The sequence below is a fragment of the Exiguobacterium sp. s191 genome, from assembly GCF_018618955.1.
Taxonomy (GTDB): Bacteria; Bacillota; Bacilli; order Exiguobacteriales; family Exiguobacteriaceae; genus Exiguobacterium_A; species Exiguobacterium_A abrahamii.
Map to the genome: position 1 here is coordinate 1,768,421 of NZ_JACSNC010000001.1, position 55,968 is coordinate 1,824,388.

Consider the following 55,968-nt stretch of genomic DNA (forward strand, 5'->3'; position numbering starts at 1 on the left):
TCATCGGTGATCCACCTCCACTTCAACATCACTGGCTTGAAGCTTCGTGATGACCGCTTGTGTTGCTTCTGTTTCCCCGATCAACTGAATGAACAGTGTACCGAGTGCCCCTTCCTGCGATTGACCGACGTTTCCGCCGATGATATTGAACAGGACCGGTGAATCCTTCATGACTTCCGCGAGGATCGGGCTTTCCGCTGTCGATCCGACGAACGTCAACTGAACGATTTTTCCGGTTGGGTACCGTTCGCGTAGTTTCGCGAACGTTAACTCGTTCTCTGACGGTGACGTCAATTGTTTGACGAATTCCTTCGTCATCGCTTGCTTCGGATGACGGAAGACTTCTGCGACCGGTCCTTGCTCGACGATTTTACCGGCTTCCATGACGGCGACCCGGTGACAGATTTTTTGAATGACGTGCATCTCGTGTGTGATCAAGACGATCGTTAGTTTCAGTTTTTCATTGATGTCGACGAGTAACTCAAGGATTGAGTCCGTCGTCTTCGGATCGAGTGCACTTGTTGCCTCGTCACATAAGAGAACGTCCGGGTTCGATGCCAGTGCCCGAGCGATACCGACACGTTGTTTTTGACCACCGGATAATTGTGACGGATAAGCTTTTTCGCGTCCGTCCAAACCAACGAGTTGGATCAGTTCCGCTACCCGTTCCTTGCGATGTGCTTTCGGGAAGCCACCTAGCTCGAGTGGGAACATGATGTTCTCTTCAACCGTCCGTGACCATAGTAAGTTGAAGTGTTGGAAGACCATCGAGACATTCTTGCGGACGCCTCGTAATTCTTTTGGTTTCAGTGATGTCATTTCAACACCATCGATTTGGATCGAACCACTCGTTGGTGCTTCGAGCATATTCAGTAATCGGATCAGAGTCGATTTCCCTGCTCCGGAATAACCGATTATTCCAAAAATTTCACCGCGCTCGATTGTCAGATCGACATTCGCGACGGCTTCGACCGCTCCGCGCTTTGAGCGATAAATCTTTCCTACGTCTTGTAAACGAATCACAACTGTCCCTCCTAAAATAAAAAAAGTGCGCGCGTTTTAGAGCAAACGCGCGCACTTTTCAGTACACAAAACCATTTGCTCTCATCTCCCAGACTTTTGTCTGCTGGAATTAGCACCACTTCGGATTAGATCCGCGGTTGCCGGGTTTCATCGGGCCAGTCCCTCCACCACTCTCGATAAGAGTTTCGGTATTAAGTTTGTAGAATATATTCTGAATATTAGCAGGGGTTATTTTTGTTGTCAAACAGTTTTTTCAGAAACTTTTTCGAGGAACGTGAAAGCACGTGTTAAGTCTTCTTTCAAATCTTCCGCGTCTTCAAGTCCAACTGAAATCCGGACGAGACCGTCTGTGATGCCGAGTTCTGCCCGACGCTCTGCTGGGATCGACGCGTGCGTCATCCGTGCCGGCACCGAAATCAGACTCTCGACGGCACCAAGACTTTCAGCAAGTGTGAAGAAGTGTGTCGCCTCGACGAGTTTTTCTGCGTTCGCTGCTGAACCGACATCAAAGCTGATCATCCCACCAAATCCAGTCGCTTGTTTCGCTTGGATGTCGTGACCAGGATGCGATGCAAGTCCTGGGTAGAAAATGTTCGAGACGATGTCTTGCGCTTGTAGGAACGCAACGAGATCATGTGCTGTCTCTTCGATCGCATCCATTCGGATACCGAGTGTACGAAGACCACGGACGAGCAAGAAGCTGTCTTGCGGTCCAAGCACGCCGCCTGTCGAGTTTTGGATGAAGTGCAGCTCTTCGCCGAGCGCATCATCTTTGACGACGACAAGTCCAGCGACGACGTCCGAATGTCCGCCGATGTATTTCGTCGCACTGTGCAAGACGATGTCTGCACCAAGTGCGAGTGGTTGTTGATGATAAGGTGTCGCGAACGTGTTGTCGACGACAAGTTTAAGATCGTGACGTTTGGCGATCGTTGCGATTGCTTCAATGTCCGTTACTTTCAACAACGGGTTCGTCGGTGTTTCGACGTAGACGATCTTCGTGTTGTCTTGGATCGCTGCTTCCGTTGCCGCAAGGTCCGTCGTATCGACGAATGTCACTTGGATATTGAACTTCGGTAAGACGCGTTGCATCAAGCGGAACGTACCACCGTAGACGTCATCTGTCATGACGATGTGGTCGCCAGACTCAAGCAAGTGGAAGACGGCATGGATTGCTGCCATCCCAGAACCGAAGGCAAAACCACGTGCGCCACCTTCGAGATCCGCAATCAATCGTTCGATGCTCGTCCGTGTCGGGTTCGCTGTCCGTGAGTATTCGTATCCGTCCTTGAGTTGACCGATTTTATCCTGCTTGTATGTGCTTGTTTGATAGATCGGAGGTGTGACGGCTCCTGTTGCCCGGTCGACACCTGTTCCTCCATGAATCAATGCTGTCTTCTTACGCATGAGTTTCGTCCACCTTTTCAAAGATTTGTTGGCTTAAGTAGCGTTCGGCACTGTCTGCGAAGACGGTGACGATCGTACTGCCGGGGTGACGCTTTGCGATATCGAGCGCAGCAACGAGCGCTGCACCTGCTGAACTACCGACGAGTAATCCTTCGCGAGCAGCGAGTGTATGAACCGCGTCAAATGCATCGCGGTCAGAAATCGTATGAATCTCGTCGACGAGTTCACGCGGAACGAGACTTGGCCATTTTGCTGTTCCAATGCCTTCTGTCTTATGCGGACCGGCTGGACCACCATTTAAGACGGAGCCTTCCGGTTCGACGATCGCTGCTTTTGTACCGAGACGTTGTTTTAAGAAGTCCGCTGTTCCGGCGAACGTACCACCTGAACCACAACCGGCAACGAACCAGTCGATGTGCGACAAGTCCGCAATCAGCTCAGGACCGAGTGTCCGCTGATACGTGACTGGATTCTCTTCGTTTTCGAATTGTAACGGAACGTAACTGTTCGGAATTTCCTGACCGAGTTCTTTAGCCCGGTCGATAGCCCCTTGCATATCGAGTTCAGTCGGCGTGTTGACGACGGTTGCGCCGAGTGCCCGCATCAACGTCTGTTTTTCTTGACTGAATTTTTCCGGAACGACACAGATGACTTGAAGATCATATTTTTTAGCGGCGAGCGCCAAGCCGATGCCGGTATTCCCGGCTGTCGGCTCGATGATCGTACCGCCTGGTGTCACATGTCCGTTTTCGATTGCTGCATCAACGAGTTGAATGCCAAGGCGGTCTTTGACGCTGCCCCCAGGGTTCATCCATTCGAGCTTCGCCAAAATGCGCGTACCAGCAGGCAAATCGAATGAAGTGATCTCGTAGAGTGGTGTGTTTCCGACGAGGTCGCGGACGTTGTTCGCGATCATCCGAAGACGATGTCCCATTCATCACGACCGGCAAGCATTTTCTCGGCATAGTGCTTCGCTCCTTTGAGGTCATGTGCGCTCGCAAATCCACATTGGACTTCGTTTTGCGCTGGAATCTCTTCTGCTGCGAGGACGTCTTTCAACGTCTTCTCAACGAGTTCGCTCATTTTTTCGACCGAGTCGAAGTTCATCATCGCCATGTAGAAACCTGTTTGGCATCCCATCGGTGAGACATCGATGACATCATCCGAGTAGTTACGGATGTTTTCAGCAAGTAAGTGCTCGAGTGTGTGCATCGCACGCATCGGCATTTGCTCAACGTTTGGTTGTGTGAAACGGATATCGTATTTGACGACTTGGTCGACTTTACCTTCTTTATAACCCGCGACGCGGATATAAGGTGCTTTGACTTTCGTGTGATCCAGGTTAAAGCTTTCGACGTTCATTTTTTGAAGTGCCATGATTTATTCCCCCATTTTCTCGGCTTCTACGAGCCAGACGAAGTGATTGTATTGTATAAATTTAACAGTGAATCCCCGTGATGTAAACAATTCTTCCATGACTGGAATCAACGGGTAGAACTCGCGTTCGAGATCTTCCGCTAACGCGTCGAACCCTTGAGCACGTGCTTCACGAATCGTTTGCAGGCGTGCCTCTTCTGAGACGAACATCGTATCCGCGTAGACGATTTTTCCGTCTGCCGGTAAATGTGATGCCATCAGATCGATTGCTTCTCCCTTTTCCTCATCTGTTAGATGATGAAACGCATACGTAGAAACAAAACTGCGTGCTTCCTTCGCCTCGAACGAGAGGAAGTGACCATCCTGTACATCAAGCGACGGAATCTTTTCCGTCAGGATTGCCCGCATCTCCGGACTTGGTTCAACGGCGAGTACGGCGTCGTGACGTGCCAGAAGACGTTGTGTCAGGTTCCCTGTGCCTGCTCCGAATTCAATGACCGGCGACTGCGCTTTATCCGCTACTGTATCCAAAATCTCATCGTATCGACGAAAAACCTCTTTATACTCCGGATCGTGTCCGGTTACTGTCTCGTCATACGTTGATGCCCATTCTGTGAAAACATCCATAAAACGTACTGTCATGCCTTGTCGTCCTCCATCTCACCAGTTAATTCCGAGTAATCGGATATGAATTAAAGTAATTTTCCTTATTCGCATTGTAGCAAGGAGATTCTATCCTGGCAAGCGACCGGCTCGAAAAACTTCCAGAAAACAAAAAAAAGGCGTTGCCGGCGAACCGACAACACGAATAATGTGGTTAGAAATGCTACGAAGGAAAACCCAGCTCCATTCGGAATTGTTCGCTCTTCCGCGTGGAGGACGGCGCCTGTTCGACATGATCGCCAGCTTACGTTCACTTCCTGATCGGTCCTTTCGATCCACCACCCGTTCATTGCACCGCTTCGTCTTTGGGGGACGACTTAAGGGGAAACAATACACCGGCTTAGGATGGGAGAAAGGGTTCAGGACTTGAATCGTATTGAACGATCATCTCTGCTAGACTTCCTATAATGCATTTCTAGAAGTTGTTATGAATATACCATTCATATTTCTGCGTTGTCAACGAATTATTGTAAATATTCCGACAATTTAACAAAAAGAAAAATCCAATCGGACTTTTCTTACCGTTCTTGACAGAAAGCAAAGACGTTTTGAACGGACTGGAAGGCATAAAGTCGCTCTACGACTTGATTTTCTTCAATTCGCAACAACGCAGGAACACTCATGACACGGGCTTCTTCTAAGAAATCCGGAATGAAATTCCCGTTCGCCTTCTGAATCGATTGACCTGATTCCGTCGCTTCAACGATATCGAGCATACGTTCCGCAATGGCGCATGTCCCGCACATCGGTGCATAGACATACAATAGCCCGTTTTCTGGGACGGTCGTGACCTCTTGCATGACGGTCGCTCCTTTCTTCGTGGTATCTGTCGTCAGTATACAAAAAAAAGAGAGCGGACGTAACGCAAGCGCCTCGTTCACTCTCTTTTCGTTAAGTATTACTCGTTGATCATCGATTTGTACGCCGCAGCGTCCATCAATGCCTCGACTTGTGAAGCATCTTCGATTTCGATGTCAACCATCCAAGCGCCTTCGAATGGTGACTCGTTGACGAGTTCTGGGGAATCCGAAAGGTTTTCGTTGATGGCAACGACTTTACCAGAGATCGGTGCGTATAACTCCGAGACTGTCTTGACCGACTCGACTGAACCGAATGGCTCGTTTGCTGAGATCGTATCTCCGACTTCAGGCAATTCGACGAAGACGATATCCCCGAGTTCGTGTTGCGCGAAATCCGTGATTCCGATGCGCGCCTTGTTTCCTGATACTTCGACCCATTCATGTTCTTCCGAATAGCGTAAGTTGTCTTTTACTTGACTCATTTCCGATTCCCCCTGTGGACTAATTTGGACTAACGTGTTCAGTATACCAAAATCGACTCTGAACTTAATACCATTTTCCTTGATACATTTCTTCCTTGAAGCCGATCGTGACGTCTTTTCCGTCTGTAACGATCGGACGCTTCAATAACATGCCGTCACTTGCGAGCAACTTGTATTGCTCGTCTTCCGATAGCTCTGGAAGTTTGTCCTTGATCCCTTGCGAACGGTATGATTGACCGCTCGTGTTGAAGAATTTCTTCAACGGCTCTCCACTCTTTTGATGAAGTTCCTGGATCGTCGTTGCAGATGGTGTCTCCTCGACGATGTGTTTGTAATCCACTTCGACACCGTGCTGTTCGAGTGCTTTTTTTGCTTTGACGCACGTACTACATTTCGGATAGCCGTACATCGTGACTGTTTTTGTCATGTTCCTCACCTCATCTTCAAGAGTAGCAGATGGATCACTTCTGCTTCAAGCGTGCGAGCGCCCCGTCAATCTGATCTTGATGATGGGCGTCATGAGCAACGAACGACTCGACGAAGGATTGTGGTCGAAAATCCTCATAGGTCGCTTCAAATTGCTCGTCAGACAGACGATCGAGGTGATTGACGATGTCACGCCGAACGCTGATTGCTTTCTTCAATAAGGCGAGCGGATCGATATGATGCGCATATTCGATCGCCAGTCGATTGAACTGGTCAAAATCCGTCTCGACGAGCGTCAACGGTTCGTCCGGTAACTTCGAAATGGCATGATCGTAATAAAACCGGTTCCATAAATACAGATGACTGACGCACTCAAGGACGGTCCACTTATTAAGGGCAAGCGGCAGACCCCATTCTTCCGGCGACAAACGTTCAAGGGATTGATAGTAGGCAATCGCAAATTGCAGTTCAACCAATTCTTGGCGCATCTCGTTTTCCTCCTCCAACCAAAAACTTCGCCTTTACAGAGATTTTCCCTGCAAAGGCGAAGCGGTAAACCTGACTTAGACCGTATATTTGTTTGACTCGATGAGGCGTTTTGCGATGTCACGTTTCGTACCGATGACGTTGATCGGCTGGTAACGGCTGAATTTTTTCAGCGCTGAGAGCAACATCCGGAGTTCGTCGCCGCTTGCTGCCGCGTAGAGTGTCTCTTTCGCGTCACGCTCGACAGCTTCGAACGCTTGTTGTGCGAAGACTTCCGTGTAACGGACTTTCAGTTCGCTCTTCTCGATCCCTTTGTCGGCAATCGCTTTGTCCGTCCGGACGATTGCTGATTCCAGCGCATAGATCGCACTCATGATGTCGGCTGTGTTTGCTAAGATTTCTTGTTCGCCTTGGAGTTTGTCCTGGTATTTTTGGACCGCCGTTCCGGCAGTCAACAAGAAGATCTTCTTCATCATCGCGAGTAAGTGACGTTCGCGATCAAGTGGTGCTGTTCCGATTTCTGTCGGCATGAAGCTCATTACTTCTTGTTGCAGACGCTGTGCTTCCGCAAGCAACGGCAACTCGCCTTTCATCGCTTTCTTCAGCAATGTTCCCGGGACGAGGAGACGATTGATCTCGTTCGTTCCTTCGAAGATCCGGTTGATCCGTGAATCACGGTACATGTTCTCGACTTCATATTCTGCCATGAAGCCATAACCACCGTGGATCTGGACCGCTTCGTCGATGACGTAATCAAATGTTTCCGAAGCAAAGACTTTGTTCATCGAGCACTCGATTGCGTACTCCGCGATCGCATCGGCGATTTTTTTACCGTCCTTGCTCTCTTCTTCTGACAACTGATCGAGGCTGTCTTGGAAGAGACCACCTGTGCGGTAGACCGAACTTTCCATCGCATACGTCTGTGCTGCCATCGTCGCGAGTTTTTCTTGAATCAATGGGAACGAGCTGATTGGTGTCTTGAACTGTTTCCGTTCATTCGAGTATTGGACTGCGAGATCAATCGCTCGTTTTGATGAACCGACAGCACCAACAGCTAATTTATAACGACCGACGTTCAAGATGTTGAAGGCGATGACGTGACCGCGTCCGATTTCACCAAGGACGTTATCGACTGGTACTTCTGCATCTTGTAAGATCAACGTCCGTGTCGATGATCCTTTGATTCCCATCTTCTGTTCCTCGACGCCTGTCGAGACGCCTGGATACGATCCTTCGACGAGGAAGGCTGTGAACTTGTCACCGTCGATTTTTGCGTAGACGACGAACAAGCTTGCGAAACCAGCGTTAGTGATCCATTGTTTTTCACCGTTCAAGATGTAGTGCGTGCCGGCTTCATTCAAGACAGCCGTCGTTTTAGCACCAAGAGCATCCGAACCAGAGCCTGGCTCTGTCAACGCGTACGAAGCAATCCACTCTCCTGAAGCGAGTTTCGGCAAGTATTTATGCTTTTGCTCTTCGTTACCGAAGAAGACAATCGGCAACGAACCGATTCCGACGTGTGCGCCGTAGCTGAGGGCGAATGAACGACCGCGTGCGAACTTCTCCGTGATGATCGAAGACGAAATCTTATCCATCTGATAGCCGCCGTATGCTTCCGGAACGTCTGCACCGAGTAGACCCAGCTCGCCTGCTTCGCGGAGAAGACCGACCGACAGTTCGAACTCGTGTTTTTCGATCCGGTCAAGGACAGGAACGACACGATCTTCGACGAACTTCGCTGTCATGTCACCGACCATTTTGTGTTCTTCCGAGAAATCCTCTGGTGTGAAGAGACGTTCTGGTGCTAACTCATCTAATACGAAACTGCCACCTTTGATTAATTCGTTTGTCGTTTGGCTCATTGCCCTGTTCCTCCTTCAACTAGTTCGAATACACCTGCTGCGCCCATTCCGCCACCGATACACATCGAGACGACACCGTACTGGACATTTCGGCGTTTCATTTCATGCAAGAGCGTCAATGTGAGTTTTGTTCCTGTACAACCGAGTGGGTGACCGAGGGCGATCGCTCCACCGTTTACGTTGACGATGTCTTCGTTTAATCCAAGCTCGCGGATGACACCGAGCGACTGCGATGCGAACGCTTCGTTCAACTCGATCAATCCGACGTCTTCAAGCGTGATGCCTGCGAGTTCAAGTGCTTTCGGAATCGCGACGACCGGTCCGATTCCCATCACTTCCGGACGGACACCACCGACCGCGAACGATTTGAACTTTCCGAGAATCGGTAACCCTTGGCGTTCTGCTTCTTCCCGTTCCATGACGAGGACAGCTGCCGCACCGTCTGACGTCTGCGAAGAGTTCCCTGCTGTGACGCTACCGCCAAGGCGGAACGCTGGGCGAAGTTTCGCAAGACCTTCCGGTGACGAATCCGGACGTACGCCTTCATCGTGTTCGACGATGAATGTCTTCTCTTCGATTTTCAGTTCATCATTGACGAATTGTTCCGTCACCGTTACCGGGACGATTTCGTCAGCAAACTTACCAGCCGCGATTGCTGCTGCCGCTTTTTGGTGACTCTTCAACGCAAACGCATCTTGATCTTCCCGTGAGACATTGTAGGTCGCAGCGACTTGCTCCGCTGTGTGCCCCATGCTCATGTAATATTCCGGTGCCGTGTCGACGATTGACGGATTAGGTCGGACGACGTGACCTGGCATCGGGACTTGACTCATTGATTCGAGTCCACCAGCGACGACCGCAGTTGCTTGCCCCGTCATGATTTTCATCGCTGCGTCAGCGATCGATTGTAGTCCACTTGAGCAATACCGGTTGATCGTGATCGCCGGTACCTCGTGTGATAATCCACCGAGGACCGAAGCGTAACGGGCGATGTTCATGCCTTGTTCCGCTTCCGGCAAGGCACATCCGAGAATGACGTCATCGACCGCTCCCGTGTAACCGGACCGTTTCAACGTTTCCTGGATGGCGATGCCTGCTAATTCATCCGAGCGCATTGATTTGAATGCGCCCTTTTTTGCTTTTCCGACCGGTGTTCGTGCACCGGCGACGATTACTGCTTCCTTCATCCGAATCCCCCCAGTCCTCAGTTACGAAGCGGCTTGCCTTTGACGAGCATGTGCTGCATCCGTTGTTGTGTCTTCATCTCACCGATCAGGCTCAAGAATGCTTCCCGTTCGATGTCGAGCATATATTGTTCATCGACGTGGCTACCGAAGGCGACGTTTCCGCCGGCGATGACGTGTGCGAGTTTACTTGCGATTTTCAAATCGTGTTCCGAGATATAACCGCCGTAGAACATTTCGCGTGTTGCGAGTTCAAGCGTCGCTTTCCCCGCACGACCGACGACTGGAATCTTCCCTTTCGCTGGTGCCGTGTAGCCGGTCCGGTCCAGTTCAAGGACGAGTTGTTTCGCATCATACGTCAAGTGATCCCGGTTCATCGAGATTTGATCAACGGAGCGGACATATCCGAGTTCGCGTGCTTCAAAGGCTGATTTTGAGACTTTTGCCATCGCGACGTTCTCGAACGTCTTTTGCGCTGCTTTCTCGATATTGACGAGTCCGTCCGGTGTGTTTTCTAACAGTCGACGGTACGTGTTGACGTTTCCGCCGCCTCCCGGAATTAGACCGACACCGACTTCGACGAGACCCATATACGTTTCAAGCCCGGCTTGCAGACGAGCCGCCGGAAGCGAGATTTCCGTACCGCCACCAAGCGTCATTCCTTGTGGTGCAGCGACGATCGGACGTGATGCGTAACGAATCTTTTGAATCGATTGTTGGAACTTGTTGATGATCCAGTCGAGCTCGAACCAGTTCTCATCTTCCGCTTCCATCAGCATCATCGCTAGGTTCGCACCGACACAGAAGTTTTTGCCATCGTTCGCGATGACGAGACCTCGGTGATTTTTCTCGACGAGATCGACCGACTGTTCGATCATCTGCATGATGTCGACACCAATCGCATTGCTCTTCGAAGTGAACTCAAGGACTGCGACATCGTCGCCGATATCAAGCAAGCGTGCCCCATTGTTCTCTAGTAAAACACCGTTTGACTTCCGGACGTCGCGGAGGCGGATTTCCTTCGGATTGATCGTTGCTTCGACGTAGTCTTTCGTTGCAACGTCATAATGACGACCGGACGCATCATAGAAACTCGTTTTTCCTGCTGCGAGCATCTCATCGACCCATGCCGGTACTGCGTAACCGTCTTGTTTCATCTTCGCGACCGTCTTCTCGACACCGAGTGCGTCCCATGTCTCGAACGGTCCCATCTTCCAACCGAAGCCCCATTTCATTGCTTCGTCGATCGCTTTGATGTCGTCTGCGATCTCACCTGTCAGCTGAGCCGAGTAGAGCAATGTTTTCGCGTGAATCGGCCAGAGTAAGGCACCGACACGATCTTGCGCGAAGACGACGGCTTTCAGTTTGTTTTTTGCGCCCGGAAGTGCTTTGGCTTGTCCAATTGACGGTTCAGTAAGCGCTTTCTTTTCGACGTACTCAAATGTCTCGAGATCAAGTTCAAGGATCTGTTTTCCGACTTTCTTATAGAAGCCTTGACCCGTCTTCGCACCGAGTGCTCCTTGTTCGACAAGGCGACGCATCTCAGTCGGAACCGCGAACGTCTCCTTCTCTTCGCCTTCTGGCAACAAGTCATAGACGTTGTTTGCAACGTGGACGAACGTGTCGATGCCGACGACGTCGAGTGTCCGGAACGTCGCTGACCCTGGGCGACCAAGGAGTGGACCTGTGACCGAATCGACCTCCCCGATCGAATAGCCACCTTTTTTCATCTCATCCATCGTCACGAGGAGACCGTATGTCCCGATTCGGTTGCCGATGAAGTTCGGTGTATCCTTCGCGATGACGACGCCTTTCCCGAGTCGTTCCTCTGCGAATTGTTTCATAAAGTCGACGACCCTCGGATCCGTGTCTGACGTTGGAATCAACTCAAGTAACTTCAGATAACGTGGTGGGTTAAAGAAGTGTGTCCCTAGGAAACGACGATTGAACGATTCCGAGCGTCCCTCGCGCATCGCTTCGATCGAAATTCCCGATGTGTTCGAGCTGACGATTGCGTCTTCCCGAATAAACGGTTCGATCGTTTTAAACAATTGTTGTTTGACTTCGAGTCGTTCGACGACGACTTCGACGATCCAGTCCGCTTCTTTCAGACGCTCTAAGTCGTCTTCTAAGTTTCCGACCTCGATGAAGTCGATCAATTTCTTCGATGCGAGTGGTGCCGGATTTTGTTTCAAGAGCTTTTCGCGGTTATCGCGCGCGATGCGGGAACGGACGCGCGAATCACTCAGCGTCAAGCCCTGCTTCTCTTCTTGTGCCGTAAGTTCTTTTGGTACGATATCAAGCATCAATGTCCGTATGCCAGCATTCGCAAGATGTGCCGCGATGCCTGCACCCATCACCCCTGAACCGATGATGACGGCGAATTGGATGTGTTTCGTCAACTGGATTGTGGTCGGCTGACCGATTTGACTCGCCATGATATACCCCCTGATTTTAAATTGAATGAACAACCATTCATTATACTGACAAAAAAAGAAGCCAAACGACTTTGGTGTGCTTCTTCTACATCTTCATCATAAATGAATAATGATTCAGTAGCAATAAAAAATCAGTCAATGGACAAATTTTCCTGTTAGACTGATAAAAAGGAGTGGTTGAAAATGAGTCAAACCGAGCATGTATGGAATCAAAAAGCCGCTGCCTGGGCGGATCGCGCTGACGATATGTGGACGAACGGCAGTCGGAAAACTGTTTTGCCGTTCTTACGAAAAACGATCACCGGTGGTCGCTTGCTTGATCTCGGTTGCGGTGATGGGGCAGCCTGTCGCTTACTGACACCGGACTTTCAGACAGTTGGACTCGATGTCTCAGATGAGATGATCCGGATCGCCCGTGAGAAGTCACCCGAGCAGACGTTCATCGTTGGAACGGGGGAAGCATTGCCGTTCGCCGATCATGCGTTTGATGTCGTTCTCGCCGTTAACTCACTTGAATGGTCGACACGTCCCGTTCAAGTGCTGCAAGAAATCGAACGCGTCGCCCCGCTTGTCGTCATCAGTCTACTCGGTCCGACAGCCGCTCCGCGGCAACTTGCTTATCGTCGTCTATATGGTGAGGAAGTCGCGATGGGAAATACGATGATGCCGTGGGAACTGTTGCAGCTAGCGAAAGAACGTGGCTGGACGTTACTCGATGAAGCGGTCATTCAAAAGGAAGGAGCCGTCATGACGGGGCATCGGTTACTGGATCAAGCCCATGCTTTCTCGTGTTTGTTCGCTTTTCAGACGACGGCTGTAAGGGAGAGATAAATATGTCACACAGTACCTTTTATACGTCTATATTAATAGCTTTATGTATTGTTTTTTTATTTTACATTGATGCTCTCGATGTTCTAGAAAGATGGCAATTCTTCCTACTCTTTATTGGTCTCTTATTCTGTATACAGGCATTGGGGGACCGTTTATTTCGACGTTATCGGGAGAAACGTTTCCAACCACAAACTACTGTCTTCTTAATGATTGGTTTATTTGCTGGGATGGTGTTTCTAGGTAATATCATTTGGCCATGATGCGAAATGATCGATGTAACGCACTATTCACCTCACTGTCTTCTCACCCGCTTTCCCCAGGCGAGACACAAGCCAGTCTTCCTCATCCCTCGGATGACGAATCCGGGTCTTGTTTGTCTCTGACAGCGCGATAAAACGTCGCGCTTTTTCCTGTAGGAGTCGGGTGAAGACATGTGAGGAGAATGCACTCATTTGTTATCCAAAGAACTCAAAAGCGATCGATTTCCGTCAATGGAATCGATCGCTTTTGAGTTTAGTTTATTTAGGACGAACCGGGCATCTTCGACTCCTACAGGAAAAGGAAGCATGAACCATGCTTCCTTCAGGGAAGAGGAAGACCCGGCAAATCACATGGAATGTGAGATGCCGCGGCTTACTTCCCGCCTGAGGAAAGCGAAGATACTGGGAACGTCCGGTATACTATGCATTCTACATACAAAAAGACGATGCAACGCTGCATCGCCTTCTCGACTTATCCCTTGACCATCCCTTTAAGAACGAAGGCAACGTTTGCCGGTCGTTCTGCTAAGCGGCGCATGAAGTAACCGTACCAGTCACGTCCATAAGGAACGTAGACACGGACTTTATAGCCTTGTTTGACGAGTTCGAGTTGACGCTCGACCCGGATACCAAATAACATCTGGAATTCGAACTGGTCTTTTTCGATCCCATTTTCTTTAGCGTGACGGATGACTTGCTCGATCATCGCATCGTCATGTGTTGCGACGGCAGCATAGTTTCCGAGTGATAATTGTAACTTCACGAGCTTGATGTAGTTATGATCGACATCTTCCTTCTCTGGAAACGCCACCGTTGCCGGTTCTTTGTATGCCCCTTTGACGATCCGGAGATTCGTCTCGAAGCGTCCGACGCGTTTAATATCATCTTCCGACCGGTAGAGGTACGACTGGATGACCGTCCCGATGTTATCGAAAGATTGGCGCAATTCTTCAAACAATTGAATCGTCTTTTCACAACGTGGCTCATCTTCCATGTCGATCGTGACGAAGACACCGAGTTCTTTCGCCCGTGTTAAGATCCGTTCCATGTTCGAGCGGATCAAGTCGTCCGAGATATCGAGTCCGAGTGATGTCAGTTTCAACGAGAGTTGCGAGTCTAATTTTTCTTCCGCAATCATCTCAACCGCACGAATACATTCTTGTGTCATCATCTCTGCTTCCGCTACCGTCGAGATGAACTCCCCTAAATGGTCCATCGTGACGCATAACCCTTTTGCGTTCAATTCCTGGATCGCCCGTTTCGATGCTTCCAATGAATCCCCTGCCACGAAGCGACTTGCTCCGAATTTAAGCCCGTATCGCTTGGCGAGACCGTTCAATGTCTTGTTTTGCGATAAGAAGATAAAACCATCCCGTAGTACTTTTTCCATCACTCATGATTCCCCCTAAATAAATGCTAGGCTGTTTTACCGTATCGGTTCACATCTCTGCACTCATATTATGCCATAAAGCGCTTACATACGCTCTTTATTTCGTTTATTTTTGAGAATCCGTTGAGCAACAAGTCCTACGGCAAAGAATAGGACATATAGTCCGATCGCAACGAAAAATTGCCAGGAGAACGGATCGCGAAGGCTTGAGCCGATATTGTTGTAAACGAACGCACCGGGAATGATCCCGAGATAGTTGGCGATAGCGAACTGTTTAAAGCGGATTTTTGATAATCCGGACGCGTAGCTGATCGCGTCAAACGGAAACAGTGGAATCAATCGAACGACAAGCACAACGAGAAAGCCGTTCGTTGCAATCCGTTCGTCGAGTACGTTCAGCTTCCCTTTGCCAATCAATTTCTCGACACCGCGGCGACCGAGCAACCGGGCGATCCAAAAGCTGAGCAAACCGCCAGTACCAGCACCAATAACATCAAGTAATGTCCCGAGCCACGGTCCGTACGTATACCCACCAAATAACGTCAACAAGCTCGCCGGGAAAAAGACGAGTGGTCGGACGGTGTAGGCGAGCACGTAAAGCAACATCCCGGTCAGACCTTGATCCCGTACCCAATCCGATAATGCCTGAATGTCGAATTGCTCCAGCATTCCAGACATCCGGAAGTACAGGAGCAACCCAAGACCAAACATAAAATACAGCGTAAGCGGGAGCCAGTCCCGGAGCCGTAATTTCTTCATGACATCGTCGCCGGAGCAACGTAGTAAAAAATCGAGAGGAAGATCAGGACACTGCCCGCAAGGACGAACAGATGCCAAATCGCGTGGTTATACGGCAAGCGTGCCCAGACGTAGAAGATGACGCCGAGAGAGTACGCGAGTCCACCACCGAGGAGCAATAAGAATCCTTGTAACCCGAGTGCTTCATAGATCGGCTTGATCGCAAACAGACAACACCAGCCGAGGATCAGATAAGACGCATTCGAGATCCAAACATATTTACCGGTCGAATAAAGCTTCCAGATGATACCGAGCGTCCCGACACCCCAGACGATCCCGAGCAATGTCCAACCGAGCGGACCACGGAGCGTGATCAAGGCGAACGGTGTATAACTACCAGCAATCAAGAGATAGATGCCAGCATGATCTAAAATTTGTAGAACCTTGTTTGCTTTCGTATGCATCAGCGAATGCATCAAGGTCGAGAACAGATAAAGGAGAATCATCGTTGCCCCGAAGATACTGACAGCAGTGACGTTCCAAGCGCTGCCGGACTTCGTCGCCTGCAGGATCAACAGCACGAGCGCGACGATACTGAAAATGACACCCAATCCGTGTGTAATGGCACTGGCGATCTCCTCTTTCAAGGAGTCACCTTTTGCGAGTAGCTCTTCGATCGTTTCCTTGGATTGTTGCTTGATCGTTTGCTTGATTTCTTTTTTCGTAACCAATCGAACACCTACTTTCTAAAAACAAAGGACTATGCTTTTGATTATACGCCCTCATGCGACAGCGTGCCTATCGAAACATTCTGTCGATTTGATGACAACTGTCATCTGTTTGTCTTTTCCCGCTTATACAAAAATCCACACCGCCTAGGCGATGTGGATGTCGTTTACCATTGTTCAATATCCGGGCGATCCTTGAACGTCGACTTTGTTCCGTGACGTTCGTTCAGGACAGCTTCGACTTCTTTGAAGGAGACACCACGTTCAGCGAGCAAGACTGTTAAGTGGTACAACAAATCTGCTGTCTCTTCGGCTAACGTATCGTTACCGGCGAGGACGACTTCAAATGCCTCTTCACCGAACTTCTTCGCGATCTTCTCATACCCGGAAGCAATCAAATAGTTCGTATAGGATTCTGCTTCCTTGGCGTTAATCTTCGCTTTGACGGTCTGTTCCAGTTCGTATAACATCGGGCACCTCCACTTCCGTATAGAAACAACTGCGATTTCCGGTATGACATGTCGGACCGTTCGCTTTGACCGCGATCAAGAGACTATCCTGATCACAATCGATCCACATCCGTTTGAGTTCAAGCGTGTTCCCGCTCGTCTCGCCTTTCGTCCAAAGACGATTCTTCGTTCGTGAGAAGAAGGTGACAAGACCGGTCGCAAGCGTCTTATCATAGGCAGCTTGGTCCATGAAGCCGACCATCAAGACATCGTTCGTCTGCTCGTCGACGACGACGGCAGCAACGAGTCCTTTTGAAAAATTCAATGTCGTCATCGGACTTCGACTCCCCGTTCTTTGAGGTAGGCTTTCGTTTCCGGCATTGTGTACGTCGCTTCATGGAAGATCGAAGCAGCAAGGGCCGCGTCAGCGCCTGCTTCCAACCCTTCCGCTAAGTGATCGAGCGTTCCGACCCCACCGGAAGCGATGATCGGCACATTGACGACTTCACGTAGACGACGGATCAAGGCAAGATCATACCCGTCTTTTGTGCCGTCAGCATCCATCGATGTGACGAGTAACTCGCCGGCACCGAGGGCAACGGCTTCCTGCGCCCACTCGATCGCGTCACGTCCGACGGGTTGTGTTCCACCGTGTGAGAAGACACCCCACGAATCGCCCGTCTGCTTCGCATCGATTGCGACGACCGTCGCTTGGACACCGAACAGGCGGCTGACTTCTTGAATCAGTTGTGGATTTTGGAGTGCCGACGAGTTGAGTGAGACTTTGTCAGCACCAGCACGAATCAAGCGTTTCGCGTCTTCGATTGTTTTGATTCCGCCACCGACCGTAAACGGCATATAGATGACTTCTGCGACGCGTTCGACGATATCAAGCATCGTCTCGCGCCCTTCTTGCGTTGCTGAGATATCAAGCAGAACGAGTTCGTCCGCCCCTTGTTCGTAATAATACTTTGCGACGGCGACCGGGTCACCAAGATCACGTAAGTTCTGGAATTTGACCCCTTTGACGACACGTCCTTCCTTGACGTCAAGACAGGGAATGATTCGTTTCATCAACATACGCGTAACACCTCTTTTAAGGCGAGTGATCCGTCGAGCAACGCCCGACCGACGACGGCTCCGTCCATCCCGATTTCTTTCAGGCGCGCGACGTCATCGACTGTCGTCACACCACCGGAAGCAATCAATTCGACCCCTTCCCGTTTTAAGCGATCAAGTCCATCGACATCCGGTCCCATCATCATTCCGTCACGCGAAATATCCGTATAAAGGAACGTCTTGATCCCTTTACCGATCAAGTGTGTCATCGCTTCTTCAAGCGTCCAACCGCTCGCTTCGAGCCAGCCGCGTGTTTGAACGATTCCCTCTTTTGCGTCTAACGCAACAGCCAGTTTATCACCAGCGAGAGCGATCATCTGCTCGAGTAACGCTTCGTCTTCAAGGGCGACCGTGCCGACGAGAATCCGGTCGATTCCGGCACCAACGTATGCTTCGACGGTCTCGATGTTACGGACACCACCACCAGCTTCGACGAACAAACCGGTCTCCTTTTTGATGTCGGCAATCAAGCTCAAGTGCAACGGTTCGCCGGCTTTCGCGCCATCAAGATCGATCAAGTGGATCGCTGTCGCCCCCTCTTCCTTGAAGCGCTTCGCAATCGTCAACGCATCACCGAAGAATGTCTGTTGGTCAAAATCTCCTTGCTTCAGGCGTACGGCCTGTCCGCTCATTAAATCGATTGCTGGGTAGAGTTGCATGTCGTCTCTCTCCATTCCTTCAGTAGTTTCAGTCCGACTTCGCCACTCTTTTCCGGGTGGAACTGCATCCCGGTGACTTGTCCTTTTTGAACGATCGCTGGAACAAGACGTCCGTATTCAACCGCGTCGACGATCCATTCTGGGTCACAAACAGCGCCGTACGAGTGGACGAAATAGACCGCTTCGCCGTGGTTCGTCAGCTGGTGCCAACCCATGTGCGGCAAGCGGACGTCGCTCGGTAGTTTTTCGATTGTTCCCGGTAAGATCCCGAGACCTTCCGTCAGTCCATCTTCGTCACTTGATTCAAAGAGCAGTTGCATCCCGAGGCAAATTCCGAGGAACGGTTTCTTTTCGGCTTGTTCTTTTAAGAAGTCGACGAGTCCCGTTTCCTTTAGGCGCTCCATTGCCGGTGCATAGGCACCGACACCGGGTAAGACGAGTGCTTCAGCTTGCTCCAGTAGTTCAGCATCATTCGTGACGATGACTGCCTCACCGAGCTGTTTTAATACCCGCTCGACATTCGCGATATTTCCGACGCCATAATCGACGATTGCTATCATTGATCAATCAACCCTTTCGTAGACGGTACCCCTTCGCTCGTCACGGCGACTGCCTGACGGACGGCTCGACCGAGTGCTTTGAACAACCCTTCGATCATGTGGTGTGTGTTCGAGCCATATAAGACTTCGGCATGAATCGTCATCCGGGCACTCCGTGATAAGCCTTGGAAGAACTCTTCTGCGAGTTCCGTATCAAAGTCACCGAGCTTCGGATTCTTGAAACTAGCACGGAAGACCGTGAACGGACGACCGCTGAAATCAAGGACGACCGACGCGAGTGTCTCATCCATCGGTACACGCGATTCGCCGTAGCGTTCAATCCCGGCTTTATCGCCGAGCGCTTCCGTCAACGCTGCCCCGAGGACGATCGCTGTATCTTCGACCGTGTGGTGCGCATCGATCCACGTATCACCTTTTGCTGTCACCTTCAGACCGATCCGGGCCTGAAAGGCGAATAATGTCAACATATGATCAAAGAACCCGACACCGGTCTTGATTTCAACGGGACCTCCTGCGAGATCGACCTCGACCTTGATGTCTGATTCTGCACTTACTCGTTCGCTTGCGCCACGCCGCATCGTAATTCCTCCTCTACACACGTTTCTAATACTTGCATCGCTTCTGGTGATCCACAACTGACACGGAATGCTTGGTTAAACAAACGGATCCGTAATCCGGCGTCAGCACAACGCTGCGTAAAGCGTTCGGCTTCCGGATACTCGACATAGACGAAGTTCGCCGCACTCGGATATGTCTTGCCGATTGGCGCAAGAATCTGTTCGATCGCTTCACGACTCGCGTATGTCTCGTCTAAGACTCGATCGAGTTCCGGTTCTGCCATGATGGCGATGCCAACAGCTGCTGATAGACCAGAGACGTTGTATGGTGATTTAATCTGTTCGATTTCTTCGATGATTTGTTCGCTCGCGATGACAAAACCAAGTCGGAGCGATGCTAGTCCGAATGCTTTCGAGAGCGTCCGTAAGATGATTGCTTTCGGATATTCCTTGAGTAAGTGAAGCATCGATTGTTCGAGTGCAAAGTCGATGTACGCTTCATCGATGACGACGTATTTGCCACTATCGAGCAAACGACGGATGTCCGCTTCCTTCCGGAGGACACCAGACGGATTGTGCGGATGACTCAAGAAGATGATCTCACCAGGAGCTGCGATCAATCCGTCGACGTCAAGCGCCATCTCGTCGAGTAACGGTACGCGTTCAAACGGTGCCCGTGCTCGGTCAGCGTAGAACTGGTACATGACGAAGTCCGGTTCCGAGGCGATGACTGGCATCCCGGGTCCGCCGTAGCGAGCACATAAGTAGCCGATCAACTCATCCGAGCCGTTTCCGGCGACGAGTTGCGTCGGACGGACACCGGCGTACGTTGCGTACGATGCCTTGACTTGATCGATGATCTCGACAGGATATTCATTTAAAGGGAACGTTGCGATCAATTCCTGGATCGCTTCGATCCCGACTGGACTATGGGTCGTGAATCGTTCGTTTTGGTGTAATCGCATTAGTCTTCCCTCACTTCGATGGCTTGTGCGTGTGCTTCGAGTCCTTCGACCCGGGCAACGGTCTTCGCTGCGTTCGCGAGACGTTGTACGCCTGCGCGTGTGGCTTCGAGCATCGTCTGGTGACGCAGGAACGTCCGTGCTGATAATCCAGACGCAAAACGGGCTGTCCCGGATGTCGGTAAGACGTGGTTCGTCCCAGCGACGTAGTCACCAAGCGTTTCCGGTGTCTCGTGACCGAGGAAAATCATCCCGGCGTGACGGATCGATTTGACGACTTCCTGCGGATTGGCAACGGCAAGTTCCAAGTGTTCCGCTGCGAGACGGTTCGCTTCTTCGATTGCTGTTTCGAGTGGAGCGACGAAGACACCACCGTTTTCCATCGCACGACGGGCAATCTCTTGACGCGGCAATTGCTGTAAGCGTCGCTCGATCTCTGCATCAATCGCTTGTTTCATTTCTTCCGTTGGCACGAAGGCGATCGCGACAGCGTCACGGTCGTGTTCAGCTTGGGCAAGTAAATCGGCTGCGATCCGGTCCGGATGCGCCGTTTCGTCCGCGATGACGACGACTTCTGATGGACCAGCGACCGAGTCGATACCAACGATCCCGTAGACTTGGCGTTTTGCTTCAGCGACGAAGCGATTCCCAGGTCCGACGATCAAGTCGACAGCTTGGATGCTTTCTGTTCCGAATGTCAGCGCGGCGACAGCTTGCGCTCCACCAATCGTATAGATTTCTGTCACACCAGCGATGCGTGCCGCAACGAGAACCTCGTCACTTAAGTTCGTCATCGGTGTCACCATGACGACGCGTTCGACACCAGCAACTTTTGCTGGAATGGCGTTCATCAAGACGGTCGATGGATAACTTGCTGCACCACCTGGAACGTAAATCCCAACCGAATCGACGGGAACGAAACGTTGACGTCGTGTCACGTCTGCTTCGACGAGTTCGATGTCAGATGGTAGTTCTTGTTCGTGCCATTCGACGAGTCGTGTCGCCATCAACTTCAACGAGTCGATCAAGTTGGCGTCTGCCTGTTCAAAGGCTTGCGTGATCCGTGTTTCACTGAGACGGAAATCTTCGAGATCAACCTGATCGAATTGGTTCGTGTAATCGCGGACAGCAGCGTCACCGTCTGTTGCGACGCGTTCGAGAATCGCGCGGACCGCGAGCTCCGTGTCGCGATCGATGCTGAAAGGTTTTGTCGGTGTCATGATCGTGTCACTCCTTCTGTCAATTGCTCGAGCAAGCGGATGACTTCAACCCGCTTCCGTTTTAACGTCCATTCGCTCGTAAAGAATCGAGCGCTAATATCGATGATTTTTTCGTATTCGTTTAGTCCATTCGCGCGTAGCGTCTCACCTGTCTCGACGATATCGACGATCGCGTCAGCGAGTCCGAGTAACGGTGCTAACTCGACCGAACCGTTCAGCGGTACGATGTCGACGTCGACACCGAGCTCGCTGAAGTAGCGTTTCGCGATGACTGGATACTTTGTCGCAATCCGGACGCGGCGTCCACCTTCGAATTGCAAAGGCTCCTTCGCGCAGACCGACATCCGGCAGACACCAAACGGTAATTCCGCCAGTTCCGATAATTCTTGATCCGATTCAAGTAAGATGTCACTGCCGGTGATCGCGACGTCAAGAACACCTTGAGCGACGTACGGAATCAAATCCGATCCTTTCATGAAGACGAATTCGTGCTCGCCCCGTTTGACGATCAGTTCGCGTTCAATGGCTCCCCATGTCTCGACGCCAGCTTCTTTTAGATAACGTTCTGTCGCTTTCGACAGCCGTCCTTTCGTAATTCCGATTCGCATTTAGAGCACCTCCGCCAACCGTTCGACCGAGAATCCGATGCCGAACGCCTGTTGTTCTTGTCCGAATTGTTCATAAAGCCGGTCGTAGCGTCCACCGACGAGGACGGGTTCCGTCACGCCTTCGATGAAACCGTGGATCGTGATGCCGTCGTAGTACGTTTGTAAGCCCATTTGTCCGAAATCGAGATCGGCATTGACGGCTTCCGCGAGATCAAGCACGGCATTGAGTCGTGTTTCGTCAACGTACGGTAAGATTGTCTCTGCTCCTTCGCGTCCGAATAATAAAGGAAGTTTTGCAAGTAAGGCATCATCGAGTTGACCCGCGATCCGCTTCAGTTCAATGACGTTACGTAAACGGAGCATCTGCGTCACTTGGTCGCGTAAGTGGTGATCACCGACACGTGTCTCGATCAAATGCTCGATTAGACCAGCATCACCAATTGAGAGTGTGACTTCTTTTCCTGTCAGTTCCTCGACGAGTCGGACCGCGAGTTGAATTGCTTCGACTTCTGCGATTTGTCCTCGTTCCTCGAATCCGACCTGGAACTTCTCTTCCGGTTGAAAGACGGAGCCACTGTAGAAGACACGTTTATATTGTTCGCGACCACGTTCGCTAAGGGCACGCGCGACACTAGTCGTAAAATCCATCCGAATCTGTTCCCGTCCACCGATTTCCTCAATTAAGGGGGTGATTAATCGGGTATAGTTAGATTGTTCGAGTCCATCTTCGAGCTGACGGATGACCTGTTGGAGCCGCGTTGCCGAGGCACCAACATAATCTGTCGCTCCATCCTTGAGTCGAATCGTAGAAAATGATTGCATACTCCCACTCCTTTATCTTATTATCACTGTACCATGCTAAATTATTTAACGATAAGATACCGCGTTTCGGGCACATTGTCAATCGCTTTGCTTGCCAATTCTAAAAAATCGGAGGGTTACTCATGCAATTATTGAAATGGGACGGTCACGTCCACAGTCCATATTGTCCACACGGTACGAAGGATCCACTCGAAGCCTACATCGAGCGTGCCTTAGAACAAGGCTTAGAACGAATCAGCTTCACGGAACATGCCCCTTTACCTGAAGGTGTGACGGATCCTGCGCCAGATAACGATTCCGGAATGTCGTTCGCGACAGCCGATGCCTACCTGAAAGAATTGACACAACTCCGCGAGACATACAAGAATCAAATCGACATCCGAATCGGGATGGAGTTCGACTACTGGGAAGGGCATGTCGACGGCACGCGTGACATCATCGCTCGCTACGCTGATGTCTTGACCGACGGGATTCTCTCACTGCATTACTTATACATCGATGAGCAATATTATGGCGTCGACTTCAGCAAGGAAAGCTTCGGTGAGATCGTCACGAAACTCGGAAGCGTCACGGCGGTCCACGAACGCTATTATGAAGGCATCCAAGCCCTCGTCATGACGGATCTCGGTGCACACCAGCCGAAGCGCCTCGGTCACTTGACGTTACCGACGAAGTTCATCCAAGCCTATCCGCTCGAATCGAATCCAACGAACCTCGACGACACGTTACGGAAGATCCGTCAGGCAAACTTCACGCTTGACGTCAACACGGCAGGACTCCGGAAGCCGTTATGTGGTCTTTCCTATCCTTACCCGGAACTCTTGCAAGTCACGCAGTCGTTATCGATTCCGCTCGTCTATGGATCAGATGCTCATCTCGCAAAAGATGTCGGTGCTGATTTTGATTTCAAATGGTAAACAAAAATCCGGATGCCGCAGCGTCCGGATTTTTTTGTTTAAGAATACGGGAAATCAGCAGAGTCGACAGGAGCAATTGATCGTACTAATTTTTTTAATTGTGCTAGCGACACGTTACCGGACAGGAGGACGATTTGGTTGTCCTCGACGTAATAGAGGTTCGTTCTCTTTTGTTTCTGCTCGAAATAAGCCGTCTGTCCGTTCGCAAGCGTCGTTTCCTTCCAGTCCTCGCCTTGAACGTCTTGCTTCGGAACAACGGTTAGCAGAATCGTTTGGGACTTCGTGTGGAAGAACCAGACGCTATCGTCCCCATTAGGAGTTGAACTACTCATAATCGCTTGGAATGTCGAAAACGGTAAATTCAAACCGCGAGCAGAACTACTCTTCTTAATGTTTTGAACGTCGTCATATGAGACGCCTCCTAACATCCAGTTCTTCTCTTGCTTGGTATACTCTAGTACAGCAAGACGATCTGCTCCTTTTGGATAATGCAGCGTCACGTAAGCATGATTTCCGACAACGATACTACTCCAGATATCGCGTTCAGTCGGGTGCGCTTTTGTTCCATCTTTAAAGTAAAACGTCACGTGACGACGGAAATCCGCTTCAAACGAATCCTTTTCTGAAAAGTCCTTCGCTTTAATACGTTGCATGATCGCATCGGGATTATTTACATCTTCAGCAGTATTATCCTCGATCCAGTGTGATCTAAACTGATTCACTGGCGGACTTTGGTCTGATTCCATACAACCGGTCAAAATACTTGCAGCGAATAATGCACTGATTACACCAATCCGTTGAAATCGCATGACAATCTCCTTTTCCTCTTTTTTCCTTTCTTTGAGTATCTCACGTTGCGGGACTACTTCTTTAAGAAAATTACGAAAAGAAGGAAAGGAGAATTTCTGATTAATACGCATTCATACATGAAGAGATCTACAGACAAAAACAGACTAGCCCTCTTCTATTTGAAGAAAAGAACTAATCTGTTTCGTATGTTTCATTCTAGGTTGGCGTGTTTCCCGTACATCGTTTGCGAATCGAGTTGTTTGTCTTCCATGATCTGTAGAATCAAGGCATCATAGAACAACAACATCGTCTGTTCGAACAACGATCCCATCGGTTGAACCGTCTCGTCCGCTGATGCCGTTTGTTCTTTTGGAACTCCGGGCAGTTTGACGACTAAGTCTGCAAGTAGTGCTAACGTCGACGTCGGATTGATCGTGACAACGGCAACCGTTCCACCGAGTTGCTGTGCTTTCTCGACGATTGGAATCAAGGTTTTCGTCTCACCCGATCCGGAACCGACGATTAACACGTCACCGTCGCGCAAGTTCGCCGTGACCGTCTCGCCGACGACATACGCATCGAGTCCCATGTGCATCAGCCGCATGACGAACGCTTTCCCCATCAAGCCGGAGCGACCTGCTCCAGCGAGAAAAATCCGGTTCGCTTGCAGCACAGCATCTGCCAGTTCTTTTGTCTCCGTCGCATCGATTGCTTTGACCGTCGAAGTCAGTTCTTCGATAATCGTTTGAATGTGTGTCATTTACGCCTCTTGCAGCATCCGGTGCATCGTTGACGCTGTCTCTTGTTTATCATCTTGTCCTGTGATGCCGCCACCGACGATGATCAAATCAGGACGTGCAGCGATGACTTCCGGTAACGTCTCCATCTTGATGCCACCCGCAACAGCTGTTTTTGCATTTGTTACAACTGACTTGATTGTCGCAAGATCCTCGAACGAGTTTTGACCGACTGCTTGGAGATCGTAACCTGTGTGGACACAGATGTAGTCGACGCCTAACGCATCAAGTTCTTTCGCACGTGTTGCGATATCTTTCACAGCAATCATATCAACGAGAATCTGTTTGCCCGATTTTTTCGCTTCTTCGACTGCCCCTTTGATTGACATGTCTTCGGCTGCGCCAAGAATTGTCACGATATCAGCGCCGTGTGCGACAGCTTGACTGACTTCGTAGCCAGCAGCGTCCATGATCTTCAAGTCAGCGAGGACCGTTAAGTTCGGGAACGCGGCTTTCATTTCTTTGACGGCGCGGAGCCCTTCATTGATGACGACCGGTGTGCCGATCTCAACGATATCTAGATTGTCCTCCCCGATTTCTTTGACTAAAGCAATCGCACCTGCTGTATCGACTAAATCAATTGCGAGTTGTAATTTCATTTTGTATCTCTCCCATTCTTCTCTGTATTGTCGTACCTGACACTTCCTTCAAACGTTCATGAAGGAACAGGACTAAATATAATCCGCAGGAGCATTCTTGAGAAGTACGCACTTTTAATTTACATAGTGCGGTTTTTCATACATAGTGCGGAAAAGTATACTGTCGACTGGAAGAAAGACTATACTGGAGCAGGAGGTGGAACGATGCCACATTTTGAAGACCGTCAGTTTAACTGTGAGAAGGAATTGACCCTTTCGATCATCGGAGGCAAATGGAAGATGCTCATTCTTTGGCACTTAGGCAAGGAAGGAACGAAACGCTTCGGGGAACTGAAAAGTCTGATGCCTGGGATCACGCAACGGATGCTCGTCAATCAACTGCGCGAACTCGAGGACCACCATATCATTCATCGGGAAGTCTATCCGGTCGTACCACCGAAGGTCGAATACTCGTTGACACCGCACGGTCATAGCTTAATGCCGATTTTAGATGCGATGTACGACTGGGGTAAGGATTATGCGAAAAACGTCCTGGAGATTGATTTCGAACAACATAAAATATCGCAATAAAAAAGATGCTCATGGGCTCGTCTCTTTTCAGAGATAAGTCCACGGAGCATCTTTTTTAGGATTCTTCCGTCGTATAGATTTTCGACATCGCCAGTTCATCAACGTATTCGCCATCGATGAAGAGGGATGCAATCCGTGTGCCTTCGATGTTAAAGCCAAACTTATGATAGAGTTCGATCGCCCGCAGATTGTCTTTACGAACTGTCAACTCGAGTCGGATGAGTCCTGCTTCAATCGCAAAGGCATCCACCGCTTCAAGTAGACCCGCACCGAGTCCACGACCCGTATAAGCATCGAGCAAACCGATGACAAGATTCGCGCGATGACGAATCCGACTCGGCTCACCACCAACGACGAGCACATACCCGACGAGTTGCTCATCGACGTCCACGACAAAGATATCCGAGTTAGCAGCCTGACCGAACTTCTCGATGAACGCCTCCGCCTGTTCCGTTGACAGAACGCGTTCCTCCGGCTCATACAACATATATTTCGTTTCCCGATCAATGCGTCGCATCAAGTCCGATAAGGCTTTTCCGTCCATCAAGGTGGCACGTCGTATCATAGGTGTCAGCTCCTTTCCTTACAATATTACAGCCTATTTTCACTCTACACCAACATTATAAAAAGTAAAAATTAAGATAAATTTTTTAGGATAACTCCATGTTTATTCTTCCATTCAATCAATCCATTGGCACTTCTGCCCGTAACAATATCAGCTGCTAACGACGGACTTGAAAACAATAAGTCTTCGATTACTATGTATTCTCCATCAATTATTTGAATTTTATTAGAGTCAATTAATTCTTTTCTTTTGACTTTCAATCGTTCCGAGAATGAATTGACAACTTCTGACGCAATTTTAGAGTTTTTAAAAACAACGAACCCTTCTGATGTTTGAGCTCCCATACTATCGGCACCTCTTGGGCCTTTTAAGTATAGAACGTTCTCATTCTCAGTATCGATATTCTTTTGAACTTCTGAGAATAATTTATGTCCTAGCATATTTACCAACATTTCAACATTCTCACCAAAAGTATTCATCTCAGCACGATCTGCCTCTGATATAGAAGGCATCGGGGGAATATTACCGTTTACGATTTTATAACGGTTTGCTTTTTTTGCTCTATGATACAGTTTGTTCTCCAAATATTTAATATGTGCTTTATTCAAGTTCTCATCTTTACTAATAAACACAATCACTTCATTCCAAAAATCTTTTTCTCGTAAATGATCTTGAAGACGATTATACACTTCTTCAGCCTCACCAATATATACTGCTTCTTCATCTTCTTCGTTTCGACCGAACAACATATAAATTCCAGTTGAATTTAAATTAGGTCGATCATTACATTTTTTAACTTCAGTACGTGGAATTCTATAAGCGAGACCAGTCCAATTTGACAACTCACACGTTAATCTGCCATCAGAATTACCATCAATTAAAAACATTTTAATTGTCTGACCAAATTTCATATTTAGTTCTCCTTATTAATTTTTTTATTTTGTTTTATATATTTATAAATAGTTTTTTATACTAAAAAGTACTTGAACCCATTTAATGAGATTCAAGTACTTTTTTGAAATCCACTGATTTCGTCGTATGGAGACGGTGGGAGTCGAACCCACGTCCGAAGGCATCGTATACTTAAGCTTCTACGTGTGTAGTCAATTTATTGGGATCTCGTCGTCAGGCTGCCAATTGACAGGCGTCCGTCCGACCAGTCTGATTCCATCTCTTCTCTTTCCCTCCAGACGGAAGGGTCCAAGCGTAGCCTGTTTAAAGTGAGACCCTAGAAATCAGCCGACCAGGCGACAGCTGCTAGGATCCGCAGTTGCTATTACGCTGCTGCGAGTTGTGTGTTAGTTTTGCCAGTTATGGCTGGTGCGTTTTAACGAGGCCGACCCCTCGACACGCCACAGAAGACCGAACTACCCCCGTCGAATCCGTAACGTCCCCATGATAATAAATTGGGGCTTTCCGAATACTAATATTCTAGCAGAAAAGTGTTACGGGTTCAATACTTTTGCTTATCACGAAGTGCCCGCTCGATATCACGCTTCGCATCCTTCTTCTTCAGGTCGTCGCGTTTATCGAATTTTTTCTTCCCGCGTCCGAGTCCGATCAAGCATTTCGCGTAACCGTTCTTGATGTAGACTTTCAGCGGTACGATCGTATAACCGTCCCGTGAGACCGCTCCGATCAAGTTCGCAATCTGTTTCTTGTGCAGCAACAGTTTCCGCGGGCGGAGCTGTTCATGGTTGTACCGGTTCCCCTGTTCGAAGTGGGCGATGTTCGAGTTCCAGAGAATCGCCTCTCCCCCGTCGAACCGGACGAATGCGTCCCCGATACTGATTTTCCCTTTACGAACCGATTTGATCTCCGTTCCCGTCAAGACGAGACCGGCTTCAATCGTATCCTCGATCGCATAATCGAACGAGGCCCGTTTGTTGTTCGCTAAGACTTTCGAATCTGTTCCCTTTGGCATGTTCGTTCACCACATTTCCGATGCGGAAGCGCTTATTTGCGCTTCCGTTTCTTATTCGAGACCGCTTTATGGAACGGCGGTTTATCTTTCTTATTCTTTAACGAGAATCCTTTTCCTTTGCTTTGGTCGCTCTTACCTGACCGTTTCTTGCCACGACGATCGTCTTTCTTCTTATCGTCACGTTTTTGTCCTGGACGTCCACCGCTTGAACGGATCGTCTTCGACTCAAACCTTTTCTTCGGTTGCCGTTCTGGCATCCCGACGACGCTGAAGTCGATCGTCCGTTCATCGATGTTGACGTTCGTGACCTTGATTTCGACGACATCACCGATCCGGAATTGTTGCTTCGTCCGCTCACCGATCAACTGATAGTTCGCTTCATCGTAGCGGTAGAAGTCATCCGTCATCGCTTGGATGTGGACGAGTCCTTCGATTGTGTTCGGCAATTCGACGAACATCCCGAAGTTCGTGACACCACTGACGACACCTTCAAACGTCTCACCGATGTGTTGCTCCATATACTCGGCTTTCTTCAAGGCGTTCGTTTCCCGCTCCGCGTCAACGGCGCGACGCTCGCGTTTTGACGAATGATCGGCAATTTCCGGGAGGATCTCCGAGTAACGGTCTTGCGTCTTTTGCGATTTGTCATTGTAGATGACATATTCACGCAACAGACGGTGGACCATTAAGTCCGGATAACGACGGATCGGTGACGTGAAGTGCGTGTAGTAGTCCGTCGACAGACCGAAGTGACCGATTGGTTCGATGTCGTATTTCGCTTGTTGGAGCGAACGGAGCATGACCGTACTGACGACCGCTTCTTCCGGCTCACCTTCGACGGCGTTGAGGATTGATTGCAACGTTTTCGGTGCGACTGACTCGCCCTTGCGTTCGACGTTAATCCCGAAGTTACCGATGAACTTGAAGAACGTATCGAGACGTTCAGCTTTTGGCTCATCGTGAATCCGGTACATGAACGGCAGTTTTTGACGCTGAATGTGCTCCGCGACCGTTTCGTTCGCTGCAAGCATGAACTCTTCAATCAGCTTCTCGGCGACCGACCGTTCCCGAAGAATGATCTCACTCGTCTTGCCTTCTTCGTTGACGAGAACCTTTGCTTCTGGGAAGTCGAAATTGATCGCTCCACGACGTGAGCGACGTTCACGGAGGATCGCTGCGAGTTCCGCCATCTTGTCGAAGTACTCGACGAGATCCTGATACTTCGCAATCACTTCTTCATCTTCGCGCTCAATGATTTTCCGGACGTCCGTGTACGTCATCCGTTCCGTCGTCTTGATGACACTCTGGAAGATCTCATGGTTGACGACAGCCCCGTTCGCATCGATTTCCATGATACAGCTGAGCGTCAGGCGATCAACGTGCGGGTTGAGTGAGCAGATTCCGTTCGATAACCGGTGCGGGATCATCGGGATGACGCGGTCGACGAGATAGACACTCGTTCCGCGCTCACGCGCTTCTTCGTCGAGTGCTGAATCTTCTTTGACGTAATGCGAGACGTCGGCGATGTGGACACCGAGCTCGAAGTTGCCGTTCGCTAACTTCTTGACGTGCACCGCATCATCGAGGTCTTTGGCATCCGCCCCGTCGATCGTGACCGTCAATTCGTTCCGTAGATCAACGCGTCCGACTAAGTCCTTCTCATCGATTTGATCCGGTACGGCATTCGCCTCAGCGATCGCTTCCGGTGAGAAGTCGACGTTGATCCCATGCTTATGGACGATCGATAAGATGTCGACGCCTGGGTCATTTTTGTGACCGATGATTTTCAAGACTTTCGCTGTTCCAGCGTAGCGACCGTCTGGATACTTCGTGATCCGGGCGAGGACTTTGTGGCCATCGACGGCACCGAGCGTATCGTCGTTCGCGACGACCGGTAAGAACGTCAGCTTCGTATCATCCGGTTCGATATAAGCGATCGATTCGATCCGTCCTTTTGGACTGACGAACGTTCCGACGAAATCGGCTGGTCCGCGTGAGAGAATCTTGAGCAGTTTCCCTTCACGACGATCGCCGCCGTTTGACTCGGCAAACACTTTGACGAGGACACGGTCGCCGTTATAGACGTTCTTCAGTTCCGGTGCCGGTAAGAAGATGTCGCCTTCTGAGCCGTCTTCCGGTGAGACGAAACCGAACCCGCGTTGGTGGACGGAAATCTTCCCAGCGACTTGACCGATTTGCGCGAGCGTTCCGTACTTGTTCGAGCGTGTCCGGGCGATCAATGCTTCGTCTTCCATCGCGTTCAGCGTCCGGATCAATTCCTTGAATGCTTCCGTATCAGCTAGTTCTAGTTTTTTCGTTAATTGATCAATCGACAACGGACGTTCTTCCGTCGTGATGACCGTTAGTATTCGTTCACGTAATTCCAACGTGACACCTCCAGTTACTTGCTCCAGTTCAATGACTCCAGGAAGTCCAAGATGTCAGAGTGGAGCTGGTCTTTTTCTTTGTCGAGCGTAATGACGTGACCTGAGTTCTCATACCAGATCAGCTCTTTTTGGAAGGCACTGACTCCATCATGGATGATGTTCGCAGAGTCGGTGTTGATCATGTGATCATTGCGCGCTTGGACGACGAGCGTCGGTGCGTAGACGTCCTCGAGCGAATCGCGTGTCTCACGCAGCAGTTCCTGCAAGTCCTTCAAGGTCGGCATCGGTTCGAAGGACGCCATCTCTTGGTCGATCTCTTCTTGCGATTTGCCTTCTCGCTTCTTGAATTCTCGTGCGTACTCGGTGACTCCTGCATACATGACTTCTTCACTTTTGATGTAGGCGGGTGCACACATCGGGATGACCGCTTTGACCGGACGGTTCATCGATAACTTCAGTGACATGACGCCACCGAGCGACAATCCGCAAACGGCGATTTCGTCATAACCTTTGTCGACGAGTTCCTGATATCCGGCAAGGACATCCTGCCACCAGTCGGCTGGCCCGGTCTTCGTCAGCTCTTCGGGTGGGGCAGCGTGCCCTTTATATTGTGGTGCGAGGGACGTATAGCCCTGCTTTTGGAGATAGCGACCGAGGATGCGGACATCCGCGCTCGATCCAGTGAATCCGTGTAATAGTAAAACGGCGCGTGGGCCGGCTTCGAAAAAGAATGGTTTCGGTAAAGTGATTTTCATAAAATGATTCCCCCTCTAACTCTATACCCCATATCCGGAAAAATTGAATATCGAGAAATACAAAAAACGACAGCGCGATCATACGGCTGTCGTTTCAATGCTCACTTATAAAAAGCGACGAGTAACGCCAAGATGAAGAGTAATGCTCCTAAGATAGACGCCACACGATTTAGGACCGCATCCAAGCCACGAGCTTTTTGGCGACCAAATAATTGTTCTGCTCCACCCGTCAATGCTCCGAGTCCGGTCGTACGACCCGACATCAATAGAACGACGATGATGAGAAGAACGGAAACGACGATGAGGCCGACAAGAGCCACGTTATGAATGATCATCGATGATCCTCCTTCAGTAATATACGCTTCTTTCATTATAGAGAAAAACAAGTACGGGAACAAGGAATAGATTTAGGAACTTTTTCCTGCCTGACGAAAAGAGACACCCGAATCGTCGACTCAGGTGTCCTGTCTTCTTATTGTTTGATCAATTCGAGATCGACTGGGATGTTTTTCTCGACTTTGTCGCCTTTTAAATGCTTGATGGCTGTCTCGACACCCATCTTCCCGATCTCAGTCGGTTTTTGAGCGATCGTTCCTGCCATTTTTCCGTCTTTGACGGCTTTGACGGCGTCATCCGTTGCATCGAAGCCGATGACTTTAACATCGTTCAGACCCGCTGCTTTTAACGCTTCGACCGCACCGAGTGCCATCTCATCATTGTGAGCGAAGACGGCTTTGATGTCTTTGTTGTTTTGGAGGATGTTCTCCATGACCGACAATCCTTTTGCCCGGTCGAAGTTTGCTGCTTGTTTTGCGACGACGTCAAGTTTACCGTCGACTGCTTCATGGAACCCTTTACCACGGTCACGAGTTGCGGATGCTCCTGGAATCCCTTCGAGCTCCACGACTTTTGCTTTGTCGCCGACGAGTTCGATCATGAACTCACCTGCTTGTTTCCCACCAGCGACGTTATCCGACGCGATGTGTGCGACGACGTCGCCTGCTTCTGCATTGCGGTCAACCGTGATGACGGGGATGTTTGCATCGTTCGCTGTTTGGACGGCTGCACCGACTGCTGCTGAATCCGTTGGGTTGATCAAAATGAGATCGACTTTCTTTTGGACCATGTCTTCGATATCGCTTGCTTGTTTTGCCGCGTCATCTTGTGCATCTGCGACTTGAAGTGTTGCGCCTTGTGCTTTGGCTTCTTGTTCTGCCCCTTCTTTTAACGAGACGAAGAATGGGTTGTTGAGCGTTGAAATCGAAAGACCGATCTTGAAGTCCTTCGTCTTTTTCTTCGTTTCACCGTTGCTGCTGCCTGGTTGTTCCGTCGAACAGGCTGCTGCGAAGACCATTAATGCCATCATGACGACTGCAAGTAATTTTTTCATCTGTAAATCCTCCTTTTTGAGTGTGGGTTACGCTGCTTGTTTCCGGTCCGCGAGTACCGCGAACAGAATGACTAAACCTTTGACGACGAGTTGGAAGAACGAGGAGACACCAAGTAAGTTAAGACCATTGTTCAGTGTTCCGATGATCAAGGCACCGATCAAGGTACCGACAATCCAGCCACGACCACCTGACAAGCTCGTCCCACCAAGGACAACCGCTGCGATGGCGTCGAGTTCGTACGATGTCCCCGCTGTCGGCTGCGCCGAGTTCAGACGGGACGTCAGGATGATGCCGGCGAGTGCTGCCATCAAACCTGAGAGTGAGTAAATCATGATTTTGACTTTATTGACTTGAATCCCCATCAACTTCGCTGCTTCTTCGTTGCCACCGATCGCATACGTATAGCGACCGAACGTCGTCTTCTTCAAGATGAAGTAGAGGACCGCGAAGGCGATCAACATCGTCAGGACCGGTACCGGGAAGATCCAGAAGTAACCGCGTCCGAACAATTCGAACCAGCCACCTTGGCTTAGACCAGTGATCGGTTTCCCATCCGTATAGACGAGCGTCAATCCGCGGAAGATCGTCATCGTCGCGAGTGTTGCGATGAACGGTGCGACTTTCCCGAGTGAGATGACCATCCCGTTCAAGGCACCCATGACAGCTCCGACGATCAATCCGGCAAGAACAGCGATCAACGCTGACGTTCCGTCCGTCATCAGACCCGCGACGAAGGCGGACGAGAGGGCGAGAATCGAGCCGACCGATAGATCAATCCCACCCGTCAGAATGACGAACGTCATCCCGAAGGCAATCAAGGCATTGATCGAGACTTGCCGTAAGATGTTAAATAAATTATTCAGTGTTAAAAAGTCCGGTTCCATGATCGAGACGACGAGGACGATCGCGAACAATCCTGCGAGTGGTCCAAGCTTTTGTCCGATCCCAAGACGTCTCGGTTTTGCTTCCGTTACCTTGCCTTGCATCAATTCCATATCATTGTCCTCCTGTCGCAAGTGTCATGATGCTTTCTTGCGTCGCTTCCTGTCGTGTCAACATGCCGCTCATCTTGCCTTCGCGCATGACGTAGACCCGGTCGCTCATCCCGAGAATCTCCGGGAGGTCCGAGCTGACCATGATGATCGCGACACCCGCCGCAGCGAGTTCGTTCATGATGAGGTAAATCTCTTTCTTCGCCCCGACGTCGACACCACGTGTCGGTTCGTCGAGAATCAAGACTTTCGGTTGTGTCCCGAGCCACTTCGCGAGGACGACCTTCTGTTGGTTCCCCCCGGAGAGTGACTTCGCCGGCTGGTCCATCGAGCTGTGCCGGACCGAGAGCGACTTCAAATACCCTTCTGCGAAATCGCGTTCTGCCTGATCCTTGATGACACCGGAGCGGGATAACGAACGAATCGTCGGCAGTGAGATGTTCTCACGCAGTGAAAAGTCGAGGAACAAGCCTTCGCCTTTGCGGTCTTCGGTCAAAAAGCCGATGCCCTGGCGAATTGCGTCGTACGGTGTCTTGATCTTCAGCGACTGTCCGTTCAGTTCGATCGTTCCTTCTTTCAGGCGATCGACCCCGAACAGTCCGCGCATGACTTCCGTCCGCCCCGCACCCATCAAACCGGAGAAGCCGATGATTTCGCCTGCCTTGACGGAGAACGAGACATCGTCGAACCGTTTCCCGCTCGCCTGTTTGACTTCGAGAACGGTCGCACCGATCGAAACGTCACGATCCGGATACCGTTCACCCATCTCACGACCGACCATCTCACGGACGATCTGTTCGAAGGATGTCTCGGGAATCGCGTGTGTCGAGACGGAAATCCCGTCCCGTAAGACGGTGATTCGGTCGCAGAGCTCGAAGATTTCCTCCATCCGGTGCGAGATATAGACGATTGAGACACCTTGGTTGCGCAGTGCCGTCGCGACGCTAAATAAGGCACGAATTTCCCGCTCCGTCAGTGCGGCTGTCGGTTCATCCATGATGATGACCTTCGCGTCCGTCATTAGAGCTTTTGCGATCTCGATCATCTGTTGTTGACCGACTGATAACGTCCGAGCGAGTTGATCGACGTCCATGAAGACGTTCAATTCCGCGAGTTCACGTTCTGCCTGCCGCTTCATCTCCCCTTGCTTGAGAATCCCGAAGCGTGACTTCAGCTCCCGTCCGAGGAACAGATTCTCCGTTACCGTCAAATCCGGGAGGATGTTCAGTTCCTGGTGAATGAAGGCGATCCCCGCTTCTTCGGCAAGTTTCGGATTCTTATACTCGACGTCCTGTCCATCGACGCGGATCGTGCCTGCGTCCGCTTTATGGACACCGGTCAAAATCTTCATCAGCGTTGACTTCCCGGCACCGTTCTCTCCCATCAAGGCGTGGATCTCACCCGCAGCGAGTTCGAAGTCGACACCTTTTAGGACAGGGACGGGACCAAATGCTTTTTTGATACCTGTCATCTCGATACGCATCGCATGACCCCCTTAAAAGATTACGCCGGAATGGAAAATGACATTTGCGTAAGGTGTCGCTTCCCCGGTCCGGATGATGACCTTCGCCTGCTGTGTCTGTTTCTTGAATTCCTCATGCGTGACGAACGTCGTCTCGATCTGCATGGCTTCTAGTTGCTCGAGGACGTCCGGATTCGCTTCTTTGATCTCTGTCGCCAGTGTCAGCTGTTCAATCGCCATGTCACCGGCGACGACACGGACGACGTCGAGGAATGATGGTGTGCCGAGTTCCAGTGCTAAATCAATCCGTGCGACCCCATCTGGAATCGGTAAGCCGCAATCAGCGATGACGATCGTATCGGTATGACCGAGATCAGTCAGGACTTTGCTGATATGACTGTTTAAGATACCATGCTTCTTCATGCGTCTCCCTCCATCTGTTCCCGTGTCGGCATGCCGCCTTGTGCGCCAAGCGCGCGGATAGATAAGCCGGCTGCCCGGTTCGCGAAACGAATCGCTTCAACGAGCGGTTGTCCTTCCGTTAACGCAACGGCTAAGGCACCGTTGAACGTATCCCCTGCTCCTGTCGTATCAACGACCGTCGTCTCGATCGCTGGAATCGTCACGATCGACTCACCGTCGTAGAAGCGTGCGCCGCGACTACCTTCCGTCACAATCAATTTATTCGGGTATTCCATGAGCCAATGTTCGATTGGTTGGTCTTGTCCAAAGATCAAGCCACATTCATGTTCGTTTGGCGTTAAGTATGTGACGTGTTCAATCAATTCTGGACTGAGTGACATCGCCGGTGCTGGATTCAAGACGACTGGAATGCCGGCTGCATATGCTTCGCGAGCAACGGTCTCGACCGTTTCGATTGGAATCTCGAGCTGGAGTAAGATGATTTCACTGTCTGCGAGAATCGGTGCGAGTGCGTTATCTGCAAACTTCACATGTTGATTGGCAGACTGAACGACGACGATCGAGTTATCGCCTTCAGCGAGCGTGATGTGTGCCGTTCCTGTCCGTTCACCTTCAATCGTTTTCAAGTGCGTCGTCTGCACTCCTTGCATTTTGAAGTTTTCGCGGATCGCTTCACCGTTCGCGTCACTACCAACGCAACCGATCATTTCGACGGTACTGCCAAGACGCGCGACTGCGACCGCTTGGTTCGCACCCTTTCCGCCCGGTACGGTATGAAAGGCATCCCCGATGACCGTTTCGCCTGCGCCTGGACGGCGTTTACTTTCAACGACGAGATCCATCGAGATACTGCCGATGACACTGATTTGTTTCATGCTTCCTCATCCTTCCGTTTCGTCGTTTCCCGTTCGATGATCTCAACCGTCAACTCATGATGGACGGCGGCAATTGGTGTGCCTTCAATCCGCTGAATCAGGAGTTTCGCGGCTAGTTCCCCCATTTGATAGATCGGCTGCGCAATCGTCGTCAACGGTGGTGAAATCATTTGTCCGAGTTCGATCCCGTCATAGCCGATCACTTGTAGCTCGTCTGGAATCGTGATCCCGCGTTCCGCAGCGACCTGCACCGTTGCTGCGGCAATGACATCACTCGCAGCAAAGATCCCGTTGCAATGATAGTGATCAAACAGATAGTTCGCGGCATCAAGCGCCCCTTGAAAATGGAACGGTGACTCGATGCTTGCAACGAGATGGGTTCCGGCGATTTCTTCGAAACCATCCCGTCGTTTCTTGATCGTCGGGAGTTTCGAAGGACCGCTGATGACAGCGAGCTCCGTCGCACCAGAAGCAAGTAAGAACGAAGCTGCTTTCTTCCCACCTTCGTATCCGTTTGAGGTCACCGTCGGAATCGCACCTTGTAACACACGGTCTAAGGCTACGACCGGCACTTCGAGTTCTTCATAGTTCGGATTGTTCGAGTAGTTCGTCGTGATGATCAATCCGTCGACATGCATCGCCTCGAGTGACTTGATATATTCGCGTTCTTTCTGAAACTGTTCGTCTGTGTTACACAAAATGACTTGAAAACCATGTTGATGTGCCATATCTTCCACAGCTCGTGCGAGTTGTGGGAAAAACGGGTTCGTGATGTCTGGAACGATCAATCCGATCAGTCCGGATCGTTTTTGGAACAACGATCGCGCGACCCGGTTCGGTCGATAATCCAATTGTTTGATTGCCTGAAGCACCGCCTTACGCGATTTCTCACTGACATAACCCTTTTCGTTCATGACGCGTGAGACCGTCGCGACGGAGACATGTGCCGCTTTCGCTACTTCCCGGATGGTCGACATGTTTCGCCACCTCTTTCTTTTGATAACGCTTACAAGAATCATCATATTGTGTAACCGGTTACACATCAATCTTTTTTATATAAAATATATTTTATTTTTTTCAAACTCGTAGATTGGACCATAAAAAAGAAGCCTGACACCGCATCAGACTTACGATAATTCCGTATAATCATGCACTTTAACGTTCTAAATCACCCTTAAATAAAGACAATCAGCGAGAGACCAATCAAAATATTAATGAATCCTAACCCATCCGTCGCTTTTGTGTATAACGATGGTTTATCTTTTTTGGCACTATCGTTTAGATACATCAATGTCACGGCAATAATGGTCGTGATGCCCAGAGGTGCATTCAAAAAACTATCGGAATACGTAAATAAGTTGTTCGTAATGTAGAGACTATTTAAGACAGATAAACCAAACAATACTTTATGCATGAAACTCACTCCTATAATCAACGGAATCTTACGAAAGCAACTAAGATCTGATTTCGCTCTCCCTCTATTATAGAATATTCTTCCAGTTACTCTTCCTTACACTATTGAAAGAAAGTATTTGAGTGCATATGCAAATACACCGCAAGACAGCGTCACGCCATCTTACGGTGTATTTCTTGTCCTCTCAGTAGCACGTTAGATTGTTGATTTTCGGAAAAGACGGAGACTCCTGCGGGAAGAGCGGAATAGGCAAGACCCCGCAGGAGCACACGCGACGAGGAGGCTTGCCTTCCGCCCGCGGAAAGCGACGTCTTGGACGGAAATCAATGAACAATCGGTGTCTAGCTGACAAGACTTTCATCTTTTTGCTTTCCCGGCTCTTTTTCGCTCCACGAACAAACGTCGAATCAATGCAACAACGAACGCAATGATTGCCAGCGGCTCAAACAAATAAATCAATAGGAACGTGACATCGATGACGGCATCCTCCGGATTATAACGGATGATATAGAGCGCACCGGGTAAGATGGCAATCAGTCCGCCAATTCCGAGTGCCGTTCCCAAAATCAGACTCTGACGTGAAAACCGGCTCGTGATTTGATACAAACCGATGAATAGTATGAGTTCCGTAAAATAGATGAGGCGCAACGGGATGTCACCAATCGACGTATCAAGCCCTAAAAACAAAAACCGAAATAGCATGTCGATTCCCCCTTCCCTCTAGTTCTACCCCGAACAGCGTCCTCGTAATGCTTCATTTCCAGTTTCCCTGCATATCCTCGCTTCAATTAGGGAATAGCTAGAGAGTTAGAGTCACATACAGAGAGTTGGGATCGGATGAAAGAAAAACACTCGATGAGGGTCGTCAGTTGTCTGAATGATTATTTCGAACGTCATCAGCAGCCCCTTCAGGTCGATCTCTTACGAGGTCTGCCACCTATCGTGCTATTGTTGCGCGATGACGCGAAACGTGCCTTTCCGAAGGAAGCGAACTTGCACGATGAACTGTTACAAGACATCAAACGTTTGATTCAGGAATGTTTGGATCCCGATACACTGCGCGAATTGGGAATCGATGTCGATCTCCCGGACTTTTTCGTGACCCGTGCACCGCTTCATTCTGCCCATCATTATCTCGTTACATTCATCGAAGACTGACTTCATGTTAAAAGCAGCTATTTCTTCTTTCACAGAACATGTGAAGCAAGAGATAACTGCTTTTTTTAGGGATAATAAAAAACCGATAGCGCCAAAGCACTACCGGTCATATTTCCCTTCACGTATGGTAAAGACGACTTAATTCTCAACCTCAAGAATCGCTTCGATTTCAGCTTCTACTTCTTTGTTGACCATTTGCGAACGTTTTTTACGTAATTCGAGATCCATCTCCTGATCGATGAACTGATTCGTATGCTTGTCGAAGCAATCAAAGCAGATCGGATAAAAATCTTTTGCTTCTTTATTCAGAGAATTGAATTCCCACGTATCGAGTTCCAAGTAACTGACTTGGTTGTTCGTTTCAGTTCCACAGATTTCACACTTCATGTTCATTGCCTCCTTAGACGTCGAGATTCGCTTTTTCGAGTTGGCGTTCCTGACGTTCCTTGATGCGCTTCAAACGTCCGTGATACTTCATGATGTTCGCTTGAGATTGTTTCGCTTCTTCGCTTGTCGGTTCTAAATCAGCGATGCCCCAGAATTTGACGACGACGTCTAATACTTGGTCGAAGTATTGGAGTGGTCCATAGTTCGTATCAACAGCAATCGTCTTCATGCGTTCCGTGAAGTCAGGCATGACAGCACCTGGCATCGAGAAGTTGATGATGACGTCTTCGAAGAAGACGATGAAGTTCGGGTCAAGCTCTAGGTGTGCTTTGACCGTGTCACGATAGAACGCATAATGCAGTGCTTCGTCCTTCGCTAGACGACGGAGTAGCGTTGCTAAGTCTTTGTCGTGTGCCCCTGCGATTTTCGCGACGTTGTTATAGAAGACGAGTGTCGCTAACTCTTGCAGTGACGTATATGCCATTGTCGCTAACGGGTTCGTGAAGTCCGGGAACCAGCCGTTTTCAACGACGCGTCTTCTTAATTGATGAAGTCGCGTTGGATTAACATTTCGCGTGACGAGTAAATATGTCTCGAGTAAGTTCGAGTGCTGATCTTCTTCTGCTGTCCATGTCCGAACGAAATCATTGATGACTTCCATCGAGTTTTTGAACGTATAGTCTAAGTGCGATGTGTACCACGGTAAGTTGACCTCTGTCAGTAATGCCGTTTCGATCGCTACGATGACACCTTCCGGAAGCGTGACTTGGCTTTCGTCCCAAGGAACGCGTTTGAACGACATCGCCTTATCCCACGGAATGAACTCGTGGTAGCTCCAGTCGATGTTGGCTGAACGCTCCTTGTGAAGTCGATATAACTCTTGAATGCGTGGTTCTAAACGGATATCTAAATCTGAATTTAACATGATCGTATCTCCTTTAGACGTATTTGTCATCTTCATCGAGCAAGATGTAATTAATGCCTATAACTATTTAATTTGCACTTATTTATGAGTATAACATTTTAGTCATCTACTAGGATGAATCAATTTTTTGACAGTTCAGTATAGTTTTGATGACAAAAGCGACTTTTTGGTTTGACATTGCTTGATATACAAAAAACCTCCTATCCGTGTGTACGTATCACACGAATAGGAGGTTTTCCTTATAGCTTATTCAAACGATCAACCTGAAATTACTTCTTGAGGTTGTAGAATGATTTGATTCCGTCGTAGACAGCAACGTCTGAAAGCATGTCTTCGATACGGAGAAGTTGGTTGTATTTCGCGATACGGTCTGTACGTGAAAGTGAACCAGTTTTGATTTGACCAGCGTTTGTCGCAACAGCGATGTCAGCGATCGTTGAATCTTCAGTTTCACCAGAACGGTGAGAAACGACAGCTGTGTAACCAGCTTTTTTAGCCATTTCGATTGCGTCGAATGTTTCAGTCAACGTACCGATTTGGTTAACTTTGATGAGGATCGAGTTAGCGATGCCTTTTTCGATACCTTCAGCAAGTTTCTCAGTGTTCGTTACGAACAAGTCATCCCCAACGAGTTGAACTTTGTGTCCGATACGATCTGTAAGGAGTTTGTGACCATCCCAGTCGTTTTCGTCACAGCCATCTTCGATTGAGATGATTGGGTATTTGTCAACGAGTTGTGCGTAGAATTCAACAAGCTCTTCTGTTGAAAGGACTTTGCCTTCGCCAGCGAGGTTGTATGTTCCAGCTGCTTTATCGTAGAACTCAGAAGAAGCGACGTCCATTGCAAGGTAAACATCTTCGCCTGCTTTGTAGCCAGCTTTTTCGATTGCTTCAAGGATAACTGTGATTGCTTCTTCGTTTGATTTCAAGTTTGGAGCGAATCCACCCTCGTCACCAACTGCTGTGTTAAGACCCATTCCGCTAAGAACTGATTTCAACGCGTGGAAGATTTCAGCACCCATACGAAGTGCTTCTTTGAATGTTGGAGCACCGACAGGCATGATCATGAACTCTTGGAAGTCCACGTTGTTGTCTGCATGTGATCCACCGTTGATGATGTTCATCATTGGTGTTGGTAATGTTTTCGCGTTGAATCCACCGAGGTATGTGTAAAGTGGAAGACCAAGCTCATCAGCAGCAGCACGTGCAGCAGCCATAGAAACACCAAGGATTGCGTTAGCGCCGAAGTTACCTTTGTTTTTCGTACCGTCGAGATCGATCATCTTTTTGTCGATTCCAGCTTGGTCGAAGACATCGTAACCGATGATTTCTGGTGCGATTTTTTCGTTGACGTTGTCAACAGCTTTCAAAACACCTTTTCCGAGGTAACGTGCTTTGTCGCCATCACGGAGTTCGACTGCTTCGTGCTCACCAGTTGATGCACCTGATGGTACGAGTGCGCGACCGAAACCGCCATCTTCTGTATAAACTTCTACTTCTACTGTTGGGTTACCGCGTGAATCAAGAATCTCGCGTGCGTAAATCTCTGTAATCATTGACATTTAAATTCGCTCCTTTTGTGTGTAAGAAATATGTTCTGTAATTCTTTCGATCGACGGGATTATTTCTTCAATACGATCGATTTACCAGTCATCTCTGCTGGTTGGTCCGCTCCGAGGAGATCAAGGACCGTTGGTGCGAGGTCAGCGAGTGCACCTGTGAGTGGTTCAAGGAGTTCAACGTCCTCGACCGTCACGATACATGGAACTGGTTCTGTCGTATGCGCCGTCATCTTACTGCCGTCCGCATTGAGGACTTTATCCGCGTTCCCGTGGTCAGCCGTGATGACTGCCGCGCCGCCTTTGCTGAGAATCAAGTCAACGACTTTCCCAAGACACTCATCGACAGCTTCGATCGCCTTTTTCGTCGGCTCGAGCATACCCGAGTGACCGACCATATCCGGGTTTGCGAAGTTGAGGATGATCGCGTCGTGTTTGTCCGAGTTGATTGCGTCGACGAGGGCATCTGTGACTTCATAGACGCTCATCTCCGGTTTCAAGTCGTATGTCGCGACTTTTGGTGAAGGGATCAAGATCCGATCTTCCCCTTCGTATGGTTCTTCACGTTGTCCGTTGAAGAAGAACGTGACGTGCGGATACTTTTCCGTTTCCGCGATGCGTAGCTGTTTGAGACCTTGTTTTGACAATGTCTCACCAAGCGTATTCTTGATGTCTTCAGGCGGGAAGACGATGTCCGTATCAATCGCATCCGAGTACTTCGTCATCGAGACGAGTAGCAGGTTCTTCGGTGCGTTGTCTGGAAGTTCGAATCCGTTGAAGCCACCTTTTTCTTTGTAGACTTTCGAAAGCTGAATCGCACGGTCAGGACGATAGTTGAAGAACACGATCGCATCGTTATCGTGGATCGGTGCGACTGGCGTACCGTCTTCCTGCACGACAACAGTTGGTTCGATGAACTCATCCGTTACGTCTTCTTTGTACGAAGCTTCAACCATGCCGATTGGATCCTTCGTCGTTGGACCTTCACCGAACGTGATGGCGTCATAGACTTTCTTGACGCGTTCCCAACGGTTATCGCGATCCATCGCATAGTAGCGACCAGAGATACTCGCGAATTGTCCAACATTCAATTCATCCATCTTCGCTTGCGCGTCACGGAGGAAACCAGCGCCCGATTGTGGGTCGCAGTCACGACCGTCCGTGAAAGCATGGAGGTAGACTTTTTCGATTTCGTGAAGTTTCGCGAATTCGAGCACCGCATATAAGTGGTTGATGTGACTGTGGATCCCACCGTCAGAGACCAAACCGAAGATATGAAGCGCTGAACCGTATTTCTTCACGTGACCTGCCGCATCGTTCATCGCTTGACGCGAGAAGAACGAGCGATCCTTGACCGCGTTGTTGATTCGGGATAGCGATTGATAGACGACGCGACCTGCACCGATGTTCAGGTGACCCACTTCTGAGTTCCCCATTTGACCTTCAGGCAAACCGACGTATTCACCTTTCGCATTCAACAACGTATGCGGGTATTGACCCCAGTAACGGTCGAAGTTCGGTTTGTTCGCCGCCGTAACGGCATTTCCGAACTCCTCGTCACGCATACCAAAACCATCAAGGATGATCAGTGCGACTGGACGTTTTTTCATTTAAATCGCCTCCAACAGTTTGAGGAACGATCCTGTCTCAAGACTTGCACCGCCGACGAGCGCGCCGTCGATGTCTGGTTGAGCCATATATTCTTTGATGTTTTCCGGTTTGACGCTACCACCGTATTGGATGCGGACAGCTTCTGCTGCTTCAGCACCAAATTCAGCTGCAACGACGTCACGGACGAATTTACAAGAATCTTGTGCATCTTGTTCTGTCGCTGATTTACCTGTTCCGATTGCCCAGACAGGCTCGTAAGCGACGACGAGATTTTTCACTTGGTCGACAGTAAGACCTTTGAGGCTGTTTGCTGTCTGTTCGCGGATGACGTCTTCGAACTTGCCGCCTTCACGCTCTTCCAGTGTTTCACCTACACAAACGATTGGAACGAGACCGTGCTCGAACGCTTTTTTCGCTTTGCTGTTGATGAACGCATCTGTTTCGCCGAAGTACTCACGACGCTCAGAGTGACCGAGGATGACGTATGTCACGTCGAGTTCTTTGAGCATGAGCGGGCTGATTTCACCAGTGAAGGCACCGCTCTCTTTGTCGTACATGTTTTGAGCACCGATCTTAAGATCCGTACCAGCTGCTGCTTCTGTCAAGTGTGCCAAGAATACTGATGGCGCACAGACGGCTGCGTCGACTGTCGTCGAAGCAGGTACAGCTCCTTTGACTTCCTCAACGAATGCGACTGCATCCTTGAGCGTCAGATTCATCTTCCAGTTACCTGCGATAATTGGTTTACGCATTGAGAAACACTCCCTTGTGAACTTAGATTACTTGTCGTTTAGCGCTTCGACACCAGGAAGAGCTTTCCCTTCCATGAATTCGAGACTTGCTCCACCACCTGTAGAGATGTGGCTCATTTTGTCAGCAAGACCGAATTTCTCTGCCGCAGCAGCTGAGTCGCCACCGCCGATGATTGAGTACGCATCGCTGTCCGCAAGAGCTTGCGCGACACCTTTTGTACCGTTTGCGTATTTATCGAGTTCGAATACGCCCATCGGTCCGTTCCAGACGACGAGTTTCGAGTTCTTGATTGCCTCTGCATAGAGTTCAACCGTTTTTGGACCGATATCAAGTGACATGTGATCTGCTGGGATCTCTGTGATGTCACGTGGTCCGACATATGTTTCTTCTCCGAATTCCTTCGTGATGACACAGTCGACAGGCATGAGGAACTTAACGCCTTTTTCTTCTGCTTTTTTCATGAATTCCTTCGCTTGGTCGATTTTGTCGACCTCAAGAAGTGAAGTACCGACTTCGATACCACGAGCTGTGAGGAACGTGTACGATAAGCCGCCACCGATGATCAACGTATCGACGATGTCGAGTAAGTGATCGATGACACCGATTTTATCCGCTACTTTCGACCCACCGATGATTGCCGTGAACGGGCGATCTGGGTTAGAAAGAGCTTTACCGAGAACTTGAAGTTCTTTTTCGATGAGAAGACCGGCAACTGCTGTGTCGACATGGTGTGCGATACCTTCTGTCGATGCGTGTGCACGGTGTGCTGCGCCGAACGCGTCGTTGACGAAGACGTCAGCGAGTTTCGCGAATCCTTTAGCGAGCTCTTCGTCATTTTTCGTTTCACCAGGGTAGAAGCGAACGTTCTCTAAGACGACGACATCGCCGTTTTCGAGTTTGCTGACTGCTTCTTCTGCAACTGGACCGTATGCTTCTTCAACGAGCTTGATGTCTTTACCAAGCAATTCGCTGAGGCGTGCTACGACTGGTGCAAGTGAGAACTCAGGGTTCTTTTCGCCTTTTGGACGACCCATGTGGCTAGCGAGAATGACTTTTGCTCCGCCGTCGATCAAGTGTTTGATCGTTGGGAGTGCAGCACGGATCCGTGTGTCATCCGTGATTTTACCGTCTTCCAACGGTACGTTGAAATCCACGCGTGTAAATACGCGTTTTCCTTGTACATCGATGTCGCGAATCGATTTCTTATTCATACATTCGTCCTCCGTCTCTTACGTATAGTGAGGGGCGAATGCCCCTCCCGCTTTTTTCCGCAATAAGAGCGGAGACTGATATCGTTTCCGCTCTTATTCAATTGCTATTTAATTGCTCGAATTACTTAGCGATTTCTGCGAAGTGTTTGAGTGTACGAACGAGTTGGCTAGTGTAAGACATTTCGTTGTCATACCAAGCAACTGTTTTAACGAGTTGTTTGTCGCCGACTGTCATGACTTTAGTTTGTGTTGCATCGAAGAGTGATCCGTAAGAGATACCAACGATGTCAGAAGAAACGATTTCGTCTTCAGTGTAACCGTAAGACTCGTTAGCAGCTGCTTTCATTGCTGCGTTAACTTCTTCTACAGAAACTTTTTTGTCGAGTACAGTTACGAGCTCAGTGAGTGAACCTGTAGCGACTGGTACACGTTGTGCAGATCCGTCAAGTTTACCTTGAAGTTCTGGAAGAACGAGACCGATTGCTTTTGCAGCACCAGTTGAGTTAGGAACGATGTTTGCTGCTGCCGCACGTGCACGACGGAAGTCACCTTTAGGGTGTGGAGCGTCGAGTGTGTTTTGGTCACCAGTGTAAGCGTGGATCGTAGTCATGAGACCTTCAACGATTCCGAACTGATCTTGGAGAACTTTAGCCATTGGCGCGAGACAGTTTGTAGTACAAGAAGCACCAGAGATAACTGTTTCAGTTCCGTCAAGGATTTCGTGGTTCGTGTTGAAGACGACTGTTTTCATGTCGCCAGTTGCAGGTGCAGAGATAACGACTTTTTTAGCGCCAGCTTTCAAGTGAAGCTCAGCTTTTTCTTTGTCTGTGAAGAAACCAGTACATTCGAGAACGATGTCAACACCGAGCTCGCCCCATGGGAGTTCTTCTGGGTTGCGGTTAGCAAGTGTTTTGATTTCTTTACCGTTGACGAGGAAGTAACCGTCGTGTACTTCAACTTCGCCGTCGAAACGACCTTGAGTCGTATCATATTTGAGAAGGTGTGCAAGCATTTTAGTGTCTGTAAGGTCGTTGATCGCGACTACTTCGATTCCATCGAATTGAAGAATTTGACGAAGTGCCAAACGTCCGATACGTCCAAATCCGTTAATACCAACTTTTACTGCCATGATAATTTTCCTCCTTTTAATGTAAAGCGAGTTATCTATTATTCAAAAGGGGGTTACCCTTTCAAAATCGAAGCTGCTGCGCCTTCATCCGTAATCAGGATGATGTCTGGCGACTGTTTGACATAGGCGTTGATCGCTTCTGCCTTCGAATGACCACCTGCGACGACGATGACGTGTTCGACTTGCTTCAAGTCAGCCAGTTGAAGACCAACCGTCTTGACCCGGTGCACGATGTTCCCGTCTCGGTCGAAGTAATATCCGAATGCTTCCGCTACTGCCTGTTCATGTTCCAGTCGGGTCAGGAGATCCTCAGACGCGCGACGACGTTTTGCCATCGTTTTCGCCTCACCAATTCCATGTACCACGATTGAAGCACCTTTAATCATTTGAAGCACATTTTTTATGCTCGGCTCTTCGATCATCTTGACGAAAGTCTCTGTGCTGACCATGTCTGGGATGTGAAGCAGATGATAATCACTTTGAGCGCGTGACGCCATCCGTGAGCATACTGTGTTCGCTTGTAATTCGAGCGTTTCTCCCAGTCCTCCGCGTGCCGGAACGAACGTCATCGGACGATGTTCCTTATCTGGCGACATCATCGCCGCGACGGAAGCCATCGTCGTACCGCCTGTGACAGCGATCGTATTGTGATGGTCTGAAGAAAGCTCTCGTTTGAGTCGTGCGACGGTCGCCCGCCCCATATCTCGTTGTACCCAGAAGGTCTCATCGGAATCACCCGGTACGATGACGACGTCCCGTACTCCGAGTCTCTCTTTCAAGGCTTTTGCCATGTCTGAAATCCCTGCGAGTTCTCCCATGATGCTGTGCATGCTGCGAAGAACGTTTCGTCCTTCATCCGTCAAGGACATCCCTTGCGTCGCGACCTCTAAGAGGTCTTGCTGCTTCAAGAAGTCGACTTCCCGCCGTAAGACGCGTTCCGTCAAGCCAAGGCTTGTCGCAAGCGTACGTCGTCCGATCGGTTGCATCAGTCGTACGTAATGAAGGATGTCGTAGCGTGTCTGCATTTCTTCGATCAGATCAGGCACGATTCGTTTTTGGATCTGGACTAACTGCCGAATCATGTATTTCCCTCTCCTCTCAAGTAGCTGGACGCTTTCTGTCCCGCATGTCATAACGTGTCCCACTTGGTACACCGTTATCATAACAGTCCATTTCTCGCCTTGCAAGTCTCGTTTCTCAAGTTTTTTGAAGTAAGCGGTTTCTTATCGTTTCCGTCTCGAATTTGCCATAACTCCAGATTTCCTCATCATGCATGACGACCGGAATCTCGTATAAGAACCGTAGACTGAGCGCTTCATCCTGATCAATGTTGACTTCCTCGAACGTCCATTCCGGAAACTCATCGAGTACGAAGTCGAGTAAGATGGCGGCCTCTTCACATAGCGTACATCCCGGACGTGAATAGAGTGTTAAGTGTCTGTGTCGTTTTAATCCCATTCTGATTGCGCCTTCCTTTGCTGCATCGTTTTTTTCGTTAAACCAAGCGCTGCCCGGTACTTCGCGACCGTCCGTCGCGCGACTGTCAGACCGTCTGCCTGCAGGCGATCCGTCAATTGCTGATCACTTAACGGACGATCGCTGTGTTGAATGTATTCGGCGATCCGCCGTTTAATCAAAAAACTCGAATCTCCGGTTGTCGTCCGTGAGACGAACAAGTCTTCTAAAGCAACGAGACCATGGACCGTCTCGACATACTTCGCAGTAATCGCTCGACCAATCGTTGACGGATGATGCCCCGTCGCCTCAGCGACTTGTTTTTTCGTCAGCGGCTCAAGATGCAGTTCTCCTTTGAACCAGCGTTCTTGCCGCTCAAGCAAGACCAAAAGGATGGCATGCATCGTGACGCGGCGTCGTTCATACGCGCGCAAAAAAGGCGTTGCCTCTTTTAATTCGAGCCACGTCTGATCCGTGTCGAGTATCATCCAGTCGATCTGAAGTTTTCCATCTAATAGATGAATCCGTGCTTCTGCTGTAACCAATCGTTCTTCTTTTGGAAGATCCGGTGTCCGGCTCAGCCGCGTCAATCGTTTTCGCAATCGCGCTCGATCCTGTTCACTGTACTGCGTGAACACCTGGTTCGCCGGTTCATGTCGTAGCCGATCCGTCAGTCCGATCAATTCCGCGTCGTCTAGCTCGATCGCCTGTAACCATTGGCACTCGCGTTCCGAGCGGGCAGCGATACCGACCGGTTCACATTGTTGTAAGAGTGTTCGTGCCTCTTTAATCGTTGCGACATCGGTCGAGAAGGATGCAGCGAGCTGCTCGTCCGATGTCCGCAATAAACCGTCCGCTTCTAAATACACGATGAGTTGTTCCGCCATATATCCTATTTCCTGTCTGACTGATTCTAAACGTATTTGTGCAAGAAGCTCGTCTTCATAGGATGCCAAATGTCCTGCCATCTGCTCGACCTCTAGCGAAACCTGATTCGGGTAATGACGATGCAACCGTCGTTTCAACCGTCGCCATTCCTCCTCGAGCTCAGCTGCCGGTTGCTCAAGTACATGTAACTGATATTGTTGTGACGCCGATAACGTCATCTGTTGCGTCTGTTCCTGGCGTTGATCCATCGATTCCCCCTCCTCCACTTCTTATTATAGAAGAAACGTTTTAAAAAACATGCTCTGAACCTTTCTCCAACCGCTCAGGAAAAGAAAAGTCATCCTTCCCTATTGCTTTTCTGAAAAAATGTCGCTATACTATTAATTGTTCAGTACATCAGATGCACCCGTAGCTCAGGGGATAGAGCACTGGTTTCCGGTACCAGGTGTCGGGAGTTCGAATCTCTCCGGGTGTACCATTTATTCAACCACAAGGCAATGCCAACAATGGCGTTGCCTTTTTTCTATATTGATATGTTTCATTTGCCCTTGTAATGGAAAAATACCTAAAAGTCGCATCGTATCTTTTGACCAATATTGACCAAAGGATTATGATAAGGATAAGTCGAATAGGAAGCTACATACCAACTATAAGGAGGCAAAGACTATGTTAATTCCAACAGTCATCGAACAAACAAACCGCGGGGAACGTGCTTACGATATCTACTCACGTTTGCTAAAAGACCGCATCATTCTTCTCGGGAGCGCGATTGACGACAACGTCGCCAACTCAGTCGTTGCCCAACTTCTGTTCTTAGCAGCAGAAGATCCAGATAAAGAAATCTCGCTTTACATCAACAGCCCAGGTGGTTCGATCACTGCCGGTATGGCGATTTACGATACAATGAACTTCATCAAGCCACAAGTCTCAACGATTTGTATCGGTATGGCAGCATCGATGGGTGCGTTCTTGCTCCAAGCAGGCGCAAAAGGAAAACGTTTCGCGTTACCAAACGCTGAAATCATGATCCACCAACCACTCGGTGGTACACAAGGTCAAGCATCGGATATCAAAATCCATGCGGAGCGTATCATCAAAATGCGTGAGCACCTCAACAAAATCATGGCTGAAAACACAGGACAACCACTTGAAGTCATCGAACGCGATACAGAGCGTGACAACTTCATGTCAGCACAATCTGCTGCTGACTACGGTCTCATCGACCGCGTCATGGAACGTGCATAAGTCATCCAGAGTGTCTCCTTCGGGAGGCACTTTTTTTGTATCCATAAAGTCTTGTCGTTTATCGTTGCATACAAAAAAACCTCCCGTTCCTTATAGAACGAGAGGTCGATGATCAGTCGATCAAGTCTGTGATGTCTGAAACGATATCGTGGTTTTCACGAATCAGCGAGTAGATTGCGTTCGCATGTGGCGAAAGCTCTTCTTCTGCTTGTAATTGTTTCAGGAATAAAGATGTTGCGAACGCAACGAGTGTGCTTTTCGGTACACCGATTGATTTCGCTTTTTTTGTTAACACTTCATCAAACTTCGCATCGACTGTCAGCGAAATACGTTTCTTTTCGTTAGCCATTTCAAAAACTCCTTAATTCGAACATTTAGTTGCATCGACTATATATTATAGTAGACTATGGTTCATCCCGCAAGCGACCCTCTTACAAGGCCCCTGTCATCGACTCTCCATTCCGTACTTTTTCAGCGATTTGATCAATCTTCCGCAACCGGTGATTGATCCCTGATTTTGAGATGGAGCCGCTTTCGACCATCTCGCCGAGCTCTTGTAACGTCACGTCTTGATGTGTCACGCGCAAGATCGCAATCTCCTTCAACTTATCCGGTAAGACATCGAGCCCGACCGTCCGCTCTAGGAACTTGATGTTTTCGACTTGGCGTAATGCCGCACCGACCGTCTTGTTGAGGTTTGCCGTCTCACAGTTGACGAGACGGTTGACCGAGTTACGCATATCTTTTAAGATCCGGACGTCCTCGAACCGTAGCATCGATTGTGTTGCATCGACGAGCTTGAGGAAATCGGAAATCTTTTCGCTCTCCTTGATGTAGAGGATGTGTCCCTTTTTCCGTTCAATCGCTTTCGCGTTCAAATCAAAGACGTTCGATAGACCGCGGAGCGCCGCATTGTGTTCTTCATATAAGCTGAAGATCTCCAAGTGATACGACGACGTCGCCGGATTGTTGAGCGAACCCCCGGCGAGGAACGCCCCTCGTAAATACGCCCGTGCTTTTCGTTCATCGTTGAGGATCGTGTCACTGATTGAACGAATCATCGTGAACCCTTCTCCGAGGATTCCGAGGTCTTGCAAAATCTTATCTGCCTGTTGTTTAACGCGGACGATATAGACGTTATTCTTTTTCAAACGCATTTTCTTTCGCACGAGCAGATCGAGATGGACCCCGTATGCTTTTTTCAGCAATGAATAGATCCGACGAGCAATCGAGGCATTCTCGGTCGAGATATCGAGTGTCAGACCACGTCCGAGACCGAACGAGATCGCACCGTTCATCCGAGCGAGTGCCGCGAGTTCCGCCTTCATTTCATGATCGGTGATCGGAATCTGCGTTAATTCTTTTTTGACTTCTGAGGCAAAGCTCATGTCAGCTCCTCCTTCCCTTCGAGTTGACGCATCCGTCGAATCGACAGCACTTTTCGCATGACGAGGCTTGCGACGGCATCTGAGTCATGACGAATGAAATGATGATTGTAGTCGACGATATCGTCTGCCAGCACTTCAACGCCAGCGAGCTCGAATTGTTTTTCATTATAGGTGACGATGTCAGCGTGATCCTTCTGGTATTTCTTCAGGTAACTCGCATCGATCGATTCGTTGTTGACGATGATCGTATCAACGACTCCTTGTCCGAGGAAGCGTTCCAGTGCCGCTAAATGTTCATTGGCAGTGAACGCCGTCGTCTCGCCGGGTTGCGTCATGACGTTACAAATATAGACGACCGGAGCCAGTGATTGTTGGATCGCTTCCCGGATCTCATCGATCAGGACGTTCGGGATGATACTCGTATAGAGACTACCTGGACCAAGGACGATGACGTCGGCGTCAAGAATCGCCTGAATCGCTTCCGGTACCGGACGGACGTCTTGTTCCTCAAGGAAGATCCGTTCAATCTTCTTACCGACCTTCGGGATCAACGACTCGCCTTTGACGATCGTCCCGTCCTCGAACTCAGCACATAACGTGATCGTCCGTTCCGTCGCCGGATAGACCTTTCCTTCTGCGTTCAACAGTTGCCCCATGACGCCGATTGCTTCGACGAACGAACCGTTACAGAGCTGGGTTGCTGCCGTCAACATCAAGTTTCCGAGCGAATGCCCGTGCAGTCCTTCCCCGGTCTCGAACCGGTACTGCATGATTCGGTCCATCAACGTCTCCGACTTCGATAAGGAGACGATGACGTTGCGGATATCGCCCGGCGGCAACATGTTGAATTCCGTCCGCAGACGACCAGAACTGCCGCCGTCATCAGCGACCGTGACGATGGCTGTGATGTCGAGCGGATAATGCTTGAGTCCACGAAGAAGCGTCGAGAGTCCTGTCCCGCCACCGACAGCGACGACTTTACGTTCCCATTTCATCACTTCTCCTCCTTCGCATGCACATAATCCCGGTGATTCGTCTCGATGTGATACTGCGTCGCAAATTCTTTACTGATCGCTTCCGCGAACGTAATCGAGCGGTGTTTCCCGCCTGTACAACCGAGGGCGATGACGAGTTGCGACTTCCCTTCCCGCTCGTATTGTGGAATCAGGAACTCGAGCAAATCGACGAGTTTTTTATAGAACAGCTTCGCTTCCGGCCACTGCATGACGTACGACGCCACTTCCTCGTCGAGTCCCGTCTTTGGACGCAGCTCTGGAATGTAGAACGGATTCGGTAAGAAGCGCAGGTCAAAGACGAGATCGGCATCAAGCGGTAAGCCGTGTTTAAAGCCGAACGACATGACGTTGACTGTGAACGGAATCCGCGTGCCTTCCGTGAACTCCTTCAAGAGACGCTCTTTCAGTGCAAGCGGCTTGATGTCACTCGTATCAATCAGCATCTGTGCCTTATCACGGAATCCTTCGAGCAACGTCCGCTCACGTTCAATCCCGATCAATGGGGAATCCGTCGGTGCGAGCGGGTGCGAACGACGCGATTCCTTGTAACGACGTACGAGGACATCGTTTCGTGCATCAAGATACAACATCCGGATTTGTAAGTCGGTTTTCTTTAAATCCTCATAGACGACAAAAAAGCTGTCGATGAAATCACGCGCGCGGGTATCGATGGCAACGGCGATTTTAGGACGCACTTGTCCGATGACTTCGATGAGATGCGGCAGTAACGTCGGGGGTAGATTGTCGACACAAAAATAGCCTAAGTCCTCAAAGCTGTTCATTGCGACAGTCTTCCCAGCCCCACTCATACCCGTGATGATGACAAGTTGCGGTTGATTCTGTTCCATCTTTTCGCCCTCCAGACAACAGTTCCGTGTGTATTTTTCACTTCTTTCTCAGTATATCATAAAAAAAGAGCCAGCTTCACTGAAGTCTCCTTCAATGAAACTGGTTCGATATTATGCGTGTGAGGATTCTTGTAATTCTTCAAGCAACGCTTCGATGAAATGCTGTGCATTTTGCGCTGCGATCGAACCATCATTTGTTGCTGTAACAACTTGGCGCAATGTTTTTTCACGCACGTCACCAGCAGCAAAGATCCCTTTTGATGTTCGTTTCCATCGCTTCGTTCGTCACGACGTAGCCTTGGTCGTTCAAGATGCCGAGATCTTGGACGTAACCAGTGATCGGGTTCATCCCGATGTAGATGAAGACACCATCGATTGGATGCGTCGTTACGTCAGCTGTTTTTGTATTGATCAGCTCAATGCCGCCGACTTTCCCGTCTTGTTCGTTAATCTGTTTAACCGTATGGTTCCAGATGAAGTCGATTTTCGGGTTGTCAAACGCACGTTTTTGAAGAATCTTTTGAGCGCGGAGCTCGTCACGACGGTGTACGATCGTGACTTTTTTCGCGAAGCGTGTCAAGTAGACGCCTTCTTCCACCGCAGAGTCGCCTCCACCGATGACGAAGAGTTCTTTTTCTTTAAAGAACGCGCCATCACAGACAGCACAGTACGAGACACCGCGACCGCCGAGCTCTTCTTCACCCGGTACGCCGATTTTTTTATATTGTGCACCAGACGCGATGATGATCGCCCGTGCGTAGTAATCTTTGTTGTGTGCATGAATCGTTTTGTATGCTTTACCGTCTTCGATGCTTCGAACGTCTCCGTACGCATATTCTGCGCCGAATGCTTTCGAGTGGTCGAACATTTTTTGCGAGAGATCGGGTCCGAGGATGCTATCGTATCCTGGGTAGTTCTCGATATCTTCTGTGTTCGCCATCTGACCGCCCGGAATCCCGCGTTCGATCATCAATGTCGAAAGGTTCGCACGTGATGCATAAAGTGCGGCTGTCATCCCAGCAGGTCCTGCCCCGATGATGATGACGTCATAAATTTTTTGTTCTGTTTCCGCCATGATTCCACCCCATTTTTAAATTTCATTGTAGTTTGAGTATAGGTGAGAATCGCCTAAACGTCTAACACTTTGCTTGCAGCGGTGCCAGCATCCGTTCATGTGTCCGGATCATCGATGCGACGTGATCGAACGAACAATCGACGAGTGATGCACATTCCTCAATCAACATCCCGTCCCGTAAATCATGGAACAGATAAAGCAGTGATGCCGCAGATGCTTCAATCGAATCGAACGATTCTCCGCTTAAGACGAGCTGTGCGAAGCGTTCATAAAAATCCCCTTCGAGACTCATCCGTTCTTCATCTGAAACGAATCGTTCCGCAAGACGGATCGTCTGCAATGCCCGGTGAATGCGTTCATCCACGACATCAGTCCGTCCTTCCATCTCGATGACAATCTGTTCCGTCAA

60 protein-coding genes, 1 tRNA gene, 1 other RNA gene, 3 pseudogenes and 1 riboswitch (2 of these 66 only partly in view) are annotated in these 55,968 nt (G+C 49.5%); of the genes and pseudogenes, 6 read left to right on the forward strand and 59 right to left on the reverse strand.

The features are described 5' to 3' along the window. Window positions 1-4 carry the beginning of a methionine ABC transporter permease gene (locus tag KNQ09_RS09360; protein WP_064299452.1) on the reverse strand. Its footprint begins 662 nt before the window's first position, so the window shows 4 of its 666 coding nt (coding positions 1-4); the start codon lies at window positions 2-4; its stop codon lies off the left edge, out of view. Further along, complete coding sequence (locus KNQ09_RS09365) at window positions 1-1,023, reverse strand: methionine ABC transporter ATP-binding protein (protein ID WP_023469162.1); 1,023 nt, start codon at window positions 1,021-1,023, stop codon at window positions 1-3. Before KNQ09_RS09365 ends, KNQ09_RS09360 begins: the two co-directional genes overlap by 4 nt. 78 nt (window positions 1,024-1,101) lie before the next feature. After that, a riboswitch (SAM riboswitch) is annotated at window positions 1,102-1,206 on the reverse strand. A 57-nt stretch (window positions 1,207-1,263) separates the two neighbouring features. Continuing rightward, complete coding sequence (locus KNQ09_RS09370) at window positions 1,264-2,430, reverse strand: bifunctional cystathionine gamma-lyase/homocysteine desulfhydrase (protein WP_023469163.1); 1,167 nt, start codon at window positions 2,428-2,430, stop codon at window positions 1,264-1,266. Further along, entirely contained in the window at window positions 2,423-3,346 is a 924-nt protein-coding gene (locus KNQ09_RS09375; protein WP_064299451.1) for a PLP-dependent cysteine synthase family protein, read from the reverse strand. Before KNQ09_RS09375 ends, KNQ09_RS09370 begins: the two co-directional genes overlap by 8 nt. Further along, complete coding sequence (locus tag KNQ09_RS09380; RefSeq protein WP_023469165.1) at window positions 3,343-3,807, reverse strand: S-ribosylhomocysteine lyase; 465 nt, start codon at window positions 3,805-3,807, stop codon at window positions 3,343-3,345. The genes KNQ09_RS09375 and KNQ09_RS09380 overlap by 4 nt, the downstream gene beginning before the upstream one ends. A 3-nt stretch (window positions 3,808-3,810) precedes the next feature. Beyond that, window positions 3,811-4,449, reverse strand: a complete 639-nt coding sequence (locus KNQ09_RS09385; RefSeq protein WP_064299450.1) for a class I SAM-dependent methyltransferase — start codon at window positions 4,447-4,449, stop codon at window positions 3,811-3,813. A 539-nt stretch (window positions 4,450-4,988) separates the two neighbouring features. Continuing rightward, complete coding sequence (locus tag KNQ09_RS09390; RefSeq protein ID WP_023469167.1) at window positions 4,989-5,270, reverse strand: thioredoxin family protein; 282 nt, start codon at window positions 5,268-5,270, stop codon at window positions 4,989-4,991. Between the two features lie 98 nt (window positions 5,271-5,368). Continuing rightward, a complete protein-coding gene (gene gcvH, locus KNQ09_RS09395; protein ID WP_029342437.1) occupies window positions 5,369-5,752 on the reverse strand; it encodes a glycine cleavage system protein GcvH in 384 nt (127 codons plus the stop codon). 64 nt (window positions 5,753-5,816) lie between these two features. Then, complete coding sequence (locus KNQ09_RS09400; RefSeq protein WP_023469169.1) at window positions 5,817-6,179, reverse strand: arsenate reductase family protein; 363 nt, start codon at window positions 6,177-6,179, stop codon at window positions 5,817-5,819. A 34-nt stretch (window positions 6,180-6,213) separates the two neighbouring features. Continuing rightward, window positions 6,214-6,666, reverse strand: a complete 453-nt coding sequence (locus KNQ09_RS09405) for a DinB family protein (protein WP_214858208.1) — start codon at window positions 6,664-6,666, stop codon at window positions 6,214-6,216. 75 nt (window positions 6,667-6,741) lie between these two features. Then, the gene (locus KNQ09_RS09410) at window positions 6,742-8,526 is read right to left on the reverse strand and encodes an acyl-CoA dehydrogenase family protein (RefSeq protein WP_023469171.1); all 1,785 of its coding nucleotides are present in this window, start codon (window positions 8,524-8,526) and stop codon (window positions 6,742-6,744) included. Continuing rightward, entirely contained in the window at window positions 8,523-9,713 is a 1,191-nt protein-coding gene (locus tag KNQ09_RS09415; RefSeq protein WP_058264685.1) for an acetyl-CoA C-acetyltransferase, read from the reverse strand. The genes KNQ09_RS09410 and KNQ09_RS09415 overlap by 4 nt, the downstream gene beginning before the upstream one ends. Window positions 9,714-9,730: 17 nt before the next feature. Continuing rightward, complete coding sequence (locus KNQ09_RS09420) at window positions 9,731-12,148, reverse strand: 3-hydroxyacyl-CoA dehydrogenase/enoyl-CoA hydratase family protein (RefSeq protein ID WP_214858210.1); 2,418 nt, start codon at window positions 12,146-12,148, stop codon at window positions 9,731-9,733. A gap of 183 nt (window positions 12,149-12,331) precedes the next feature. Here KNQ09_RS09420 and KNQ09_RS09425 point away from each other — a divergent pair, with 183 nt between their 5' ends. Continuing rightward, complete coding sequence (locus KNQ09_RS09425) at window positions 12,332-12,979, forward strand: class I SAM-dependent methyltransferase (RefSeq protein WP_214858211.1); 648 nt, start codon at window positions 12,332-12,334, stop codon at window positions 12,977-12,979. A 732-nt stretch (window positions 12,980-13,711) separates the two neighbouring features. Here KNQ09_RS09425 and KNQ09_RS09430 read toward each other — a convergent pair. From KNQ09_RS09430 to KNQ09_RS09490, 12 genes and pseudogenes are all read right to left on the reverse strand, one after another. Beyond that, the gene (locus KNQ09_RS09430; RefSeq protein WP_023469178.1) at window positions 13,712-14,629 is read right to left on the reverse strand and encodes a proline dehydrogenase family protein; all 918 of its coding nucleotides are present in this window, start codon (window positions 14,627-14,629) and stop codon (window positions 13,712-13,714) included. An 84-nt stretch (window positions 14,630-14,713) separates the two neighbouring features. After that, window positions 14,714-15,388 (reverse strand): TVP38/TMEM64 family protein, encoded by a 675-nt coding sequence (locus KNQ09_RS09435; RefSeq protein ID WP_047393377.1) that lies wholly within the window; start codon window positions 15,386-15,388, stop codon window positions 14,714-14,716. Next, window positions 15,385-16,044, reverse strand: a complete 660-nt coding sequence (gene trhA, locus KNQ09_RS09440; protein ID WP_056063369.1) for a PAQR family membrane homeostasis protein TrhA — start codon at window positions 16,042-16,044, stop codon at window positions 15,385-15,387. The genes KNQ09_RS09435 and trhA overlap by 4 nt, the downstream gene beginning before the upstream one ends. A 218-nt stretch (window positions 16,045-16,262) precedes the next feature. Next, a pseudogene (gene hisIE / locus KNQ09_RS17440) lies at window positions 16,263-16,878 on the reverse strand (bifunctional phosphoribosyl-AMP cyclohydrolase/phosphoribosyl-ATP diphosphatase HisIE). Next, window positions 16,875-17,624 (reverse strand): imidazole glycerol phosphate synthase subunit HisF, encoded by a 750-nt coding sequence (gene hisF / locus KNQ09_RS09455; protein ID WP_023469183.1) that lies wholly within the window; start codon window positions 17,622-17,624, stop codon window positions 16,875-16,877. The pseudogene hisIE and the gene hisF overlap by 4 nt, the downstream one beginning before the upstream one ends. Next, window positions 17,618-18,322 carry a 1-(5-phosphoribosyl)-5-[(5-phosphoribosylamino)methylideneamino]imidazole-4-carboxamide isomerase gene (hisA, locus tag KNQ09_RS09460; protein ID WP_214858213.1) on the reverse strand — a complete coding sequence of 235 codons (705 nt, stop codon included), beginning with the start codon at window positions 18,320-18,322 and terminating at the stop codon, window positions 17,618-17,620. Before hisA ends, hisF begins: the two co-directional genes overlap by 7 nt. Further along, on the reverse strand, window positions 18,295-18,882 hold the full coding sequence (gene hisH / locus KNQ09_RS09465; RefSeq protein ID WP_214858214.1) for an imidazole glycerol phosphate synthase subunit HisH: 588 nt from the start codon (window positions 18,880-18,882) through the stop codon (window positions 18,295-18,297). The genes hisA and hisH overlap by 28 nt, the downstream gene beginning before the upstream one ends. After that, complete coding sequence (gene hisB / locus KNQ09_RS09470) at window positions 18,879-19,460, reverse strand: imidazoleglycerol-phosphate dehydratase HisB (RefSeq protein WP_035396348.1); 582 nt, start codon at window positions 19,458-19,460, stop codon at window positions 18,879-18,881. Before hisB ends, hisH begins: the two co-directional genes overlap by 4 nt. Next, complete coding sequence (locus tag KNQ09_RS09475) at window positions 19,433-20,404, reverse strand: pyridoxal phosphate-dependent aminotransferase (RefSeq protein WP_214858215.1); 972 nt, start codon at window positions 20,402-20,404, stop codon at window positions 19,433-19,435. The genes hisB and KNQ09_RS09475 overlap by 28 nt, the downstream gene beginning before the upstream one ends. Beyond that, window positions 20,404-21,621, reverse strand: a complete 1,218-nt coding sequence (hisD, locus tag KNQ09_RS09480; protein ID WP_214858216.1) for a histidinol dehydrogenase — start codon at window positions 21,619-21,621, stop codon at window positions 20,404-20,406. The genes KNQ09_RS09475 and hisD overlap by 1 nt, the downstream gene beginning before the upstream one ends. Continuing rightward, entirely contained in the window at window positions 21,618-22,229 is a 612-nt protein-coding gene (gene hisG / locus KNQ09_RS09485) for an ATP phosphoribosyltransferase (protein ID WP_023469189.1), read from the reverse strand. The genes hisD and hisG overlap by 4 nt, the downstream gene beginning before the upstream one ends. Then, on the reverse strand, window positions 22,230-23,051 hold the full coding sequence (locus KNQ09_RS09490) for an ATP phosphoribosyltransferase regulatory subunit (RefSeq protein WP_035396343.1): 822 nt from the start codon (window positions 23,049-23,051) through the stop codon (window positions 22,230-22,232). Between the two features lie 122 nt (window positions 23,052-23,173). Here KNQ09_RS09490 and hisJ point away from each other — a divergent pair, with 122 nt between their 5' ends. Next, the gene (gene hisJ, locus KNQ09_RS09495) at window positions 23,174-23,968 is read left to right on the forward strand and encodes a histidinol-phosphatase HisJ (protein ID WP_055968870.1); all 795 of its coding nucleotides are present in this window, start codon (window positions 23,174-23,176) and stop codon (window positions 23,966-23,968) included. A gap of 38 nt (window positions 23,969-24,006) precedes the next feature. On the opposite strand, the gene KNQ09_RS09500 is transcribed toward hisJ, so the two are convergent. The 3 genes from KNQ09_RS09500 to hxlA form a co-directional block, all read right to left on the reverse strand. Further along, entirely contained in the window at window positions 24,007-24,777 is a 771-nt protein-coding gene (locus KNQ09_RS09500) for a hypothetical protein (RefSeq protein WP_214858218.1), read from the reverse strand. A gap of 191 nt (window positions 24,778-24,968) precedes the next feature. Next, window positions 24,969-25,517 carry a 6-phospho-3-hexuloisomerase gene (gene hxlB / locus KNQ09_RS09505; RefSeq protein WP_214858220.1) on the reverse strand — a complete coding sequence of 183 codons (549 nt, stop codon included), beginning with the start codon at window positions 25,515-25,517 and terminating at the stop codon, window positions 24,969-24,971. Beyond that, complete coding sequence (hxlA, locus tag KNQ09_RS09510) at window positions 25,518-26,153, reverse strand: 3-hexulose-6-phosphate synthase (RefSeq protein ID WP_023469194.1); 636 nt, start codon at window positions 26,151-26,153, stop codon at window positions 25,518-25,520. It lies immediately after the preceding gene. A 204-nt stretch (window positions 26,154-26,357) separates the two neighbouring features. On the opposite strand from hxlA, the gene hxlR reads away from it, so the two are divergent. Next, the gene (hxlR, locus tag KNQ09_RS09515) at window positions 26,358-26,723 is read left to right on the forward strand and encodes a transcriptional activator HxlR (protein ID WP_047393344.1); all 366 of its coding nucleotides are present in this window, start codon (window positions 26,358-26,360) and stop codon (window positions 26,721-26,723) included. Window positions 26,724-26,778: 55 nt separating this feature from the next. On the opposite strand, the gene KNQ09_RS09520 is transcribed toward hxlR, so the two are convergent. From KNQ09_RS09520 to KNQ09_RS09590, 15 genes are all read right to left on the reverse strand, one after another. After that, window positions 26,779-27,288, reverse strand: coding sequence for a GNAT family N-acetyltransferase (locus KNQ09_RS09520; RefSeq protein ID WP_023469196.1), 510 nt, complete (start codon window positions 27,286-27,288; stop codon window positions 26,779-26,781). A gap of 71 nt (window positions 27,289-27,359) precedes the next feature. Continuing rightward, window positions 27,360-28,199 (reverse strand): GIY-YIG nuclease family protein, encoded by an 840-nt coding sequence (locus tag KNQ09_RS09525; protein WP_214858222.1) that lies wholly within the window; start codon window positions 28,197-28,199, stop codon window positions 27,360-27,362. A 125-nt stretch (window positions 28,200-28,324) separates the two neighbouring features. Continuing rightward, window positions 28,325-28,683: a transfer-messenger RNA gene (gene ssrA, locus KNQ09_RS09530) on the reverse strand. 58 nt (window positions 28,684-28,741) lie between these two features. After that, a complete protein-coding gene (gene smpB, locus KNQ09_RS09535) occupies window positions 28,742-29,212 on the reverse strand; it encodes an SsrA-binding protein SmpB (RefSeq protein ID WP_023469198.1) in 471 nt (156 codons plus the stop codon). 32 nt (window positions 29,213-29,244) lie between these two features. After that, a complete protein-coding gene (gene rnr / locus KNQ09_RS09540) occupies window positions 29,245-31,599 on the reverse strand; it encodes a ribonuclease R (protein WP_023469199.1) in 2,355 nt (784 codons plus the stop codon). 14 nt (window positions 31,600-31,613) lie between these two features. Next, window positions 31,614-32,354 (reverse strand): alpha/beta hydrolase, encoded by a 741-nt coding sequence (locus KNQ09_RS09545; protein WP_035409936.1) that lies wholly within the window; start codon window positions 32,352-32,354, stop codon window positions 31,614-31,616. A 101-nt stretch (window positions 32,355-32,455) separates the two neighbouring features. Further along, window positions 32,456-32,689, reverse strand: coding sequence for a preprotein translocase subunit SecG (secG, locus tag KNQ09_RS09550; RefSeq protein ID WP_023469201.1), 234 nt, complete (start codon window positions 32,687-32,689; stop codon window positions 32,456-32,458). A 137-nt stretch (window positions 32,690-32,826) separates the two neighbouring features. Further along, window positions 32,827-33,744, reverse strand: a complete 918-nt coding sequence (rbsB, locus tag KNQ09_RS09555) for a ribose ABC transporter substrate-binding protein RbsB (protein ID WP_050678684.1) — start codon at window positions 33,742-33,744, stop codon at window positions 32,827-32,829. Window positions 33,745-33,771: 27 nt separating this feature from the next. Further along, window positions 33,772-34,740 (reverse strand): ribose ABC transporter permease, encoded by a 969-nt coding sequence (rbsC, locus tag KNQ09_RS09560; RefSeq protein ID WP_050678685.1) that lies wholly within the window; start codon window positions 34,738-34,740, stop codon window positions 33,772-33,774. Between the two features lies 1 nt (window position 34,741). After that, window positions 34,742-36,220: a sugar ABC transporter ATP-binding protein gene (locus tag KNQ09_RS09565; protein WP_195864541.1), complete on the reverse strand. Its 1,479-nt coding sequence runs from the start codon at window positions 36,218-36,220 to the stop codon at window positions 34,742-34,744. A 12-nt stretch (window positions 36,221-36,232) separates the two neighbouring features. Beyond that, on the reverse strand, window positions 36,233-36,622 hold the full coding sequence (rbsD, locus tag KNQ09_RS09570) for a D-ribose pyranase (RefSeq protein WP_087681324.1): 390 nt from the start codon (window positions 36,620-36,622) through the stop codon (window positions 36,233-36,235). After that, entirely contained in the window at window positions 36,619-37,497 is an 879-nt protein-coding gene (gene rbsK / locus KNQ09_RS09575; protein WP_214858224.1) for a ribokinase, read from the reverse strand. The genes rbsD and rbsK overlap by 4 nt, the downstream gene beginning before the upstream one ends. Beyond that, window positions 37,494-38,474 carry a LacI family DNA-binding transcriptional regulator gene (locus KNQ09_RS09580; RefSeq protein WP_035396314.1) on the reverse strand — a complete coding sequence of 327 codons (981 nt, stop codon included), beginning with the start codon at window positions 38,472-38,474 and terminating at the stop codon, window positions 37,494-37,496. The genes rbsK and KNQ09_RS09580 overlap by 4 nt, the downstream gene beginning before the upstream one ends. A gap of 197 nt (window positions 38,475-38,671) precedes the next feature. Continuing rightward, window positions 38,672-38,911, reverse strand: coding sequence for a hypothetical protein (locus KNQ09_RS09585; protein ID WP_023469208.1), 240 nt, complete (start codon window positions 38,909-38,911; stop codon window positions 38,672-38,674). Between the two features lie 357 nt (window positions 38,912-39,268). Next, window positions 39,269-39,613, reverse strand: a complete 345-nt coding sequence (locus KNQ09_RS09590) for a hypothetical protein (RefSeq protein WP_064299428.1) — start codon at window positions 39,611-39,613, stop codon at window positions 39,269-39,271. A 153-nt stretch (window positions 39,614-39,766) separates the two neighbouring features. Between KNQ09_RS09590 and KNQ09_RS09595 the strand changes: the two genes are divergently transcribed. Then, window positions 39,767-40,069 (forward strand): hypothetical protein, encoded by a 303-nt coding sequence (locus KNQ09_RS09595; RefSeq protein WP_230088507.1) that lies wholly within the window; start codon window positions 39,767-39,769, stop codon window positions 40,067-40,069. 138 nt (window positions 40,070-40,207) lie between these two features. On the opposite strand, the gene KNQ09_RS09600 is transcribed toward KNQ09_RS09595, so the two are convergent. From KNQ09_RS09600 to KNQ09_RS09645, 10 genes are all read right to left on the reverse strand, one after another. Beyond that, window positions 40,208-40,456, reverse strand: coding sequence for a hypothetical protein (locus tag KNQ09_RS09600; protein WP_230088506.1), 249 nt, complete (start codon window positions 40,454-40,456; stop codon window positions 40,208-40,210). A 13-nt stretch (window positions 40,457-40,469) separates the two neighbouring features. Then, window positions 40,470-41,381 (reverse strand): acyl-ACP desaturase, encoded by a 912-nt coding sequence (locus KNQ09_RS09605; RefSeq protein WP_064299426.1) that lies wholly within the window; start codon window positions 41,379-41,381, stop codon window positions 40,470-40,472. A 269-nt stretch (window positions 41,382-41,650) separates the two neighbouring features. After that, entirely contained in the window at window positions 41,651-42,943 is a 1,293-nt protein-coding gene (gene eno / locus KNQ09_RS09610; RefSeq protein WP_023469213.1) for a phosphopyruvate hydratase, read from the reverse strand. 59 nt (window positions 42,944-43,002) lie between these two features. Next, window positions 43,003-44,550 (reverse strand): 2,3-bisphosphoglycerate-independent phosphoglycerate mutase, encoded by a 1,548-nt coding sequence (gene gpmI, locus KNQ09_RS09615; RefSeq protein ID WP_214858226.1) that lies wholly within the window; start codon window positions 44,548-44,550, stop codon window positions 43,003-43,005. Next, window positions 44,551-45,303 carry a triose-phosphate isomerase gene (gene tpiA, locus KNQ09_RS09620; protein ID WP_064299424.1) on the reverse strand — a complete coding sequence of 251 codons (753 nt, stop codon included), beginning with the start codon at window positions 45,301-45,303 and terminating at the stop codon, window positions 44,551-44,553. It abuts the gene before it with no gap. A gap of 27 nt (window positions 45,304-45,330) precedes the next feature. After that, window positions 45,331-46,515, reverse strand: a complete 1,185-nt coding sequence (locus KNQ09_RS09625) for a phosphoglycerate kinase (RefSeq protein WP_050678694.1) — start codon at window positions 46,513-46,515, stop codon at window positions 45,331-45,333. A gap of 121 nt (window positions 46,516-46,636) precedes the next feature. Further along, window positions 46,637-47,644, reverse strand: a complete 1,008-nt coding sequence (gene gap, locus KNQ09_RS09630) for a type I glyceraldehyde-3-phosphate dehydrogenase (RefSeq protein WP_023469217.1) — start codon at window positions 47,642-47,644, stop codon at window positions 46,637-46,639. A 53-nt stretch (window positions 47,645-47,697) separates the two neighbouring features. Further along, a complete protein-coding gene (locus KNQ09_RS09635) occupies window positions 47,698-48,726 on the reverse strand; it encodes a sugar-binding transcriptional regulator (RefSeq protein ID WP_023469218.1) in 1,029 nt (342 codons plus the stop codon). A gap of 115 nt (window positions 48,727-48,841) precedes the next feature. After that, entirely contained in the window at window positions 48,842-49,102 is a 261-nt protein-coding gene (locus KNQ09_RS09640) for a glutaredoxin family protein (protein WP_023469219.1), read from the reverse strand. Further along, a complete protein-coding gene (locus tag KNQ09_RS09645) occupies window positions 49,093-50,235 on the reverse strand; it encodes an RNA polymerase factor sigma-54 (protein ID WP_214858227.1) in 1,143 nt (380 codons plus the stop codon). The genes KNQ09_RS09640 and KNQ09_RS09645 overlap by 10 nt, the downstream gene beginning before the upstream one ends. 154 nt (window positions 50,236-50,389) lie before the next feature. Here KNQ09_RS09645 and KNQ09_RS09650 point away from each other — a divergent pair. Then, window positions 50,390-50,465, forward strand: a tRNA-Arg gene (locus KNQ09_RS09650). 182 nt (window positions 50,466-50,647) lie between these two features. Continuing rightward, window positions 50,648-51,232: pseudogene (gene clpP / locus KNQ09_RS09655) on the forward strand (ATP-dependent Clp endopeptidase proteolytic subunit ClpP); the annotation flags it as partial. A 112-nt stretch (window positions 51,233-51,344) separates the two neighbouring features. Here clpP and KNQ09_RS09660 read toward each other — a convergent pair. The 6 genes and pseudogenes from KNQ09_RS09660 to KNQ09_RS09685 all read right to left on the reverse strand — a co-directional run. After that, window positions 51,345-51,581 (reverse strand): hypothetical protein, encoded by a 237-nt coding sequence (locus tag KNQ09_RS09660; RefSeq protein WP_023469221.1) that lies wholly within the window; start codon window positions 51,579-51,581, stop codon window positions 51,345-51,347. Between the two features lie 82 nt (window positions 51,582-51,663). Continuing rightward, window positions 51,664-52,620 (reverse strand): DNA-binding protein WhiA, encoded by a 957-nt coding sequence (whiA, locus tag KNQ09_RS09665; RefSeq protein WP_023469222.1) that lies wholly within the window; start codon window positions 52,618-52,620, stop codon window positions 51,664-51,666. Beyond that, entirely contained in the window at window positions 52,617-53,615 is a 999-nt protein-coding gene (locus KNQ09_RS09670; RefSeq protein ID WP_035409984.1) for a gluconeogenesis factor YvcK family protein, read from the reverse strand. The genes whiA and KNQ09_RS09670 overlap by 4 nt, the downstream gene beginning before the upstream one ends. Next, a complete protein-coding gene (rapZ, locus tag KNQ09_RS09675; RefSeq protein ID WP_050678698.1) occupies window positions 53,615-54,484 on the reverse strand; it encodes an RNase adapter RapZ in 870 nt (289 codons plus the stop codon). The genes KNQ09_RS09670 and rapZ overlap by 1 nt, the downstream gene beginning before the upstream one ends. 111 nt (window positions 54,485-54,595) lie before the next feature. Further along, window positions 54,596-55,559: pseudogene (gene trxB / locus KNQ09_RS09680) on the reverse strand (thioredoxin-disulfide reductase). 61 nt (window positions 55,560-55,620) lie between these two features. Further along, window positions 55,621-55,968, reverse strand: the end of a protein-coding gene (locus tag KNQ09_RS09685) for a tetratricopeptide repeat protein (RefSeq protein WP_035396300.1). 1,137 nt of this gene lie beyond the right edge of the window; 348 of the gene's 1,485 nt are visible here — the last part of the coding sequence; the start codon falls outside the window, past its right edge — the gene reads right to left on this strand; the stop codon is at window positions 55,621-55,623.

Bases quoted from the DNA above. Each gene is read 5' to 3' on its own strand.
- KNQ09_RS09370 (WP_023469163.1), bottom strand. From the start codon at position 2,430: ATGCGTAAGAAGACAGCATTGATTCATGGAGGAACAGGTGTCGACCGG.
- KNQ09_RS09375 (WP_064299451.1), bottom strand. From the start codon at position 3,346: ATGATCGCGAACAACGTCCGCGACCTCGTCGGAAACACACCACTCTAC.
- KNQ09_RS09380 (WP_023469165.1), bottom strand. From the start codon at position 3,807: ATGGCACTTCAAAAAATGAACGTCGAAAGCTTTAACCTGGATCACACG.
- KNQ09_RS09385 (WP_064299450.1), bottom strand. From the start codon at position 4,449: ATGACAGTACGTTTTATGGATGTTTTCACAGAATGGGCATCAACGTAT.
- KNQ09_RS09390 (WP_023469167.1), bottom strand. From the start codon at position 5,270: ATGCAAGAGGTCACGACCGTCCCAGAAAACGGGCTATTGTATGTCTAT.
- gcvH (WP_029342437.1), bottom strand. From the start codon at position 5,752: ATGAGTCAAGTAAAAGACAACTTACGCTATTCGGAAGAACATGAATGG.
- KNQ09_RS09400 (WP_023469169.1), bottom strand. From the start codon at position 6,179: ATGACAAAAACAGTCACGATGTACGGCTATCCGAAATGTAGTACGTGC.
- KNQ09_RS09405 (WP_214858208.1), bottom strand. From the start codon at position 6,666: ATGCGCCAAGAATTGGTTGAACTGCAATTTGCGATTGCCTACTATCAA.
- KNQ09_RS09410 (WP_023469171.1), bottom strand. From the start codon at position 8,526: ATGAGCCAAACGACAAACGAATTAATCAAAGGTGGCAGTTTCGTATTA.
- KNQ09_RS09415 (WP_058264685.1), bottom strand. From the start codon at position 9,713: ATGAAGGAAGCAGTAATCGTCGCCGGTGCACGAACACCGGTCGGAAAA.
- KNQ09_RS09420 (WP_214858210.1), bottom strand. From the start codon at position 12,148: ATGGCGAGTCAAATCGGTCAGCCGACCACAATCCAGTTGACGAAACAC.
- KNQ09_RS09425 (WP_214858211.1), top strand. From the start codon at position 12,332: ATGAGTCAAACCGAGCATGTATGGAATCAAAAAGCCGCTGCCTGGGCG.
- KNQ09_RS09430 (WP_023469178.1), bottom strand. From the start codon at position 14,629: ATGGAAAAAGTACTACGGGATGGTTTTATCTTCTTATCGCAAAACAAG.
- KNQ09_RS09435 (WP_047393377.1), bottom strand. From the start codon at position 15,388: ATGAAGAAATTACGGCTCCGGGACTGGCTCCCGCTTACGCTGTATTTT.
- hisF (WP_023469183.1), bottom strand. From the start codon at position 17,624: ATGTTGATGAAACGAATCATTCCCTGTCTTGACGTCAAGGAAGGACGT.
- hisA (WP_214858213.1), bottom strand. From the start codon at position 18,322: ATGCAACTCTACCCAGCAATCGATTTAATGAGCGGACAGGCCGTACGC.
- hisH (WP_214858214.1), bottom strand. From the start codon at position 18,882: ATGATAGCAATCGTCGATTATGGCGTCGGAAATATCGCGAATGTCGAG.
- hisB (WP_035396348.1), bottom strand. From the start codon at position 19,460: ATGCGGCGTGGCGCAAGCGAACGAGTAAGTGCAGAATCAGACATCAAG.
- KNQ09_RS09475 (WP_214858215.1), bottom strand. From the start codon at position 20,404: ATGCGATTACACCAAAACGAACGATTCACGACCCATAGTCCAGTCGGG.
- hisD (WP_214858216.1), bottom strand. From the start codon at position 21,621: ATGACACCGACAAAACCTTTCAGCATCGATCGCGACACGGAGCTCGCG.
- hisG (WP_023469189.1), bottom strand. From the start codon at position 22,229: ATGCGAATCGGAATTACGAAAGGACGGCTGTCGAAAGCGACAGAACGT.
- KNQ09_RS09490 (WP_035396343.1), bottom strand. From the start codon at position 23,051: ATGCAATCATTTTCTACGATTCGACTCAAGGATGGAGCGACAGATTAT.
- hisJ (WP_055968870.1), top strand. From the start codon at position 23,174: ATGCAATTATTGAAATGGGACGGTCACGTCCACAGTCCATATTGTCCA.
- KNQ09_RS09500 (WP_214858218.1), bottom strand. From the start codon at position 24,777: ATGCGATTTCAACGGATTGGTGTAATCAGTGCATTATTCGCTGCAAGT.
- hxlB (WP_214858220.1), bottom strand. From the start codon at position 25,517: ATGACACACATTCAAACGATTATCGAAGAACTGACTTCGACGGTCAAA.
- hxlA (WP_023469194.1), bottom strand. From the start codon at position 26,153: ATGAAATTACAACTCGCAATTGATTTAGTCGATACAGCAGGTGCGATT.
- hxlR (WP_047393344.1), top strand. From the start codon at position 26,358: ATGCCACATTTTGAAGACCGTCAGTTTAACTGTGAGAAGGAATTGACC.
- KNQ09_RS09520 (WP_023469196.1), bottom strand. From the start codon at position 27,288: ATGATACGACGTGCCACCTTGATGGACGGAAAAGCCTTATCGGACTTG.
- KNQ09_RS09525 (WP_214858222.1), bottom strand. From the start codon at position 28,199: ATGAAATTTGGTCAGACAATTAAAATGTTTTTAATTGATGGTAATTCT.
- smpB (WP_023469198.1), bottom strand. From the start codon at position 29,212: ATGCCAAAGGGAACAGATTCGAAAGTCTTAGCGAACAACAAACGGGCC.
- KNQ09_RS09545 (WP_035409936.1), bottom strand. From the start codon at position 32,354: ATGAAAATCACTTTACCGAAACCATTCTTTTTCGAAGCCGGCCCACGC.
- secG (WP_023469201.1), bottom strand. From the start codon at position 32,689: ATGATCATTCATAACGTGGCTCTTGTCGGCCTCATCGTCGTTTCCGTT.
- rbsB (WP_050678684.1), bottom strand. From the start codon at position 33,744: ATGAAAAAATTACTTGCAGTCGTCATGATGGCATTAATGGTCTTCGCA.
- rbsC (WP_050678685.1), bottom strand. From the start codon at position 34,740: ATGGAATTGATGCAAGGCAAGGTAACGGAAGCAAAACCGAGACGTCTT.
- KNQ09_RS09565 (WP_195864541.1), bottom strand. From the start codon at position 36,220: ATGCGTATCGAGATGACAGGTATCAAAAAAGCATTTGGTCCCGTCCCT.
- rbsD (WP_087681324.1), bottom strand. From the start codon at position 36,622: ATGAAGAAGCATGGTATCTTAAACAGTCATATCAGCAAAGTCCTGACT.
- rbsK (WP_214858224.1), bottom strand. From the start codon at position 37,497: ATGAAACAAATCAGTGTCATCGGCAGTATCTCGATGGATCTCGTCGTT.
- KNQ09_RS09580 (WP_035396314.1), bottom strand. From the start codon at position 38,474: ATGTCGACCATCCGGGAAGTAGCGAAAGCGGCACATGTCTCCGTCGCG.
- KNQ09_RS09585 (WP_023469208.1), bottom strand. From the start codon at position 38,911: ATGCATAAAGTATTGTTTGGTTTATCTGTCTTAAATAGTCTCTACATT.
- KNQ09_RS09590 (WP_064299428.1), bottom strand. From the start codon at position 39,613: ATGCTATTTCGGTTTTTGTTTTTAGGGCTTGATACGTCGATTGGTGAC.
- KNQ09_RS09595 (WP_230088507.1), top strand. From the start codon at position 39,767: ATGAGGGTCGTCAGTTGTCTGAATGATTATTTCGAACGTCATCAGCAG.
- KNQ09_RS09600 (WP_230088506.1), bottom strand. From the start codon at position 40,456: ATGAAGTGTGAAATCTGTGGAACTGAAACGAACAACCAAGTCAGTTAC.
- KNQ09_RS09605 (WP_064299426.1), bottom strand. From the start codon at position 41,381: ATGTTAAATTCAGATTTAGATATCCGTTTAGAACCACGCATTCAAGAG.
- eno (WP_023469213.1), bottom strand. From the start codon at position 42,943: ATGTCAATGATTACAGAGATTTACGCACGCGAGATTCTTGATTCACGC.
- gpmI (WP_214858226.1), bottom strand. From the start codon at position 44,550: ATGAAAAAACGTCCAGTCGCACTGATCATCCTTGATGGTTTTGGTATG.
- tpiA (WP_064299424.1), bottom strand. From the start codon at position 45,303: ATGCGTAAACCAATTATCGCAGGTAACTGGAAGATGAATCTGACGCTC.
- KNQ09_RS09625 (WP_050678694.1), bottom strand. From the start codon at position 46,515: ATGAATAAGAAATCGATTCGCGACATCGATGTACAAGGAAAACGCGTA.
- gap (WP_023469217.1), bottom strand. From the start codon at position 47,644: ATGGCAGTAAAAGTTGGTATTAACGGATTTGGACGTATCGGACGTTTG.
- KNQ09_RS09635 (WP_023469218.1), bottom strand. From the start codon at position 48,726: ATGATTCGGCAGTTAGTCCAGATCCAAAAACGAATCGTGCCTGATCTG.
- KNQ09_RS09640 (WP_023469219.1), bottom strand. From the start codon at position 49,102: ATGGGATTAAAACGACACAGACACTTAACACTCTATTCACGTCCGGGA.
- KNQ09_RS09645 (WP_214858227.1), bottom strand. From the start codon at position 50,235: ATGGATCAACGCCAGGAACAGACGCAACAGATGACGTTATCGGCGTCA.
- KNQ09_RS09660 (WP_023469221.1), bottom strand. From the start codon at position 51,581: ATGGCTAACGAAAAGAAACGTATTTCGCTGACAGTCGATGCGAAGTTT.
- whiA (WP_023469222.1), bottom strand. From the start codon at position 52,620: ATGAGCTTTGCCTCAGAAGTCAAAAAAGAATTAACGCAGATTCCGATC.
- KNQ09_RS09670 (WP_035409984.1), bottom strand. From the start codon at position 53,615: ATGAAATGGGAACGTAAAGTCGTCGCTGTCGGTGGCGGGACAGGACTC.
- rapZ (WP_050678698.1), bottom strand. From the start codon at position 54,484: ATGGAACAGAATCAACCGCAACTTGTCATCATCACGGGTATGAGTGGG.